This is a genomic window from Acidovorax sp. 62, assembly GCF_002754495.1.
GTDB lineage: Bacteria > Pseudomonadota > Gammaproteobacteria > Burkholderiales > Burkholderiaceae_C > Acidovorax.
Genome location: NZ_PEFJ01000001.1, coordinates 1,587,084 through 1,644,754 on the forward strand (window position 1 = coordinate 1,587,084; position 57,671 = coordinate 1,644,754).

Consider the following 57,671-nt stretch of genomic DNA (forward strand, 5'->3'; position numbering starts at 1 on the left):
AACCCCCGCAATGTGGGCTCTTTCGACAAGGGTGATGAATCTGTGGGCACCGGCATGGTGGGCGCTCCAGCCTGCGGTGACGTGATGAAGCTGCAGATCAAGGTGAACCCCCAGACCGGTGTGATCGAAGACGCGCGCTTCAAAACCTATGGCTGCGGCTCCGCCATTGCCTCGTCGTCACTGGTGACCGAGTGGGTCAAGGGCAAGACGCTGGACGAAGCGGCAGCTCTCAAAAACAGCGTGATTGCCGAAGAATTGGCGCTGCCCCCGGTCAAGATCCACTGCTCCATCCTGGCGGAAGACGCCATCAAGGCCGCAGTGAACGACTACAAGGCCAAACATGCGGGTGCCGCAGCCTGACGCGATGGCTATCACCCTGACAGAAGCTGCAGCGCGACACGTGAGCCGGTACCTTGCCCGCCGTGGCAAGGGCGTGGGTGTGCGACTGGGCGTCAAGACGACGGGCTGCTCCGGCTTGGCTTACAAGCTGGAGTACGTGGATGACACCGAGCCAGAAGACATCGTCTTTGAAAACCATGGCGTCAAGGTCTTGATCGACCCCAAAAGCCTGGCGTACATCGACGGAACCGAGTTGGACTTTGTACGCGAAGGCCTGAACGAAGGCTTCAAGTTCAACAACCCCAACGAGCGCGACCGGTGCGGCTGCGGAGAAAGCTTCCGCGTCTGAGCCAGGCAGCCTTCTCGCGAAGGCCCTCCGTGTGAAACCGCCACCGCGCTTTGTGCTGGCGGTTTTTTCTTGATGCGTACCGATCTTCCTATCCAGGCATGGCATGAACCTGCAGTCCAACGACTTCGAACTTTTTGGCATCGCTGAGCGCTTTGCACAAGACCGTCCCGCTCTGGACGCGCGCTGGAAGGAACTGCAGCGGCAGGCCCACCCAGACAAGTTCGCAGCCCAAGGCGCCGCTGCGCAGCGGGTGGCCATGCAATGGTCGGTGCGCATCAATGAGGCCTATCAGCGCCTTAAAGAACCACTGCGCCGTGCTGCCTACTTGTGCGAATTGCGTGGTGCACCCATACAGGCAGAAGACAACACGGCCATGCCCGCAGCATTCTTGATGCAGCAAATGGAGTGGCGTGAAACCCTGGAAGATGCCCAGGCGGCTGCGGCGATGGATGCCCTGGACGATGAAGTCATGCAGGCCCGCAAAGCGGGGCTGGCGCGGTGCGAGGTGCTGATAGACCAGCAGCAAGACTATGCCAGCGCTGCGCAACAGGTGAGAGCCCTCATGTTCATTGCGCGATTTGCAGACGATATCGAGCGCCGCCGCGAGCAACTGGGACAATAGCGTTTGCCTCTTTTTTTATGAACATCGGGCCATTGCGTCCGGTTTCTTCACGTAGACCCCAAGAATCTCATGGCGCTATTGCAGATTTCCGAGCCTGGACAGTCACCCGATCCCCATCAGCGCCGCATCGCGGTTGGCATTGACCTTGGGACCACGCACTCGCTGGTGGCCGCTGTGCGCAGCGGAGCCGCCGAATGCCTGCCCGATGCACAAGGCCGTGTATTGCTGCCGTCGGTGGTGCGCTACCTGGGGCAGGGCGGGCGCCAAATTGGCTATGACGCCGTGGCTGCACAGGCCAGCGATGCACGCAACACGATTGCGTCGGTCAAGCGCTTCATGGGGCGCGGGCTGCACGACGTCGCGCAGGCCGGGCAACTGCCCTACGAGTTCGTCCAGCCTGCCGATGGCGCCGACAAAGCAGTGGGCGGCATGGTGAGTCTGGCCACGGCCGATGGTGTGAAATCGCCTGTGGAAGTCAGTGCTGAAATCTTGGCTACTCTGCGCTACCGCGCCGAAGACACCTTCAATGATGACCTTTATGGCGCCGTCATCACCGTACCCGCTTACTTTGACGATGCACAGCGCCAGGCGACCAAGGATGCGGCCAAGCTTGCAGGCATCCATTTGCTGCGGCTGATCAACGAACCCACGGCTGCGGCCATTGCCTATGGGCTCGACAATGCCAGCGAGGGGATCTATGCCGTTTATGACCTGGGCGGGGGCACTTTTGATATCTCCATCCTGCGTCTGACCCAAGGCGTTTTTGAGGTCATTGCCACCGGGGGCGATTCTGCTCTGGGCGGTGACGACTACGACGCGGCCTTGGCAGACTGGGTGCTGCAACAAACCGGCGCGGCCGTGCAAACACCAGCCGACAAAGCAGCCATTCGCATGGCGGCCCGGGCCTGCAAGGAAGCGTTGACTGCTGCAGAAAAAGTAGCATTTACCGCTGATTTGGCGGGCGGTAGCGTGCTTTTTTATGTGAAACGTGCCGATTTTGAGGCAGCGACATCCGCACTGACGGACCGCTCTATGGCCGCAGTGCGCCGCGCCCTGCGCGACGCCCAGCTCGCCAAGGACGAAGTGCAAGGCGTGGTCATGGTCGGTGGTTCGACCCGCATGCCGCAGGTGCAGCAAGCGGTGGCAGACTTTTTTGGTCGCGCGCCCCTCACCAACCTCAACCCCGATGAAGTGGTCGCGCTCGGGGCCGCCATTCAGGCCAACCAGCTGGCAGGCAACGACACCGCAGGCGATCTGCTGCTGCTGGACGTGATCCCCCTGTCTTTGGGCATCGAAACCATGGGAGGTTTGGTGGAGCGCATCGTCGCGCGCAATGAGACCATACCCACGGCCAAAGCGCAGGACTTCACCACCTACAAGGATGGTCAGACGGCGCTGGCGATCCACGTGGTGCAAGGTGAGCGTGACCTTGTGGCGGACTGCCGCAGCTTGGCCCGCTTTGAATTGCGCGGCATTCCCGCCATGGCCGCAGGCGCCGCCCGTATCCGCGTGACCTTCACGGTGGACGCAGATGGCCTGTTGTCGGTGAGTGCCAAAGAGCAGGGCAGTGGGGTGGAAGCGCGCATTGACGTGAAGCCGTCCTATGGCTTGTCGGACGACCAGATTGCCCAGATGCTGCAAGACGGCTTTGCCACTGCTGCGCAAGACATGCGGGCCCGCGCAGTGGTCGAAGCCCGTGTCGATGCCGACCGGATGCTGTTGGCCACCCAAAGCGCGCTGGATGCCGATGGCGACGTGCTGAGCGCCACCGAGCGCAGTGCGATTGATGCACTGATGGAAGCCCTGCGTCAGCAGCGCGGTGCCGATGAGGCAGCCACCATCGAAGCCGCTACGCAGGCACTTGCCAAAGGCACAGAGGCCTTTGCCGCCCAGCGCATGAACCGTGGCATTCAGCAGGCGCTGGCAGGCAAGAACGTCCAGTCTCTCTGAATTCAAGCCCTTCTACCCGTTTCCAAGATACAAAATCCAGGACGCCATGCCCGTCATCAAAATCCTCCCCCACCCCGAATATTGCCCCGCTGGCGCGGAAATCACAGCCCCTGCAGGCACGTCGGTGTGTGAAGCCCTGCTGGAACATCACATCAACATCGAGCACGCTTGCGACATGAGCTGCGCCTGCACCACTTGCCATGTGATCGTGCGCGAGGGGCTGGCTTCTTTGAACGAGGCGGAGGAGGAGGAGGAAGACCTGCTGGACCGCGCCTGGGGCCTGGAGCCTCAATCGCGCCTGTCGTGCCAGGCCATCCTCGCCCAAAAGGACTTGGTCATTGAGATTCCAAAATACACGATCAACCACGCCAAGGAAAACCACTGATGACCCGTCAGATCGTTCTGGACACGGAGACCACCGGCCTCTCGGCCGAAGGTGGGGATCGCATCATTGAGCTGGGTTGCGTAGAGCTGCTCAATCGCAAGCTCACGGGCAACAACCTGCATCTGTACTTCAACCCAGGGCGCGACAGCCATGAAGATGCCCTGAAGGTCCACGGCATCACCAACGAGTTCCTCAAAGACAAGCCCAAGTTTGCGGACATGGCGCCCCAGATCCTGGAGTACCTCCAGGGGGCTGAGATCATCATCCACAACGCGGCGTTTGACGTTGGCTTCTTGAATAAAGAGTTGGAGCTCACAGGGCGCCCACCGTTCAAAACCTATGTAGAAAGCGTGACCGACACCTTGGCGATGGCCAAGGAAATGTTCCCGGGCAAGCGCAATTCTCTGGACGCTTTGTGTGACCGCCTGGAAGTGGACAACTCAGGCCGTACGCTGCACGGGGCTTTGCTGGATGCGGAGTTGCTGGCGGATGTCTACATCAACCTGACCCGTGGTCAAGACGCCTTGCTGATGGCGGACGAGCCGCAGGAGAACACAGACGGTGTCGTGGTCCCTTCGATAGATTTGAGCCGCTTTGCACTGCAGGTTGTGGCTGCCAATGAGCAAGAGCTGGGCACGCACGAAGAGGTGATGGTGCAGATCGACAAATCGAGCGGCGGTAAAACAATTTGGCGAAAATTGCAGGCCGCTGTTTAATTTGTGCCATAATCTAAGGCTTGACGCAAAGGGGTGATTAGCTCAGCGGTAGAGCACTGCCTTCACACGGCAGGGGTCACATGTTCGATCCATGTATCACCCACCATTTGCTGTTATGACGATGCCCAAATTTCAGGGTGTCACTTTGGGTGATTAGCTCAGCGGTAGAGCACTGCCTTCACACGGCAGGGGTCACATGTTCGATCCATGTATCACCCACCAAATTTGAAAGCGCCTTGCAGCAATGCAAGGCGCTTTTTTCTTTGGCGTCGTGCTTCGCTCCTCGCGCATGGCCTCATTCTCTGAGGGCACAATGGCTCCCAACTGCCCGCCTACATCAGTCCGGCCCGCATCCGTTCCATCGTGAAAAGATCGGTCTGTTGGGCCGCTCCTCAGAATCCACCTGCATTGCCATGATCAGCTTCCACAACCCATTGCACCACTTGCACGCCCCACAGCACGAGTTCTTCAGGGGTGCGCGGGTCGATTGTTTTGAAAAGCCTTTGCGGGCCGAATTTGTGGAGCAGGCGCTGCAGCAAAGCGGATACCCCCTGTTGGCGCCCGACACCGACTCTGTCAGCGTGCTCCACAAAGTGCACGATGCCCGCTACCTGGCTTTTTTGCAGACGGCCTGGCAGCAGTGGGTGCAACTGGCGCCAGAGAATGCGCAAACCCAGCCGTTCCCGTCGGTGTGGCCTGTGCGCACCCTTCGCAGTGATGTGGAGCCCGCCAACTTCATCGCCAAACTGGGGCTGTACTCCATGGACAACGGCACCCCCATGGCCGCAGGCACCTGGGACGCTGCCAAGGCCGGCGCGGATGCAGCCGCCAGTGCTGCCATGCGGGTGGCGCAAGGTGCACCCGCAGCGTTTTGCTGTACCCGCCCCCCAGGTCACCACGCGGGCCCTGATTTCATGGGGGGATACTGCTTTTTGAACAACGCAGCGGTAGCAGCCCAAACCTTGTTGGACCAGGGGGCTAAACGGGTGGTGGTGCTGGACGTGGACTATCACCACGGCAACGGTACGCAGAGCATTTTTTATGGCCGCTCGGACGTGCTGTTCATCAGCATCCACGGTGATCCGCTCACCGAGTACCCCTTTTACCTGGGCCATGCCGATGAGCAGGGCGAGGGCGATGGCGCGGGCTTTAACCTCAATCTTCCATTGCCCGCAGGCTCATCGGTTGCTGCCTGGTTTGCCGCGCTGGAGGCAGCAAGCTCGCGCATCGCGCAATACGGCGCTGATGCCCTGTTGGTGTCCCTCGGCCTGGACACCTTTGTGGGCGACCCCATCTCGCATTTCGCCTTGACCACCGATGACTTTTTCACCATGGGGCAGCGGCTGGCAGCCCTGCACTTGCCCACGGCGCTGGTGCTTGAGGGGGGTTATGCCGCTTCAGAACTGGGGGCCAATGCGGTGCAGGTGATTCGCGGCTTTGAAGCCGTTGGGTCGTAAGTTGGGCGTGGATGAAAAAGACGCTGGGGCAAAGAATGACGGATCAAGTGCAATGCGTTGTGGTGGGCGCTGGTGTCGTGGGCTTGGCTGTGGCCCGAGCGCTGGCGTTGCGGGGCATGGACGTGATGGTACTGGAGGCAGCCGATGCCATTGGCACCGGCACCAGCTCTCGCAACAGTGAAGTCATACACGCAGGCCTGTACTACCCTCCAGGCTCGCTCAAGGCCCGCCTGTGTGTCGAGGGGCGCAACATGCTCTACGCCTATGCCAACGAACGGGGCATAGGCCACCAGCGCTGCGGCAAGTTGCTGGTAGCCACGGCAGAGGAGCAACGCGCGGGTCTGCAAAGCATTTACGAACGGGCACAGGCCAACGGCATCACGGACCTGCGCTGGCTTGACCGTGACCAAGCCCGAGCGCTGGAGCCCGCACTGGAGTGCATTGCGGCCTTGCATTCCCCCAGCACCGGCATCATTGACAGCCACGGGCTCATGCTGGCCCTGCAAGGCGATCTTGAAAACGCAGGCGGTCTTGTAGTACTCAATTCGCCTCTGGCGCACGCACGCATTGCGCAAGAAGCTATTGAATTGATAGCATCCGATAGCACCCAGCTCCACGCACAGTATTTGATCAATGCCGCAGGGCTTCAAGCGCCCCAACTGGCACACACCTTTGAAGGGTTGGACCCTGCCCACATTCCTGTGGCGCGCTTTGCCAAAGGTAGCTACTTCACGCTGGCAGGCAAAGCCCCTTTCAAGCATTTGATTTACCCTGCGCCCGAAGCCGCCGGACTGGGCGTGCACCTGACGCTGGACTTGGGCGGGCAGGCCAAGTTTGGGCCCGATGTGCAATGGGTGGACTCTGCCGAAGATCTGCTGGTCGATCCACGCCGTGGCGACGCTTTTTATGCGGAGGTGCGCAAGTACTGGCCGGCCTTGCCCGATGGTGCGTTGGCTCCTGGCTACGCAGGCATGCGCCCCAAAATCCACGGCCCGCATGATCCTGCAGCCGACTTCTGCATCCAGGGGCAAGCCACCCACGGCATCCCAGGCCTGGTCAATCTGTTTGGCATTGAATCCCCCGGCTTGACCAGCGCGCTGGCCATTGGCGAGCATGTGGCGCAAATGTTGGTGCAGCCCACTGCCAATTTGTAGCGCCCCACTGAGCCAGCGCAGACGTTGTAACCCTATGCGTCAGTGTCCTACAGCCCGTCGCTGCATGGCAACGCTAAGATGCACCAGCAGCCACCCCCATGGTTTCATCCTTTTTGGTTTGACTTGTTTTTGAAAGGGTTTGTATGAGTGCCTCTGAAACTTCCTCCACCCAAGGTGAACTGGAAAAATTGGTGTCTGACCTGCGCGGCCTGCTGGCCAACAAGGACCTGGATGCGGTGCCAGAGATCAAGCTGCTGCGCCAGCGCCTGGACGATGGAATCCATTCGGCCCGCGAATCGGCCATTCGTGCCGCGCAAGATGCGGCCCGCCAAGCCAAGGACGCAGCCCTGGCTGCCGACCGCTACGCCCACGATGAGCCCTGGCGTGTTGCCGGTGCGGCCCTGGCTGTGGGCGCTTTGGTGGGCTTTTTGCTTGCACGCCGCTAAGGCTGTGCACCCACCCACTGGCGCGCAGCAAGGCCACGCATGAACTGGATATCCCTGCTCGGACTGGACCACCTGCTGGCGCGCGTTCGCGTGGTCGCCATTGAAGGGGCCATCGCTGCGGAGGATCGCCTGGATTTGGCGCGCCTGGAATGGCGGGACCAAAAGCGCAGCCTGCTGCAACTGCTGATTTTGGCGGTGGCTGTCACCGGGCTCACGGTGGTGAGCATGGTGGTGCTCTCCATTGCCGTAGTCGTGCATTTTTGGGATACGCCGCACCGGGGCCTGGCAGGCTGGCTGGTCAGCGCTGTTTGGCTGGTGCTGTGGGTATTGGCTTTGATTGGGCTGCTGCGCGCGGCGCGGCGGGCGGGCAATGGTTTTGCCCTGACGCGGCAAGAGCTGGCCCAGGACTGGCGCGATATCAAGGAGCAGCTATGAGCCCAGATGGCAACCACGGACAATCGGTGCGCCCAGCTTTACCTGTCATCGTCCCCACCTTGGAGCAGCAAAAGGTGCTGCTGCGCATCTCTGCGCAACGCGAACGCATTCGGGAGCGCCGAGCCGCACGTTTTCTGGTACAACAACAAACGCTGGATGTGGGTAACCCAGGCGCGGGTGACTCACTGATTCTGCAAGGGGTGGCTTTTGCCAAGCAGCACCCTGCCGCCGTGGCGGCCGTTGCTGCGGCGGCGATGGCCTTGGGGCCAAGGCGTCTCATTCGCTGGATGGGCGTCGCCTTGCCTTGGATTGTGCGATTGCGGCGTTAGTGGCACATGGCTGGGTTGCCTCAGGGCCGGTGGTTTTTTGACCCCCGGCCCTTTTTGTTTCAGCTCACATGCTCAGCGGCGCACGGCCGCCGCTTTGATCGCTGTCGCTGCAGCGGACACCAAGCCTGGCCCTTCGTAAATCAGCCCCGTATAGATTTGCACTACATCGGCGCCAGCCTCCATCTTGCTCACGGCATCGCTGGCGCTCATGATGCCGCCCACACCGATGATGGGAAACTGGGCGCCCAGCTCAGCCCGCAGTTGCCGGATGACCCGGTTGCTGGCCTGCAATACCGGTGAGCCGCTGAGCCCACCGGTTTCAGTGGCATGGGCCAGCCCTTGGACCGCATCACGGCTGATGGTGGTATTAGTGGCGATGACACCGTCCATGCCATGTCGCTTCAAGGTGGCAGCAATCACAGCCACCTGGGCTTCGTCCAGGTCTGGGGCAATTTTTACGAAGATAGGAACGCGCCGCTTGCCCGCAGCCTTTGCACTGCCCGAAGGAGCGTCTTGCGAAGCCAGCCACTCGCGGCGTTCAGCGATGGCTGCCAGCAAGTTGTCCAGGGCTTCATCGCTTTGCAGTGCGCGCAGGTTTTGTGTGTTGGGCGAGCTGATATTCACCGTCACATAGTCCGCATGCGGATAGACGCCATCCAGGCACGTCAGGTAATCGCTGGTGGCATTTTCGATCGGTGTTGCAGCGTTCTTGCCAATGTTCAAGCCCAGCAGCATGGGGGTGACACCACGAGCCTGGCGAAATTGCGCTTGCTGCACATTGCGCACAAAGGCGTCCAGCCCTTCATTATTGAAGCCCAGGCGATTGATCAGGGCCTTGGCCTGCGGCAAGCGAAACATGCGCGGTTTGGGGTTGCCCGGCTGGCCTTTGGGTGTCACGGTGCCGACCTCGACAAAACCGAACCCCATGGCGCCCAGGGCATCAATGCAGCGGGCATTTTTGTCCAGGCCCGCAGCCATCCCGACCCGGTTAGGGAACCGCAGTCCAGCCAGCTCCACAGGGTCTTCCACCCGGCTTTGGCACCACGCCCACTGCAGTGGGGTGCGCTGTCCCTTGGCCAGAAGGTTCATGGTGAGATCGTGTGCGGCCTCGGGGTCCATGCCGAACAGAAAGGGGCGGGTGAGAGCGTAGGGAATGAGGGACATGGGACGATAATTGAAGAATTACCTCTGATTTTCTCTCATGACGACACCTTCCTCACTGACCCAAGACGAACTCAAAGCCCTGGTGGGCCAGGCCGCTTTGCACTATGTGGTGCCCGGCGATATCGTGGGCGTGGGCACAGGCTCCACGGTCAACAAGTTCATCGATGCGCTGGCCAGCATCAAGGGCGACATCAAAGGCGCAGTGTCCAGCTCTGTGGCCAGCACCGAACGCCTGCTGGCGCTGGGCATTCCCGTGCTGGATGCCAATGAAGTGGAGTCCCTGTCGGTCTACATTGATGGCGCTGACGAGATTGATGGCCAGGGCCACATGATCAAGGGCGGAGGCGCGGCACTGACCCGCGAAAAAATCGTTGCGGCCCTGGCCCAGCGTTTCGTCTGCATTGCAGATGAAACCAAGCGTGTCGAAGTCCTGGGCAAGTTCCCGCTTCCAGTGGAGGTGATCCCCATGGCGACCCAGCACATCGCTCGCCGTTTTGCGGCCATGGGCGGTGTGGCTACCGTTCGCCAAAAAGACGGCAAGCCGCTGGTGACCGACAACGGCCAGCACATTCTGGACGTGACGGGCCTGTCGATTGCCGAGCCGCTGAAGTTCGAGTCAGAAGTGAACCAGTGGCCCGGTGTGGTAACCGTGGGCGTGTTTGCACACCAGAAGGCGGCGGTGTGCTTGCTGGGTACAGCACAGGGTGTGAAAACGCTGGTTTATTGAGCCAAACAAAAAAGGCGCATTCAAGGAATGCGCCTTTTTGATAGGAGGATCGCAAGCGAGTGCTCAGAACTTCAAGCCCGCCGGGTTATTGGGGTTGGGGGCATTGGGGTCTGCCGGTGGAGCGGGGGGCCGTACGCGGCGCCCAGTTTCGGCGGTGGCGGCATCTGATGCCGAGGCGGCTGGCGCGGCCTTGGCAGGTTGGGTCAAAGGCGTTGCCGCTGGACGCCGATAGTTGGTAGGGAGCTGCGATGTTTTGGGATACCCCGCCGCATCCAGGTACTGCGTCCACTCCGACTCCGAGAAGCCCGAAAGGTTTTGGCCTCCGATTTTGGCGAAAGGCAGGCTGGAGTCGCTGCCCAGATTGGTCAGGGCTTGCAGGTCCTCGTTGGTGTTGATAGTCCGCTCGGTAAACGGAACACCACGGGACACCAGCAAGCGCCTTCCACTGTCGCAGGGGGGGCAATTCTGTCCAGTGAAAATCGTCACAGGAAACCGCGCGGCCACTTTGCCCAGCTCGTAAGGCAGGCCAGCGCCAGCACTGTCACCTCCGCCTGAAGTGGTGACAACTGCCGGACTGTTCTTGGATGGCGTCTCTGGGGCCTTGTCAGAAAACGTGACTTTGCCATCTGGGCCAACAATACGGTACACCGTCTGGGCCTGTGCACCGACGGCAAGCAGCGCCAACATCAATGGCAAGGTCAGGGCTTTGAGCTGCATGGTGAATTTCCTCGTGGGGTACTTGGGACAACGGCGCATCATAGAGGCTGCGAGGCCTGGGCCATACCCTGGTGTCGCAGCAACGCATCAAGCTGTGGCTCGCGGCCACGGAAGGCCTTGAACGACTCCATGGCAGGGCGGCTGCCCCCGGCCTCCAGGATGGCCTTGCGGTACTTGCGCCCAGTTTCGATGCTGGGCAGGCCATCGGCCCCCATGGTTTCCTCGAACGCTGCGTAAGCGTCGGCACTGAGCACTTCTGCCCATTTGTAGCTGTAGTAACCCGCTGCGTAGCCGCCCGCAAAAATATGGCTGAAGGTGTGCGCCGTGCGGCTGAATTCCGGGGGCTGCAGCACAGCCACTTCATTGCGGACCTGCGTCAGCAGGGGCATCACGTCGTTGGCTGGGTCGTGCTCGGTGTGCAGCAGCATGTCAAACAAGGCAAATTCGATTTGCCGCAGCGTTTGCATACCGCTCTGGAAGTTCTTGGCCGCAATCATCTTGTCAAACAACGCACGTGGCAGCGACTCGCCCGTGTCTACATGGGCGGTCATGTGCTTGAGCACGTCCCATTCCCAGCAGAAGTTCTCCATGAACTGGCTGGGCAACTCCACCGCATCCCACTCCACACCGCCAATGCCGGACACATCACGCTCATTCACCTGGGTGAGCATGTGGTGCAGGCCGTGACCGAACTCGTGGAAGAGGGTGATGACATCGTCGTGCGTGAGCAGCGCGGGCTTGCCGTCCACGCTGTCTGCAAAGTTGCACACCAGATGGGCCACCGGCGTTTGCACAGCGCCCGTGTCCGGGCGCAGCCAGCGGGTGCGCACATCGTCCATCCAGGCGCCGCCACGCTTGCCGGTGCGGGCTGGCTGGTCCAGATAGAACTGGCCTACCAGTTGCGTGCCCATGTGGGCTCCCTCCGGGTGCGTGCGTTCAATGCGATAGAACTCGACTGAGGGGTGCCAGACTGGGGCGCTGTCGCGCCGAATGGCCACTTCAAAAAGGGTTTCGATGATTTTGAAGAGGCCTGCCAGGACCTTGGGCGCGGTGAAATACTGTTTGACTTCCTGCTCGCTGAACGCGTAACGCGCCTCTTTGAGCTTTTCGGCCACATAAGGCCAGTCCCACGCCTGGGGGGACTCCAGACCCAGCTCGGTGCGGGCAAACTCGCGCAGATCGGCCACGTCTTTCTCTGCGTAAGGGCGGGCACGTTGGGCCAAGTCGCGCAAAAAGTGCGTCACTTCGGCGGGCGACTTGGCCATCTTGGGCACCACGGAGACTTCGCCAAAGTTGGCGTAGCCCAGCAACTGGGCTTCTTCCTTGCGCAAGGCGAGGATCTCGCCCATCAGCGCGGTGTTGTCAAACTTGCGCGCATCCCCCTCGGCCTGGTCAGATGCCCGGGTCACGTAAGCGCGGTACATCTTTTCGCGCAGCGCAGTCTGCTCGGCAAACTGCATCACTGGCAGGTAGCAAGGCATCTTGAGGGTGAGCTTGTAGCCCTCTTTGCCCTCGGCCTGGGCAGCCGCCAGGGCGGCTTGCTGCACATCCGCGGGCACGCCTTGCAGCTCGGGCTCGGTAGCGTAGTAGGCAAACGCATCAGTGGCATCCAGGGCGTTTTCGCTGAACTTCTGGCTCAGCTCCGCCTGGCGCTCCTGAATTTTGGCAAACCGTTCCTTGGCCGCCCCAACCAGCTCAGCACCGCTGAGCACAAAGTTGCGAACCGCATTCTGGTGCGCCTGGCGTTGCTCGACATTCAGTGTGCCTGGGTCAATGGCCTTGTACTTTGCATACAGGCGCTCATCGGCACCCAGGCGGGTCCAGAACTCGGTGACCTGGGGCAGGGCGGCGTTGTAGGCGGCGCGCAGCTCGGCGGTATCGGCCACGCTGTTGAGGTGGCTGACGGCCCCCCACGCAATGCCCAGTTGTTCCGTGGCCACGTCCAGCACCTTGGCAATCGCATCCCAGCGGGCTGGGAAGTCTGCGGCGGTCACCGTATCTAGTGCGGCGTTGGCGCGCTCCAGCAGGGCGTCGACAGCGGGGGCTACGTCGGCGGGTTGGATGCGATCGAACGCGGGCAGGGTGGAGAAGTCGAGGAGGGCGTTGCTCATGCGGATGTAGATAACGGCGCAGTGCGCAGGTTCAACTTGCCAAGCGGCCGCAAGCGGCTTTTTACCGAAGGTTTACCCGGCGGCGCGTTCAGCGGCCTCCAGGGTGTTGACCAGCAGCATGGTGATGGTCATGGGGCCCACGCCGCCTGGCACGGGGGTGATGTGGCTGGCCACGGCCTTGACGCCTTCAAAGTCCACGTCGCCGCAGAGCTTGCCTTCGTCGTTGCGGTTCATGCCCACATCCAGCACCACGGCGCCGGGTTTGACCATGTCTGCCGTGAGCACGTTGCGCTTGCCCACGGCGGCCACGATCACATCGGCCTGCAGGGTGAGTGCTTTCAAGTCAGCGGTGCGCGAATGGCAAACGGTGACCGTGGCGTCCTTTTGCAGCAGCATCAGCGCCATGGGTTTGCCCACGATGTTGCTGCGGCCAATGACCACAGCGTGCTTACCCTTGAGGTCGTAGCCAATGCTCTCCAGCATTTTCATGCAGCCATAGGGTGTGCAGGGCCAAAAACCGGGCATGCCGGTCATCAGTGCCCCGGCGCTGGCGATGTGAAAGCCGTCCACGTCCTTGGCGGGCGAGATGGCTTCGATCACTTTTTGGGCGTCGATATGGGCTGGCAGGGGCAACTGCACCAGGATGCCGTGGATGCTGGGGTCGTTGTTCAGGGCCTCCACGCGGGCCAGCAGCTCGGCCTCGCTCATGCTGGCGTCGTACTTTTCCAGCACCGAATGCAGGCCGCTGTCTTCGCAGGCCTTGACCTTGTTGCGCACATACACCTGGCTGGCAGGGTTATCGCCCACCAGCACTACGGCCAGGCCGGGGGTAACGCCGCGCGCTTTCAGGGCCGCAGCACGTTCGGCGACTTCGGTGCGCAGTTGGCGGGAAAGTGCGTTGCCGTCGATGGGTTGAGCAGTCATTCTGATCTTCAAATAAAAACAGCCGCTAGCGCAAGTTAGATAAGCGCTAGCAGCTATGAAAAAAGGAGCAATCAGCCCTTGGGTGCGTTTTGCCCCAGGGCAATCTTCAGCAGGTCGGCCACGGTGTTGGCGTTGAGCTTTTCCATGATGTTGGCGCGGTGCGCTTCCACGGTCTTGATGCTGATGCCCAGGTCGTCGGCAATCTGCTTGTTCAAGCGGCCGGCCACGATGCGCTCCAGTACCTGAGCCTCGCGGCTGGTGAGCTTGGAGAGCAGGGCGTCACGGCTGGCGGCCTGTTGAAAGCCGGCGAAGGCCTCACGGGCATGGTCGAGCATGCGCTCCACCAGGCCCAGCAGTTCTTCTTCGTTGAAGGGTTTCTGGATGAAGTCCAGCGCGCCCTTCTTCATGGTGTTTACCGCCATGGGCACATCGCCGTGGCCGGTGATGAAAACGATGGGCAGGGGGGACTTGCGTTCGATCAAGCGGTCTTGCAATTCCAGGCCGGTCATGCCGCCCATGCGGATGTCCACGATCAGGCAGGCCACTTCGCGGGGGTCATAACGGGACAGGAAGGTCTCAGCCGAATCAAAGCAGCGCACCCGATAGTCCTTGCCCTCTAGCAGCCACTGCAAAGAGTCGCGGACGGCCTCATCATCATCAACAACGTATACGGTGCCTTTTTTCGGAATCAAGCTCATGCAATGGTCCTTGGAGTTTGTTCGTTTGCTACAGAGTTTGTAGTGTCATCGGCAGGCTTTGCCAGCGGCAGCCAGAAGGAGAATCGGCAGCCCGTGACCTCTGATCCATTGTAGATGTTCTGCGCCTGCATCCGCCCCTGGTGCGACTCGACGATGCTGCGGCACAGGTTCAGGCCCATGCCCATGCCTTCTTGCTTGGTAGAAAAGAACGCTTCAAACAGGCGCTCCAGCACCTCAGGGGCCAAGCCCTTGCCAGTGTCTTGCACCGAGAACTCAACCACCTCGCGCTCATCCACCTGCTTGGGCACCACGCGCAACTCCACACTGCGGCCCGATGCTGGGCGCTCGGCATGCTGGATCGATTCGGCGCCGTTCTTCATGAGGTTCACCAGCACTTGCTCGATGAGGATGGTGTCGGCCATCACGGGGGGCAAGCGGGCTGCGATGTAGTGCGTGAGGCGCACGTTGTGCCGCCGCAGTTCAATGTCGGCCAGCTCCACCGCTTCAGACACCATGTGGTGCACGTCGGCCAGCGTGCGGTTGGGCTCGCTCTTTTTCACGAAGGCGCGTATGCGCTGAATGATCTGCCCCGCGCGTTGGGCTTGGTGGGCCGTCTTTTGCAGGGCCGTCAGCAGGGCCTCTTCGGTCAGTTGGCCGCTTTGAATGCGCGAGACCATGCCGCTGCAGTAGTTGTTGATGGCGGTGAGCGGCTGGTTCAGCTCGTGCGCCACGCTGGACGCCATCTCGCCCATGGTGATGAGGCGGCTGACCGACTGCGCCCGCTCTGCCTGCCGATCCGCCTGCTCCTCGGCCAGGCGCCGGGGCGTGATGTCGGTGGCAATCACCATCTGAGCCAGTCGCCCATCCACCCAGTTCAGGTAGCGCGAGCGCACCTCCAGCCACTTGCCCAGATCGGGCAGGTAGATCTCGGCGTTTTCCGAGCGGGCGCTGGTCAACGGGTCGGTGGGCAGGCCCATCAGGCCATCTTCATCGTCCACGCCACTGCTGGTGCTGCTGGCCACTGGCAACACACCCGCCTGAGCCACCAGCTGCAGGTGGCCCGCTGTTTGGGAGCCAAACCACTGCCGGTACAGCTTGTTGGCAAACAGCAGCTCCTGGCTGCCCAGCGGCGCCACGGACACGGATGCATCCAGAGACTCCAGCACGATCGTGAAGCGCTCGTGCGCGGCCGTCAGCTGCTGGCGCACACGGTTGGGCTCGGTGATGTCGGTCATCGAGGTCATCCAGCCGGTTTGCTGCCCATGCGCGTCGATCAGCGGCGACACATACAACCGTGCATCGAACAGGCTGCCGTTCTTGCGCTGCACGCGCACCTGAAACCCGCCCGCCACACTGCGGCCACTGATTTCGTCCCGCAGCTTGGCGTGCAGGGCTTCATGGTCTTCCTTGGGCCAATAAGGGTAGGGGGGCAGCAAGCCCACCAGCTCGGCTTCGCTCCAGCCCGTCATCTGGCACAGCGCGGCGTTCACATAAGTAATGCGCCCCTCCATGTCCAGGGCGCGCATGCCCGTCAGGATGGAGTTCTCCATCGCTCGGCGGAAATTGGTCTCGGCCACCAGCGCCTGCTGGGCCTGCAAACGGCGGCGGGTATGGCGCCAGGTGGCAATCAGCATCCACGCCGTCATGGCGCTCAGGGTGCCCACCAACCAGAAGAGCCCACTGCCCACCACCCCAAGTGATGTGCGATAGGCCTGCGCTCGCAGCACCAGCCCGTTGCCTACGGGCGATACGGGCACTTCGTATTCGTTGGCCTTGGGCGTCCAGGGCAGCAAGTGGCTGGCGGGGTTGCGTGCTGGCAGCGGGGTGCCCGCCAGCACCTGGCTGCGCCCATCGAGCAGGGTCACTGCGTAGCGCGCCAGCACCTCGGTGGGGGTGCCATAGCGCAGCAGGCTGTCAATCGAATACTCGCCCAGCACCACGCCAGCGAATTTGCCCTGGTTATTCAATGGCACCTGCAGCTGCAGCAGGGGCGACACATCGCCCTTGGCCGCTGCGGGCTGTGCATACACGGGCTGCTGCAGGTCGCGCGCCAAGCCATAGGTATCGGCCGTGTCCCCCGGCTTGAGCACTTCGCCCGCGACCCGAAGCTGCGGGCTCGACAGGGTGGGCGCAGCATGGCTGGCCCGGATCTTTCGGCGCTCGTCAATCCAGGTGATGGCCTGCAGCTCGGGGTACTGGCTGATGAGGGCCTCGGCCCGGTTCACGAATTCCGCGCGCTCCAGCTCCTGATTGGACAGGTCGCGCGCGATGCGCATGAGCTGCTCTTGCCGCTCCAGCAACCGCAGGCGCACCCGCTGCTGGGCATATTCCACGTCGCGGCGCAAGGCTTCTTGTTCGCGCTCCGCCTCCTCGGCCCTCAAATACCAGAACGCGGCCACGATGGCGGCCAGGAACATCAACACCGCCGCCAAGGGCGCCAGGGCGGCAAACCTGTCTTGCCGCGTGGGCGAAAGGCTGCGCCACCATTTGCGCCACCAGCGCGCTGGCGCGGCAATGGCAGAGGGGGCTGCGATGGGCTCTGAGCTTGTATCCATGGCCGAAGTGTAGAGGACGGGCGTGCACTTTTCAGCAGCTGAAATTATGTGCGTTTGCAGCATTTTTTCTTAATATGAAATTCAAAAGCACGATTTGAAATGATGAAAAAATGTGCGAAACTACGCCCGATTTTTGCCCGCTGCACTTCACAGGAGACAAAGCATGTCAGCTCAGCCCGACCCAAAGGCCGGCCTCGGTATCGGCACCGACGCAGACCAGCAGGAAACCCGCGAATGGATGGATGCCCTGTCCGCCGTCATTGAAAAAGAGGGCGCTGAGCGTGCCCACTCCCTGCTCGAACAACTGCTGGAACACGCCCGCCAGAGCAGCATTGACATGCCGTTCTCTGCCAACACCGGCTATGTGAACACCATTGAGCCTGACAAAGAGGCCCACTGCCCCGGCAACATCGCCATCGAAAAGCGCCTGCGCGCCTACATGCGCTGGAACGCCATGGCCATGGTGGTGCGCGCCAACCGCCTGAACCCCGCCGACGGTGGTGATCTGGGTGGCCACATCGGCTCCTTCGCCTCGGTGGCCAGCATGTTCGGTGCAGGCTTCAACCACTTCTGGCATGCCGCTAGCGAAGACCACGGCGGTGACCTGCTGTACATCCAGGGCCACAGCGCGCCCGGCATCTATGCCCGCGCCTACCTCGAAGGCCGCCTGAGCGAAGAGCAGCTCGACAGCTTCCGCCAGGAAGTGGACGGCAAGGGCCTGTCCAGCTATCCGCACCCCAAGCTGATGCCCGAGTTCTGGCAGTTCCCCACGGTGTCCATGGGCTTGGGCCCGCTGATGGCCATCTACCAGGCCCGCTTCCTCAAGTACCTGCACGCCCGTGGCATTGCCAACACTGAAAACCGCAAGGTCTGGGTGTTCTGCGGCGACGGCGAGATGGACGAACCCGAATCGCTGGGCGCCATCGGCCTGGCCGCGCGCGAAAACCTCGACAACCTGGTCTTCGTGATCAACTGCAACCTGCAGCGCCTGGACGGCCCGGTGCGGGGCAACGGCAAGATCGTGCAAGAGCTCGAAGGCGAGTTCCGTGGCGCTGGCTGGAACGTCATCAAGCTGCTGTGGGGCAATGGCTGGGATACCTTGCTGGCCCGCGACAAGACCGGCAAGCTCAAGCAGCTGATGATGGAAACCCTGGACGGCGACTACCAGGCCATGAAGGCCAACGACGGTGCCTTCGTTCGCAAGAACTTCTTCGGCAAGTACCCCGAGACCGCCAAGCTCGTCGAGCACATGACCGACGAAGAGATCTTCGAGCTGCGCCGCGGCGGCCATGAGCCCGCCAAGGTGTATGCCGCCTTCCACGCTGCCAACGCGCACAAGAACCAGCCCACCGTGCTGCTGGTCAAGACCGTGAAGGGCTATGGCATGGGCAAGGCCGGCGAAGGCAAGAACACCGTGCACCAGACCAAGAAGCTGTCGGACGAAGACATCAAGTACATCCGCGACCGCTTCGCCATCCCGATCCCGGACAGCCAACTGGCCGACATCCCGTACTACAAGCCGGCCGACGACACGCCGGAAATGCGCTACCTGCAAGAGCGCCGCAAGGCCCTGGGCGGCTACCTGCCCAAGCGCCTGCCCAAGGCCGACGAGCACTTCACCGTTCCATCGCTGGACACCTTCAAGGCCGTGCTGGAGCCCACCGCCGAAGGCCGTGAAATCTCCACCACCCAGGCCTACGTGCGTTTCCTGACGCAACTGCTGCGCGACCAGGCCTTGGGCCCACGCGTGGTGCCCATCTTGGTGGACGAGGCCCGCACGTTTGGCATGGAAGGCCTGTTCCGCCAGATCGGTATCTACAACCCTAAGGGCCAGCTGTACACCCCGGTGGACCGCGACCAGGTGATGTACTACCGCGAAGACAAGGCTGGCCAGATCCTGCAAGAGGGCATCAACGAAGCCGGCGGCATGGCCAGCTGGATCGCGGCGGCGACCAGCTACAGCACGAACAACCGGATCATGATCCCGTTCTACGTGTACTACTCGATGTTCGGCTTCCAGCGCATTGGCGACCTGGCCTGGGCAGCGGGCGACATGCAGGCGCGTGGCTTCTTGCTGGGCGGCACCTCGGGCCGCACCACGCTCAACGGCGAAGGCCTGCAGCACGAAGACGGTCACAGCCACATCCTGGCCAACACCATCCCCAACTGCGTGAGCTACGACCCCACCTTCGCCCACGAAGTCGGCGTGATCATGCACCATGGCCTCAAGCGCATGGTTGAGCGCCAGGAAAACGTCTTCTACTACCTGACGCTGCTGAACGAAAACTACCCCATGCCTGGCCTGCAGCCCGGCACGGAAGAGCAGATCATCAAGGGCATGTACCTGTGCAAGCCCGGTGCAGACGGCAACAAGCGCGTGCAACTGCTGGGCTCGGGCACCATCCTGCGTGAATCGCTGGAAGCCCAGACCCTGCTGGCCGCCGACTGGGGCGTGCAAGCCGACGTGTGGAGCTGCCCAAGCTTCAACGAACTGACCCGCGAAGGCCAGGACGCTGACCGCTGGAACCTGCTGCACCCGCTGGAAACCCCACGCGTGCCATTCGTCACGCAGCAACTGGGCAGCCGCAGCGGCCCCATGGTGGCGTCGACCGACTACATGAAGGCCTACGCTGAGCAGATTCGCCCCTTCGTTCCCAAGGGCCGTACCTACCGCGTGCTGGGCACCGACGGCTTTGGCCGCAGCGACTTCCGCAGCAAGCTGCGCGAGCACTTCGAGGTGAACCGCCACTACATCGTGGTCGCCGCCCTGAAGGCGCTGGCCGACGACGGCGTGATGCCCCTGGCCAAGGTGGCCGAAGCGATTGCCAAGTACGGCATCAACGCTGACAAGATCAACCCGCTGTACGCGTAACCCCTACCGGAGACAACAATGGCATTGGTCAACATTCAAGTCCCGGACATCGGGGATTTCGATGAAGTCGGCGTGATCGAGTTGCTCGTGAAAGTGGGCGACACCGTCAAGGCCGAGCAATCGCTCATCACGGTGGAGTCCGACAAGGCCTCCATGGAGATTCCCTCCAGCCACGCTGGCGTGGTCAAGGAACTCAAGGTGGTTCTGGGTGACAAGGTCAAGCAAGGCTCGGTGATTGCCGTGGTGGAAGCCGCTGGCGCAGCGGCAGCAGCCCCTGCGGCACCCGCACCCGCCGTAGCCCAGGCTCCCGCCCCCGTGGCGGCGCCTGCTGCGCCCGTTGCAGCCCCTGCTGCTGCCGTGGCTGCAGGCCCCGTGGAAGTGCGTGTACCTGACATCGGCGACTTCAAGGACGTGGCCGTCATTGAAATGCTGGTCAAGGTGGGCGACACCATCGCGCTGGAGCAATCGCTCTTTACCGTCGAATCCGACAAAGCCTCCATGGAGATCCCTTCGCCCGCAGCAGGCGTGCTCAAGGAGCTCAAGGTCAAGATCGGCGACACCGTGAACATCGGTGACCTGGTGGCCATCCTCGAAGGCGTGGCCAGCGCTGCTGCTGCACCCGCTGCAGCGGCAGCCGCCCCCGCACCGACTGCTGCGCCTGTTGCAGCACCCACAGCCGCCCCAGCCATTGCAGCGGCCGCACCTGCCGCTGCCTTCGCCACCGTGGCTGCGCCAGCAGCCCATCAGCCAGGTGCAGGCACACTGGGTTTGCCCCACGCAAGCCCCTCGGTGCGCAAGTTCGCCCGCGAACTGGGTGTGCCACTCGAAGAAGTCAAGGGCACCGGCCCCAAGGGTCGCATCACGCAAGACGACATCCAGAGCTTTACCAAGCAAGTGATGAGCGGCGCTGCGCAAACCAAGGCCCAGGCCGCCAAGGCACCCGCTGCCAGCGGTGGCTCCGGCGTCGGTCTGGATCTGCTGCCCTGGCCCAAGGTCGACTTCGCCAAGTTCGGCCCGGTGGAGCGCAAGGACCTCTCGCGCATCAAGAAGATCAGCGGTGCCAACCTGCACCGCAATTGGGTCGTCATCCCGCACGTCACCAACCATGACGACGCGGACATCACCGACCTCGAAGCCTTCCGCGTGCAGTTCAACAAGGAAAACGAGAAGAGTGGCGTCAAGGTCACCATGCTCGCCTTCATGATCAAGGCCGCCGTGGCCGCGCTCAAGAAGTTCCCCGAGTTCAACAGCTCGCTCGACGGCGACCAACTGGTGCTCAAGAACTACTTCCACATCGGCTTTGCGGCCGACACGCCCAACGGCCTCGTTGTGCCCGTCATCCGCGATGCCGACAAGAAGGGCATCGTGCAAATCTCGCAAGAGATGGGCGACCTCGCCAAAAAGGCGCGCGACGGCAAGCTCGGCCCGGCCGACATGACCGGTGGCTGCTTCTCCATCAGCTCGCTGGGTGGTATTGGTGGTCGTTACTTCACGCCCATCATCAACGCCCCCGAAGTCGCCATCATGGGCGTGTGCAAGAGCACCCTGGAGCCCAAGTGGGACGGCAAGCAATTCGCACCGCGTCTCATGCTGCCACTGAGCCTGAGCTGGGACCACCGCGTGATCGACGGCGCTGCCGCTGCACGTTTTAACGTGTACTTTGCCTCGCTGCTGGCGGACTTCCGCCGCATCGTGATGTAACGCGAGGGAGCGACACATGGCAATCATCGACATCAAGGTGCCCGACATCGGCGACTTCGCCGAAGTGGCCATCATCGAAGTGCTGGTTAAACCCGGCGACACCATCAAGGCCGAGCAAAGCCTGATCACCGTGGAGTCTGACAAGGCCTCCATGGAGATCCCCTCCAGCCACGCTGGCGTGGTCAAAGAGCTGAAAGTGAAGCTGGGCGACAAAATCGCCGAAGGCGCCGTGGTGCTGACGCTGGAAGTGCAGGGCGCTGCCGCTGCAGCCCCTGTTGCGGCCCCCGCACCAGCGGCACCTGTGACTGCGGCATCTGAGCCAAAATCGACTCCAGCGCCCGCCCCACAAGCGCAAGCAGCTATCAATCCAGTAGCATCCAGCTTTGCTGGCACGGCCGACCTGGAGTGCGACGTGCTCGTGCTGGGCGGTGGCCCTGGCGGCTACAGCGCGGCCTTCCGCGCGGCCGATCTGGGCCTCAAGGTCGTCATCGTCGAACGTTACGCAACGCTCGGTGGCGTGTGCCTGAACGTGGGCTGCATCCCGTCCAAGGCGCTGCTGCACGTGGCCGCCGTCATGGACGAGGTCAGCCATCTGTCCGCTGCAGGCATTGACTTTGGCGCCCCCAAGGTCAACGTCGACATGCTGCGCGGCCACAAGGAAAAGGTCATCGGCAAGCTGACCGGTGGCCTGGCCGCCATGGCCAAAATGCGCAAGGTCACCACCGTGCGCGGCTACGGAGCCTTTGTGGGCGCCAACCATGTCGAGGTCGAAGAAACCACCGGCACGGGCCAGGAGAAGACGGGCACCAAGAAGGTCATTGCCTTCAAGAAGGCCATCATCGCCGCTGGCAGCCAAGCCGTGCGCCTGCCCTTCATGCCCGACGATCCACGCGTGGTCGACTCCACCGGCGCCCTGGCGCTCAAGGAAGTCCCCAAGCGCATGCTCATCCTGGGCGGCGGCATCATCGGCCTGGAAATGGGCACCGTGTACAGCACCCTGGGCGCGCGCCTGGACGTGGTCGAAATGATGGACGGCCTGATGCAGGGCGCCGACCGCGACCTCGTCAAGATCTGGCAGAAGATGAACGCCCCGCGCTTCGACAACATCATGCTCAAGACCAAGACGGTGGGGGCCAAGGCCACGCCTGAAGGCATTGAAGTGACGTTTGCCGCAGCGGAAGAGGGCGGCACCGCCCCCGCGCCCCAGGTCTACGACCTGGTCCTGCAGGCTGTGGGCCGCACGCCCAACGGCAAGAAGATCGCCGCCGATAAGGCCGGCGTGGCCGTCACAGACCGTGGCTTCATCAACGTCGATATCCAGATGCGCACCAACGTGCCGCACATCTTCGCCATTGGCGACATCGTGGGCCAGCCCATGCTGGCGCACAAGGCGGTGCATGAGGCACACGTGGCGGCTGAAGTCATCGCCGGTGAACTGCAGGGCAACAAGGAACTGGCAGCCGCTGCCTTCAATGCCCGGGTGATCCCGTCGGTGGCTTACACCGACCCCGAAGTGGCATGGGTCGGCCTGACGGAAGACCAGGCCAAGGCCCAAGGCATCAAGGTCAAGAAAGGCCTGTTCCCCTGGACAGCCTCCGGCCGCGCCATTGCCAACGGCCGCGACGAAGGCGTGACCAAGCTGCTGTTCGACGACTCGCCCGAAGCCCATGGCCACGGCAAGATCCTGGGCGGCGGCATCGTGGGCACCCATGCGGGCGACATGATCGGCGAAATCGCGCTGGCCATTGAGATGGGCGCCGACGCGGTGGACATCGGCAAGACCATCCACCCGCACCCCACGCTGGGCGAAAGCATCGGCATGGCGGCGGAGATTGCGCACGGCAGCTGCACGGACGTGCCGCCCGCACGCAAGTAAGGCGCCCACACAGCGCAGGTTTGGCGGGAGCCCGGTATCCAGTCTGGAGACAAGCCATGGCAGTCAAGAAGTTTCCCAAAGCACCCGCCCACCCCGAGCGGGTGTGCTGGGGCTGCAACCTCTACTGCCCCGCCAAAGACATGCGCTGTGGCAATGGCTCCGACCGCACGCAACACCCTGCGGAGTTGTTTGGGGACGACTGGGATCAGTGGGGTTTGGACGCTGAGGCTGAGGAAAAGTCGGCCGACATTCCCTGTGCCAGTCCCAGCGGGCCAAACACCTGAAGCCAAGCCATGGCCGCGCCGCCCGACGCGGACAATGGGCACAAACGACGGCCCACATCCTTCAAAACAGGCTCCCATATTGGGCGGCGTGCAGCTTTGGTAAAAGACTGCATCTGCACCGATCTCCATGGCCGTCGAAGATAAACTTCCTTGAATACTTATTAAGAGAGATTCAGGGAGGAATACATGGAGCTGAAGTATCCAGCAGGGCCGCAGGCTTACCCAGAGGAATTGATCAAAGCCACTTCGTCTTACAAGCGCCACGCGTGGATTGCGCTGTTGGCGTTACTGGGTTTTGTCGCTTTTTACTTTTCGCTGTCAGGCTGGTTTGCCTGGAAGGCCTATGCGCTGATACGCGCAAGTTTGCAGGCTCCGCACCAAGCCCTGTGGCTTTTCTTGGGCGGGGTGGCGTCGGGCTTTGTCGCGCTGTTCATGCTCAAAGCCATTTGGTTCGTCAAACGCAGCAATATGTCCGATCTCACCGAGATCACGAAAGACGAACATCCGGAGCTTTTTGCATTTCTGTACCGCTTGGCCGATGAAGCGCGTGCACCGCGACCACGCAAGGTCTTTCTTTCCGCACGGGTGAATGCGGCCGTTTTTTATGATTTGTCGCTGCTGAACCTGATATTCCCATCTCGAAAGAACCTTGAGATTGGGTTACCCCTCGTCAACGTGCTGAACGCCTCTGAATTCAAGGCCGTTCTGGCCCATGAATTCGGGCATTTTGCGCAGCGGTCCATGGCTGTGGGGCGGTGGGTGTATGTCGCTCAGCAAATCGCGGGGCATGTAGTCGCCAAACGCGACAGCCTGGACGGGTTTCTGCGCAGTCTGTCGTCTTTCGATATTCGCGTTGCCTGGGTCGGCTGGATTCTTTCGCTCGTGGTGTGGGCGATCCGGTCCGTGGTGGACACATTTTTCAAACTCGTTCTGGCGGCAGAGCGCGCGCTGTCTCGCGAGATGGAGTTTCAGGCAGACAAGGTGTCTGTCAGCCTGACGGGCAGCGATGCACTCATCCATGCGCTGTACCGCTGCCAGTCCGCCGATATGGCCTGGGACCGAACGCTTGCGTTTGCCAATGCAGAGGTGCGCGCCGGGCGTGTGACGGCCGACTTGTTTGAAATCCAGTCGCTGATCATCGCCAAATTGCGCGAAATTCTGGATGACCCTACCTTCGGGGAGCCTGCGCAGCCGCAAGGTGACCCCAGCCAGCACCGCGTTTTCCAGCAGCAGATGGTGCAACCCTCCCGCATGTGGGCGAGCCATCCGCTCAATCACGAACGGGAATTCAACGCCAAGCAGATTTACCTGCCAGTGCCGCTGGAGGCCTGCTCGGCATGGACATTGTTCAGGGATGCCGAATCGCTCAAGCTCAAGACCTGCGCTGAAATGGTTGCGTCCATCGACCCGCCCCTGCCCGTGGCGAGTCGAGAGGAGTCGCTTGCAGCACTGGATGCGGAATACGGCAGGGAGTCTTATCAGCGCGTTTACAAGGGCCGCTATCTGGCGCGCCCCGTGACCCGGTACGCACATGTAGCGAGCGAACTCTATGCCGCAGAAGCTGGCGCGCCCGATGCAACAACGACAGGCACAGAGCTGTACCCCGATTCGCTGCGTGCCGATCTGCAGCAAATGGACCGGCTTGGTGAGGAGAAGAGCCAACTGCTGGCCATTCAAGACGGTGTGGCCAAGGCCGTTGATGGGGTTATCCGTTTTCGTGGTCGCGCGCTGAAGCGCAAAGACGTGGGGGCCGCCTTGCAGACGGTCGAAAGCGAGATGAAAGCGCTGGACACGCGCATCGTCGCGCACGACCGCCTCTGCCGTTCGACGGCCCTGGCACTCGCACGCACAGCACGTTCGGGATGGGAGAGTTACTGGCTGGGCTTGCTGTCGCTCGTTCATTACGCCGAGCACATGCAGGCCAACATCGCCGACGCACACAGCGCTCTGGCCAATGTGGTGTCCATGGTGACTGCCAAGCGCAAGGTCAATGACGACGAGCGCAACCGCTTGCAAAGCCACGCGATGGAACTGTACCGCCTGCTGCAAGAGGTGAATGCTGCGCGCGGATCATTGACGTTGGACGACGCGACGCTGCAGCGCTTGGGATCGGCCAGCTGGAGCGCACTGCTGGGCGAGTTCAATCTGGTGGCGCCGGGGTTGGGCAACATTGGCGATTGGTTGAATGTGATCGACAGCTGGATGCGGCCCGTTGCTGGCGCGCTGGGACAACTGCGTCGCACTGCGCTGGACCAGTTGCTGGAGACCGAGCGCCGCTTGCGAGAAACCGCAGGCAATGCGGATGCGATGGGGGACGCACCAGCGGCGCCCAATGTGCCCAAAAGCTATAGCAGCTTCACAACAGGTCAAGAGCGGCCTCTGCAAAAAAAGCTCGATTGGTGGTCACGCTTTCAAGTGGCGGATGGGTGGGGCCCAGGCGCCGCCCGATTGGTTGTGGCCGGGGGCATTATCGGAAGCATTTTGGGCATGGGCGCTACCGTGGGCACCGCCACGCTGTGGGTGCACAACGGGTTGGATCGCAAGGTGGTTTCTCAAGTAGGGAGCAAAACCATCACCCTCGCGCCGGGCGCAACGCAGAGCATGGGTGTGGACCTCGACAAGCCGTTGCGGCTGGGCGCCCGCACGGTGGAAGGCCAACAGATCGAGTCGTTTGAGGAAACGCCGGATGTCATCAGCGGCCAGTACATCTACAACATCGCCCAGGCCAGCCCCTTGGTGGAGTGGAGCGCGGGGTACGGAAACCAGAATGGATCGCCCCCGCACGAAGTTGCGGGCAGTCGGTGGGTTTCGACATCGGTTGACCATGTGCTGTCTGAGCCGCCAGCCAACATTCAAACCAAAGGTGGCGGCGGCACGCGGTCGGTGCTCAGCGCGGCGCAGGCCAACTCATGGCGATCCAATCTGGGGATGGCTGAGAAAGACAGCACCCGAAAGGCCGTGGTGCTTGCACACGCCCAGTGGGACACGGCTGACTCTGTCAGTCTGAGGGATTGGTTGATGCAGGCATCTGATTTGCCGGAGTACCCGACGGTCTTGCAGCGCCGATTGGAGAACAACCCGCTGGATGTCATGACACTGCGCATCGAACAAGATGTGGCCCCTAACCGGCAGGTGGTGTGCAAACGGCAGGCAACACTGTTCGCCCAGAATGCGAACAACCCCGACATGCAGTACCTGGCAGTGCGCTGCATGGAAGAGGGCGCTGCGCGCGATGCCGCGTTTGCGGCAGGGTACAAAAAGCACCCGAACAACCCTTGGTTCGCCTTGGTCAGTGCTTACGATGCCGCTGTGGCGGGCCGATGGGGGAATGCATACACCGCCTACGGTGTGGCCAGCAATCACCCTGCATTGAGAGAGTTTGTCGTGGTTGACATGGCCCGCATGCGGCGCCTGATGCAGGGCGTAGACGCCAACGTGCAAGACTTGTTGCCAAAGTCAGAGACTTTGCGCAGCAATTACAGCCTTGAAACAGGCAAAGACATCTCCGACAGCGCGCAAGCAAAAATCTATTTTGATCTCCATAGGGGTCAGGTGGAGTCTGCCGCCAGGCGCTGGAACGCCAACAAGGGGGGCGAGCGTGCCTTGCGACTGATTGCGGCATCGGATGGTGCTCCCGCCGAAATCATCGAACGCAGCTTGAAGCTGTCGCCCGACCAAGGTATTGACAGCGACGTGTATTGGAGCGCCCTGGGGTTGGCATTGCGCCACCAGCGCAACGTCGAACCGTTGCTGGCCAAGCTCAATGCCAGCAGCAGTGACGAGTCCCTTGCGCTGCGCAAATTCGTTGTCATCATGCAGACGACGCGCAATGCCGTGCAGGCCGAGAAGGCGCTGCAAAACGAGCCGCCACAACGTCGCGCGCAAGCCTACGTCGTCGGCTTGATCGTGCTGGGCAGGCAGGCGCCGCCTGCGTGGCGCGAATTTGCCAAGCGGGCCTTGCTGGTCACTGAACGCCCCTATCTGGGGTAGCTCCAAAGCGGCCTTGCATCACGCTGGCGCATCAGAATCGGTCCCAGAGCCGAGGCATCGCCAAAGTGAGAGAAAATGGAGGGCTTTCTGTCGACAATCCCGACAAGAAGCCCACTTGGCCTTCTAACCCTTTTGCTCCCCTGAGCCTGTCCATGTCAGACGTCAACTCCTCCAAGATCTCTGTCGAGAAAATCGGCGGCACTTCCATGACCGCTTTTGGCGATGTGCTGCGCCATATCGTGCTGCACGACCCCAAACGCATTTACGGCCGCATTTACGTGGTGTCTGCCTACTCGGGCGTGACGAACCAGTTGCTGGAGCACAAGAAGACGGGCGAGCGCGGCATCTATGCCTTGTTTGCAGAAGGCAAGGGTTACCAGGATGCCTTGACGGGCCTGGCTGCCAGCTTGAAGAAGCTCAATGCGGGCTACGCCGACATCGGCCTGCCGCTGGCTGTGGCCGATGCCTTTGTCGACCAGCGCATTGGCCAGGCGCGTGAGTACCTGGGCGCCATGCACCATGTGCTGGCCAGCGGCTACTTGAGCCGCAAGGATGTGCTGTTGGCCGCGCGCGAAGTGCTGGCATCGATTGGCGAGTCGCACAGCGCGTTCAACTCGGTCGAGATCCTCAAGGCCAATGGCGTCAATGCCATCCTGATGGACCTGGCCGGTTTTGACGACAACGAAGCCTGGACGATTGACGAGCGCATCGCCAACAGCTTCAAGGGCATCGACCTGAGCGACAAGGTGGTGGTGGCCACGGGCTACACCAAGGGCACCGAAGGCATCATGCGCGAGTTTGACCGGGGTTACTCCGAAGTCACTTTCAGCAAGATCGCCGTGGAAGTGCGCCCCGCCGAGGCCGTGATCCACAAAGAATTCCACCTGTCGTCCGCAGACCCCAATCTGGTGGGCCTGGAAAACGCCATCGTGGTGGGTGCCACCAACTACGACGTGGCTGACCAACTGGCCGACGTGGGCATGGAAGCCATCCACCCCAAGGCCGCCAAGCCGATGGAGCTGGCGGGCATCCCCATCCGCCTGAAAAACACCTTTGAGCCCGACCACCCCGGCACGCTCATCACGAAGGACTTCGTGGGTGAGCGTGCCCGCGTGGAAATCGTGACCGGCACCGACAAGGTCACCTTGATCGAGATCCACGACCCGAGCATGGTGGGCACCGTGGGCTTTGATGCAGGGCTGATGGAAGTGTTCTGCAAGCACGACGTGAGCTACATCCTGAAGGCCACCAACGCCAACTCCATCGCCCACTTGGTGTGGGACAACCAGGTGACCCCTGACTTGGTGGCAGAGCTGCAAGAGGCTTACCAGGTCGTCACCATCAAGCCCAGCGCCATTGTGTGCACCATCGGCTCCAACATCGGCATCCCCGGTGTGCTGGCAAAGGCGGCCCAGGCATTGGCCGACGCGCAGGTTAACGTGAACTGCGTGTCGCAGACCTTGCGCCAGGTGAACATGCAATTCGTGATCGAGCGCGAAGACTACAAGACCGCCATCAAGGCACTGAACATGGCCTTGTGCGTCAACTCCGGCACGCCCGTGCCCCGCGTCTGACACGAAGCCGCCTTTCAAAAAGCCCGCCCCGTGCGGGCTTTTTTGTGGGCAGGGTGGGGCACCCAGATGTGGCCTTAGCAGGGTTTGCGGGTCTTTATCTTTTTTTATCAAAATCAGATAATTAACCATATTCAGATAAGTGGAGATAACCATGGCCCCCGATGTGTTCCACCGCACCGCCTACGCAGAGCAAATGGCCCAGCAGTTGCTGCAGCCATCGCCCCTGCACATGAACGTGCGCTCGGGCGTGCTGCTGTCGGGCATACGCCGCGTGGGCAAAACCACGTTTTTGCGCCAGGACCTGGTGCCTGCGCTGGAGGCGCGGGGGGCGCTGGTGATTTACGTGGACCTGTGGGCCGACCGCAGCAAAAGCCCTGCCGTGCTGGTGCTCGATGCCGTGCGCGCCACGCTGCTACAAATGCAAACCCCAGGCTCAGGCTTACTGCAGCGCTTCAAGGGGCTGAACCTGGGTGCGGCGGGCATTACGCTGGGTTTTCAGGTTGAACATTTGGGCGCGCCGGGCGGCACCACGCTGGCGCAGGCGTTCTCAGAGCTGGTGGCCAAGGCCAAGGTGGATGTGGTGCTGATCGTGGACGAAGTGCAGCAAGCCCTGGGCACCGAAGACGGCACCAGCTTGCTGCACGCCCTCAAGGCGGCGCGGGATGCCGTCAACGCCCAGCCGGGTACGCCGGGGTACTTTTTGTTTCTGGGCACGGGCTCGCACAAGTCGCTCATCACCGACATGGCCACGCGCCACTCGCAGCCCTTTACGGGTGCGCTGACCACGGCCTACGAGCCGCTGGGGCAAGACTTTGTGCAATGGCAACTTCAGCGCATTGCAGGCAGCCCAGGCGTGGTGCTGCCCAGCACCGAAGTGGCTTGGGCAGGCTTTCAGTCGCTGGGCCACCGCCCTGAAGAAATGCTCAAGGCCCTGGTGCAACTGCAAAGCGCTCAGGCCCCGGCAGACCAGGCGTTCCCCATCATCTGCGCCACGCTGGCATCGGCCGCTGCCGATGTAGAGCTGCGCGCCATTGAAGAATTTGGCGAGCTGGGCCAGGCGGTGTTCGACTTCATCGCGCAGGGCAGCGAAACCGGCGTGTCGGGCCTGTTTGGCGAAGAAGCCATGGCCAGCTACACCGCCCGCACGGGGGGCAAGGTACCCACATCGCAGGTGCAAAAGCTGGCAGAAAAGATGATCAGCGCCAACCTCATCGCCCGCCCAGGCCACGGCATTTACACCGTGGCCGATCCGTTTGTGCGCAAAGTGTGGCTGGAGCGGCGGCGGTTGTTGCAGCGTTGATCTGAACGTTGATCTGCAGCGGTTGGAGGATGCTTCAATTTTGATAGCTGCCAGCGCTTGATGAGTAAGCGCTGGAGCCTGATTTGGCTTAAGAGAAATAATTGCCTGGGGGCAAGACAAAAGACCTGACCTCAGCGCCCGCGCCCACGAGGAGCGCGAGGCAGGATTTTTGCACCTGTTTGAAGAACAGTTCCCCCTGGTGCAGAACGTCGACCTGGCAGGCATCTACAACATCGGCGGCGGGGCCGAAGGCATTGGGCGGGCGTTGAAAAAAGCCGGGGCGGACCGCAAGATCGTGTTCATCGGCCACGGCCTCACACCGGATACGCGTGCGCTGCTAATCGACGGGACGATGGACGCGATGATCACCCAGAATCCGCAGGGCGCGGTGATGAACTGTGTGCGGATATTTGCCAACCTGCGGGATGGGCGGGAGCCGACGAGTGGGATGGAGACTACGCGGAGTCAGGTGATTTTTCGGGAGAATTTGCCGTAGGGGTTGGCGCGACAGTTGGCCTATTACCCGGAAATTCCAGCGGACCAAACGCTAATTTATATAGGCTGGTTTAAGAGCTGCAATTCGTTGACATTGCTCACCAGCTTTTCCAGTAGCGACATCCCATCAGGCGAGTTCTGCCAGAGCATACAACCTGAATCATCACTGCGACGCCAACTGGTAAGCGGGCAAAGAATCATTGGTGTGTAAAGAAAATTTTGTATCTTGCCTTAATGGCTCTGCACTGCAGCGATTAAGTTGATAAGCGAATCGTTTGAGCAGACCGGAGTATCGCTAGGTGCCCGCCCTTGTACATCGAAAATTTAAAGTGCCCCAGCCCCCCAAGCGCTCACACCTTATCAAAACATCGCAAATTTCGACTTGGCATCATCTTTACTACGAAGATTTGTTCACTGAAATTTCTTAGAGATTGTCTCCCAATACTCATCAAGAAATAGGTCAAGCGCTTTCGCGCTCGCGTAGGCGCAATATTTTTGATATTTATCTTCTTTATCTGGAAGTCCCAGGTCGGAAACTGATTTTACGGAGATGAAAAGGGGTTGTAGATCTTCGATAGCCTCGCACGCCGCGTAAACTCCGAAAGTTTCCATGTCCACAGCGCGTATCTTACGGTCCTGCTCAAATATATCGCGGTGAACGGCTTCATGCGCCACCACAACACTTCCAGACACCATAGGAGCAACTTTAATTTTGGGAGGTTTTTCGGGTTTATCTCCATAATAGTCGCGGTGAATTTTCTCTGAAATGGTCGTGTTAGCTGCCATGTCGTCCCATAAATTGGCTAAAAATTTTGATGCTACCACGGGTTCAGGTTGAATTTCGAATATGGCAGCACCGTCCTTCCCAGCCGAGAGTCGGCCTGCCTGCCAGTTCCACGAATGTACGCCGACAACTATATCTCCGATATTTGTCTCTATAGGATGGCCCATGCAAATCCCGGTCATTGCAACAAAGCGTGGTCGAAACTGTCTGAGGGCACTCGACACAAATAGCGATGTCCATACCATCCCCATTTTTGAGGTGGAGCCGGCAGCGATTGAAAGCTGGCGATCCTCTTTCATACTCTTTCTGCCCAGTCGGACAAATTGACGCCCCTCCACCGGCAAACGGATTTGACCAAAATTCCAATTAAGAGCCAATACCGCTTCTAACTCAGGATTTCGAAGTGCAGTGACAACTAAGACATCAAGCTGAAAATCTCGAGGTTCTGCATGATTTTTAGTCGCTCTAATATGCAGTACCAATGCGCGTAGTTGGTCAAACCACGCTGTATTTTTTAAATCGTACCGGAGGACGCACCAAGATCGGTCGGCAAATTCGGCAGTTTGTTCTTCTGCAACATCTGTGAAGCCAGAAATACCGATGATATAACTTGGTTTGTTTTCCTCGCTTTCCAGCCACTCTAAAAGAGCAAGCCCACCGGTACGTGAAGGTCTTGGCGCCAAATCACTTAGCGGAATTACAAGATCGATAATCAGTAAATCAAAGCGAGAGATTTTGAGCTCACGCTTTGCGTCCTTTACCGTAGCCGCAGTAAAAATTTCCAAACCAAACTCAATTTCCCGTAATTTTTCACGTATTAAATTTTGTTTGGAAATATCATCATCAACAAGTAAAATTTTCATAATCAAGATTACATTTTTTTCAGGACGGCCACCAAATAAGAATTCAAATTATCTTTCCAATCTGTGGATGCACGATTGTACCTCACCGTGCCTATAAAAAGGTCATTCAAAATCATTTTCAGCTCGTCAGCTAGTTCCGAAACGGAAGCTGTTTTGCCGAAGTCTTCATAATTTGAAAATTGTGTGACCAATATGGTAGGGCACAAATTTCCATATTCGTTGCAAAGACGAATCAAACGTTTCCCACCTAAACCTTGGGCCTCGCCTTCTTCACTAGCCCCACCGCCATCGAACGTAGGAAGTGACATATCCAAGAGGATTAAATTAAATTTTGTTCTTTTTATTGCCTTTGCCGCGCTGGTAAAAGATCGACAGACTTTTATATCAAGTAAGTCAAACTGGTGCAGGCACTCCTGCAGTGACTCGAGTTTATAGTCATCGTCTTCTACAATCAGTACGTGCCTCATGTTCCAAGCTCCAAAGATGAATATCCAACGAGCGCATTAATCTCAACGACTCCCTCCGCCAAGTCAAAAGCTAAAGCATCACTTCGATCCTGAGCTACAAGCCTTCTCAATTTCGGAAGGCCACTTCGATTCTCTTCAGTCAGTTTTTTTTCTATGTCGTTGGAAATCAAATTTCTAGCGGCTTCAAACCCCAAGAGCACTTCGTGGTGGTCAACGTGTCGGGCCAAATCATTCCGCATTTGTATCTTGATAAGATGCTCTTCGGAAAAATCGAAATTTAGCGAGATCGTGCGTTCATTGGGTAGGCCTGCATGTTTGAAAACATTGTCAAGCATAATAAAAAGAATATCTACAACCACAATTAATGACGCACCGGTGAGGCGGAATGAATCATTAACCCCATTTATTGAAATACGTGGTTGAAATTCATTTCGAACTTGTTTTGTATAGTTTATGCCAATTTCAGATGCCTGCTTAAGTGTATAAAGTTGGGCCAAGTCCTCTTTTTGAGCTATTTCAAGCCAACCGCAAACAATTCGTACGGAGGCTTGTAGATCCAATCGCGCGCTGGTGATTGCATCGTTTAGTTGACTTTGTTTTTGAACATCACACACGGCCTTCTCTACATTTGAAGATAGAAGCTCAAGTGCTTCGACAGAGTTGCTTAAAAAATCGCTTTTGAGATATTTTCGTAATTTTTCCAAGTATGAAGACACAGCATTTTTATAGGAAATAAACACTGTGGAAATAAATGTGTCAAAGGACATTCCGTCGAGAATATCTATCTTTAAGCCCTTCACGAACCAATCCGTAATTTCTGCCGTAATCTCGCCCTGCGGATTTCTATCATTTTTTACGTGAAGTCGATTGCGCAAAAGATCATCAATTGATTCGCGGAATTTTTCTGTGAATTTTGTAAATTCGATCGTTAGTTCAGCTGCTTGGACAGGATTAAGGCCAAGTCTGCCGATCCAATAATTCGGTGGTTCAAACTGCCCACTTTCACCTTTTTGAAGAAGTAATAATTGTCGTATATCTAAGCCCCGGCTCAATGTTCCAGACAAACTGCCATGTCTAACTCTTAAACTTATGTATGCATCCAGACCATTTCTGGGATCCGAGAGGTAGGCGTTTCTGATTCTACCCAGCAGTTTCACCAGTTGGTCATCTGCAGCGCCAAGTGGGATAACCGCGAACTTGTCGAGAATGCTTCCGCTTCCTGCCGTAAGCTTGACAGGCAAGTCACCGACATTAGCTTCGCCTATGACTAATTCTTTATATCTTTCATAATCATCAAGGCAATGGTCGTTTGCCCATTTTGTTAGTCCGTGAATATTGACGTTAAGCCTGCTTGTATTTACTTGTCGAATTCCTTCATCAACGGAAAGATTGAATGCAATGTCGCGAACTTCTTCAAGATAAATGGCTCTATTGTCAGAATCTATCTCAACAAGATTCCGTAAAATCTCTACGCGAAGATTTAGAGCATCTCGCAACGAATTTACATCGTCAATGAGGAGCATGTTCTGCACGACGAGAACGTCGCGAAGGAAGCAGATCCAGAGTTGGATACTTGAGTCGCCATCATGTATGCAGTCGGGTTTTGATCTGTGGTGGAAAAATGCGACTTCTGAAGCCACCATGAGCTTGTCTTCTAGGCGGTCACTTTCCTCAATGAGGAGGACTCGTGATGCGACAATACTAAAAAGGGCCGCACTTCTTCCATCTAGACGGCCTGGGAGTATGCTCTCTAGCGATTTTACGATTGGGACCAAGGATAGGGCATCTAATCGAATTGAGGATACTTCCAATGCAAATGGGAGCAAGTCAATGTGGCGTCCGTGCTCATGGCATGCGGCAATCCCTACTAGTAATAGGTGAGAGCGATCGATCGCATTTATGCGTGTAGTTTCGATTAAATCAATAAGTTCATCTATTTTTCCGTGTTTTGCGAATGAAATACCACAGAGCAGCACCACATCGGGGCTGGCAATATTTCCATGCTCGTCTGAAAAATATTTTCTGGCCACCGCGTGTATTGACGTTCCAAATTTAATGAGCCTATTCTCCGCAATTTTATAGGAGTATGAAAATAGGCTTCGAAGAGACGTTTCAGGCGCTAGGAGCGCGAGGCCGGGAGCGACAGCTTGTTCAAGACATGCTATCGATGTCTTATGCTCCAAATGACAAAAAACTGCTTGAAAAAGGTCCAGATGATAGAAGTTTGCAGCCAATTTGTGGACGCTACGTCTTATATCGCTGTCTGGGTGTTTTCGGTCGCTAAGCAAATTGGAAACAGCTTCTACTATTGGGGAATTTATGTTTTCAGACTCGATGCGATATATAAGGCTATGAATCAATCGATGAGCTGCAAGGGATCCATTTTTTGCTGAAAAATTTTCATTTAATAAATTGCTGAGATTAATGATCCTGAGGTCATTAATATCGAGTAGCCGTTGCAGACTATTCTTTACTGCAATCCTAATATCTAGATTTGACCGTGTCGCAAGCAGTGTAGCTATGGCGATATACGCTTCGTAGTAGTCATAGAGTGATCCGGACTCTTCGAAACTTAAAAGTTGTGAAAGAATTTCCTCATCTTTCGGGAGCTGATGCAGGCAATGCCAATGAATGACGGCAGATGCCAACGGTGGAACAGAGGGCTGATTTTCAATTTCGCGGAAATTTCGACGAAAACCCGAGAGCGTTAGCCGATCTTCATTTCGTTCGCTGGCAAATCTGACAAACAGCGGAAATACATTGCCTGTACCTTTCGCCTCTAATTTTCTTGAATACGCAACTTGCTTCGCCGTGCCGTCCGCCTGTTGGGTTATGGCGATGGAAAGTTCTTTGATTGTGGCGGCGGTTCCATTTTTTAGTTCAAATTCCGATATTAACGCAAGCGCCTTGCTCCATTCTGAATTCAAAATGAGTGGTTCAATACTTCGCTTTAAGAAAATGTACTGATTGATTTCCTCCGCTTGCGCATGCAAAACGATTGAGCCCCATATTAATTCGCCTATAATGTTTTTTGCAAAGACGACGGGTGACGTATATAGGGATTCCGGTATGTGGAACTTGGAGGGAATGAAGCTGTGAAGCTTATCTGATTTTGCGACTGAATTGAAGGCTGCAAATATTTTACCTACCCTTCCCGATTTTTTGGCATCGTGAATTATTTTTAGATAATTTTTTTGAGGAGATTTTTCATCCGAGGCGGTTTTAAAATTCGGCATGCGGTGTGTTCCCTGCAGGTGCTTCAAAAGTGGCAAAAGCGGTTATTGGTTGTGGCAAGGTAGCTTCGTGGCTGTGGCAAACGACGAAACAGATTTATTTAGCTGCTATTCTGCGCCAGCTAAACCTTCATCAGCCCTCTAAGCGTGATAAAGCCTGCCAACGCGTCATCCAGCCTAGGGTTCAAGAACCGGTAGCCATGGGCCAGCGCCGCACTCGGTACTGCGTTCTGCCCGTCCAGCAGCAGCGTAGACATTTCTCCCAGCATGACCCGCAATGGCAGCCCCGGCATGTGCAGCCAAACACGTCGGCCAAACGACGCAGCCAGCGCCTGCACAAACGTAGCCTGCGTCACCGCATCAGGCGCCACGGCATTGACGGGGCCTTGCAGGGTTTGGTGCGCCATCGCAAACCGCACCAGCCCCACCGCATCGGCCAGATGAATCCACGGCGCAGGCTGGCGGCCATGCCCCAACACCGCGCCCAGGCCCAGGCGAGCGGCCAGCGCTTGCATCGGGTACGCGCCACCACCATGCCCCAGCACCACGCCAAACCGCATCCGCACCACCCGCACGCCCAGGGCCTCGGCGCGCCGGGCCTCATGCTCGATAGCAGCGCACAGGTCAGACTGGAACTCGCCCGGGCGGGGTGGGGCGGTTTCGTCCAGGGGTTCCATCGACGCATTGGGCGATGCGCCGTAGAAGCCCACGGCCGATGCGCTGACCAGCACACGCGGAGCCTTTTGCAGGCGCCGCATCAGGCGGACAAGGGCCACGGTGGTGTCCACCCGGCTGGCCAGCAACTGGCGTCTGCGTGCCTGGGTCCAGGGCATGCCCAGCACGCGGGCACCCGCCAGGTTGACCACTGCGTCGATGGTCGTCTCTGACGGGATCGCGTCCAGCGTGTCCACCACCCACACGCCGGGGCCAAAGCTGGCGCGGGCCTGGAGGGCGTCGCGGGTCAACACGATCACCCGCTGACCATCGCGCACCAGGTCTGCCACCAGTGCGCTGCCCACAAAGCCGGTAGCGCCAGTGACCAGCGTGGCAGGCTGTGTTGAAAGACCACGGGGCTGCAAGGCAGGGGGCTGCGCTTGTGCAGCCACGCGGTACAGGTGCACGGTGGCAATCGTATTGCGCACGCTCCAGGCCCACACGCCCACCGCGTAGGCCGTGAACAGCCACGACACCCAGTCGTGTGGTGCCAGCACCATGGCGGTAGGCTGCAGCAGCCAGCCCCACAGCACCGGGGCCACCAGGCCCAGAAACAGGCCGTAACTAATGGTCAGCAGCGTGTGCAGCAGGCGTTCAAACGGCGGCAGGCGCCGGGTGCGGTCTTCTTCCAAAAAGTCGGCCAGGGTGATGCCCAGCTCGATCACCAGCAGGGCCGCGAGCAGCGCGGCAAAGGCGCCGCGCCATTCAAACCAGGCCAGTCCGAAAAAGACGATGCCGTAGATGGCCTCGCGTGCGGCATGCAGTGCCAGCTCATAGCGTGCCGAGATGCGCTGTGGCAGCCGGGCCTCCAGTTCGTGGTGCCACAGGTTGTCAAACGCGCCCATCACGGCCTGCACGGACAGCAGCAGAAAAATGGTGTTCATGGCATTCATGGTTTTGCCCTTAGTGAGAAGAGGAATGGGTAGGCGGTAAATCGCTGCGCTCATCGACCACGGGGTCGGTGAACACGCCGCACTGGTGGAAGGTTTCGCCCCACAGCGGGTGCACCATGCTCAGCGTGAAGCGGAACTGGCCTGCGCCCAGGTCGGTGTGGGCGACCCGGCAGGTGCCCGGCGTGAGCAGGGTAGGCACAGGGATGCGCAGGCGCCCCAGCACCCACCAGAAGCGGCGGCTGCGAAACACCAACGCGCCGTCTTCTTCGAGTACATCCAGCGACATGGCCAGGCCCCCATCAGTGCGCTCGAGCAAGCCGCCATCGGCGTCCAGCTCCTTGGTAGATCGCACAGTGCGCTCGGTACGTTGGCCGGTGTCCGTGTTGGCGTGAAAGCACCGCTCCCACACCACACCGCCGCGCCCGTTGTGGCTCACATGCACGGTGGCGGGCAGGGCGGTGGTGTGGAGGTGGGTCAGCGGGCCGCCCCAGGGGCGGGTCAATGCGGCATAGACATGGCCGATCCGCGAGCAGCGCAGCTCCATCTGGCCGTGGTAGCTCACGTCGGCGTGTGCCAGGCCAAAGCGGCGCTGCACGGCAGCGGGCAGGCGTGCCCAGGCTGCGGCCCCCACCAAGGCGCGCAAATCCAGATCGCGGGCTGGGCTTAACGCGGGTGCTTCGCTGTGGCGGGGCGCAGGGGTGAAAAGGGCAAACATGGCGGGCTCGGAAAGAGTGGCGGTTGCTCTGTCTATTGCGAAACCCGGGCCAGCCCCTGCGTGCGCTGCAAGTGCTTGATTTCATTGAAATTCGCTGACCCACCTGCATACTTGGTTTACAGTGCGCGCAGTCCCCATCGTTAACCCCAGGAACAGGTCTCCGCCATGCGCAACGTCTTTGCCCACCCTGTCTGCGCATGCTGATCCACGCCGTCCTCGGGTTTTCGGTGCTCGAAACGCTGGTGCTGGCTGCCGTGCTGCTGGCCTGGGCGGACCGTGTGGCGGGTGCCCGCCTTTTGGCGGCTTTTTTGAGCGGCATCTCGCTGTGGATGGTGGGCAACGAACTGCCCAACTGGCTGGGCCCCGAGACCGAGCCGGTGGCGATCCGCCTGATGGCCACAGCGCCATTCACCTCCGCGCTGTTCTTTCATTTCTGCACGGTGTTTTGCCGTGTAGACCTGGGGCGCTGGGGTGTTGTCGCAGCCTATGCGCTGGGCGCAGGGGCCACGGCGGTTTCCGTCGTCCTGGGACCGGGGCACTTGATTCCCCACCGCGACATTGGCTGGCTGGCAGTGGCCGACCCTGTAGGCATGGTGGCCAGCATGGCCTGGGTCATTCTGGGCATTGGCGGTGTGGCGGTGCTGCTGCTGGCCTTGCTGCGCGCGCGCCGCTCGGGCGACGGGCAGAAGTTTCGGCAGATTGCCGCCGTCACAGCGTCGTGCCTGTGGGGCCTGCTGTGCCTGGCGGGCTACGGCATTGCGGTGCTGGATTTGCCGATCTACCCGTTTCCGCTGCTGGGCCTGCCGCTGTACTCGTTGATTCTGGTCTACGGCATCTTGCGTTATGGCGTGTTTGTGGCCAACGCCTGGGCACGCCGCGCGCTGGTATGGGCGCTGCTGCTGGCGCTGGGCGCGGTGGTGCTGGCGCTCACGCCACTGCTGCCGTTTGAGTCGCGCTGGTTGGGCGGCCTGGCGGTGGCGGCCAGTGTGCTGGCCCTGAACGGCCCGGTGCGCCGCGTGGCCGAGCGGCTGGTGTACCCGGGGGGCGAGGTGTCGATTGCCGACCTGGGCGCCTGGCGCAACGCGCTGCTGTCGGCCGAGACGCCCGAGGCCCTGGCGCAGCAGGCCGCCATGCTGCTGAGTGCGCGCATTGGCACGCAGGTGGAGGTGCAGATTGGCGCTCCGTCCGCATCAACAACACCCTCAACGTCATCAGCCCCATCAACGCCACCGGGGAGCACCCCGCAGCTGGTGTGCACCCCGGGCGAGCAAGGCTGGCAGAGCACGCTGCAGGGCTGGGACGCCGCACCGCCCGGGCCGCGCCATGTGGCCGAGCTGTTTGGCACGGTGGTGGCTGAGGCGGCGGCGCGCGTGGAACAGGCCCAGCAGTTTGCCGCCCGCGAACGCGAGCGCCAGTTGCAGGCGCGGTTGGCCGAGCTGGGTGCGCTGGCCGCCACGGTGGCGCACGACATCCGCAACCCGCTCAACATCATCTCGATGGCCGTGGCTGCTGCGCCCGGTGAGACGCGGCGCGAGGTGGCAGACCAGGTGGCGCGTATTGCGAACCTGACGCACGACCTGCTGGACTTTGCCAAGCCCTGGAAGCTGGTGCCCCGTGAACTGGACCTGGCCGCCCATGTGCGCAACGCGGCCCTGCGCCTGCCGGAGGTGAGCCTGGGTGCGGGCCTGGCCCAGCCGCTGGTGCTGCAGGCCGACCCCCGGCGCGTGGACCAGGCGCTGACCAACTTGCTAGAGAACGCGCGCATCGCGATGGCCTCCGATGCTGCCGATCCCGATGGGGCTGCAGATGCCTCAGCGGCAGCCACGCACAGCCCCGTGCACATCGACGCAGAAACCACCGACACCGCCGTGCTGCTGCACATCTGCGACGCGGGCCCCGGCGTGCCGGACGAAATCCGCAGCCGCCTGTTCGAGCCCTTCGCATCGCGCAGCCCCGGCGGCACCGGGCTGGGCTTGGCCATCGTGGCCCGCATCATGGCTGCGCACGGTGGCTCGGTGGCGCTGACTGAGCGGCCACCGTGGAGCACCTGCTTCACGCTGCGCTTTCCTTTGACGACGACGCAACGCCTGCCATGACCGCCAACACCACAGACAACGCAGCCAACACCCCGCCGGATGCAGGGCAAGACGCCACGCCAGCGGGCGAGCCGATAAGCGACCATGTCAACGGCCACGTGCTGCTGGTCGATGACGAGGCTGCTTTTCAGCGGCTGGGCGGCGCTTTTTTGCGCAACCTGGGCCACACCGTCACGCTGGCGGGCGATGGCGAACAGGCCCTGGCGGCGTTTGCGAAACAGCAGCCCGAACTGGTGCTGCTGGACCTGGCCATGCCGCCGCACATGGACCCGGAGATCGGCCTGGAGCTGATCCCGCGTTTTGCGCGCGTGCCGGTGGTGGTGCTGACCGGCCACGGCGACCACGCACTGGCCCTGCGCGCCACCGAGCTGGGCGCCTGGGACTTTCTGACCAAGCCCATCGATCCCGACATGCTGCGGTTTGTGGTGGCACGCGGGCTGCGCAAGGCGCGGCTGGATGCAGAACTGGCAACCCTGCGCGCAGGGCAGTCGCTGGACGACCTGGGTATGGTGGGGCAGGCGGCGGCCACGGTGCAATTGCGCGCCCTGGTGCGCCGCGTGGCGCCCACCCACGTCAGCGTGCTGGTGCTGGGCCCCACGGGCACCGGCAAAGAGCTGGTGGCCCGCGCCTTGCACGCCTGCAGCACCCGCAAGAGCGAGGCCTTTGTCGCTATCCACTGCGGCGCGTTGTCGGCCGAGCTGCTGGAGAGCGAGCTTTTCGGGCACATGAAGGGCAGCTTCACCGGCGCCTACCGCGACCAGCCCGGCCTGGTGGAGGCCGCGCATGGCGGCACGCTGTTTCTGGACGAGGTGGGCGAAATGCCGCCGCCCATGCAGGTCAAGCTGCTGCGCTTTTTGCAAGAGGGCACCTTTGTGCCCGTGGGCGGGCGCAGCCAAAAGCGTGCGGATGCGCGTGTGGTCGCGGCCACCCACCGCGATCTGGAAGCGATGGTGCGCGAAGGCACGTTCCGCGAAGACCTGTTTTACCGCCTCAAGGGCGTGGTGCTGCGCACCCCGTCGCTGGCCGAGCGGCCCGCCGACATCCCGCTGCTGGCCACGCGTTTTTTGCACCGCGTGGCGCACCGCGCCAGCCTGTCGGCCAGTGCCCTGGCGTGGCTGATGGCGCGCGAGTGGCCGGGCAATGTGCGCGAGCTGAAGGCTGTGGTGGAGTCGGCTGGTGCACTGCTGATGCCTGGCCAGCGCGAGGTCGATGCCGAGCTGCTGCAACTGGCCAGCGGGGATATGAGCGAGAGTGCAGCCGATCAAAAAACTCTTGCAGTGGCCCCGCCCGGCAGCACTGGCCCGCTGGACGCCGCGCTGATGGAGCTGGAAGTGCGCATGGTGCGCGACACCATGGCGGCGGTGTCGGGCAACCAGTCGGAGGCAGCGCGGCGGCTGGGGATTTCGCGGGTGGGGTTGATCAAGAAGCTGACGCGGCTGGGGTTGAAGTGAGCCCGCGAGCGTGACCAAGGCCACGATGGGTACACGATTTCCCATCTGCACCGGTGGCGCTGCCCGATGCGAGGCGGGGCCGCAAAGCAGCAAATGATGGATTGCTATGTATTGCATAGCGAAAAGTCCTTATACATCAAGCGCAAGGCAGCAATTTGATTCAAGTTTCGCAGTGAGTACACGTTGCGCTTCTCCGTTGCGCCCCTCACCGCAGCATCCGCCATGCGCTTTCCGACCTGTCTGAATCACCGTGCCGACAGTACCTTGCCATGAACGCCCTACACACCACACTCCTTGAACTGGGCACGGCCTGCCAAGTGGACGCGCGGCAACTGCTGCTGCGCGCGGGCGAAGTCGCACGGCGGCTGTACCTCATCGAGCAGGGTTGTGCGCGGCTGTACCTGGTGGACACGCAGGGGCGCGAGAGCAGCACCCAGTTTTTCTTTGAGGGCGACGTGGTCAGCTCAATGGAGAGCTTTTTGACTGGCCGCCCCAGTGCGCTGCACCTCGTCACCATGGAGCCGTGCCGCGTGCGCGTGGTGGAAGGCGCAGCCCTGAAGGCCCGCGCCAAGACCGACCCGGCCCTGCAAGCGGACATCCAGGCGCTGACGCAGCAGCGGCTCATTCACTACGCCAACCTCTACACCAGCGCCATTGCCGACTCGCCCACCCAGCGCTACCAGGCGCTGCAGGCCACGCACCAGCACCAGCTGGAGCGCATTCCGCTGCACATCCTGGCGGCCTACCTGGGCGTGAGTGCGGTGCACCTGAGCCGGATCCGCCGCAAGTTGAAAGAGAACCCGCCGGAAGCCGACCCGCGCGGCTGAGCACCTGAACCTTTGTTAATGACGGCGGGCCGGGCCTTTTGCACCATCGCCCCATCACATTCTTTGATGGAGCACACGCATGCAGACCCTGGTCATCCTGGCCCACCCGTATTCAAAAAGTTATTGCCATGCGCTGTACCAGCGCGTGGTGCAGCAGCTGGAAGGCGCTGGCCACACCGTGGACCGCCTGCACTTAGATGAAGACGGTTTTGACCCGGTGATGCGGGGCGCAGACCTGGCCGGGTACGCACGGGGGCAGAGCGCGGACCCGGCCGTGCCGCGCTACCAGGCGCGCATCGATGCGGCCCAGCAACTGGTCTTTATCTTTCCGATCTGGTGGGAGGTGATGCCCGCGCTGCTCAAGGGCTTTATCGACAAGGTGTTTACCAACGGCTGGGCCTACAAGCCCTCAAAACACGGCGTCGAGGGGCGCTTGACCCATATCGAGCGCGCGGTGGTCGTGACCACGATGAACACGCCCAAATGGGCCTATCGCTGGCTGTATGGCGACGCCGTGCAGCGCGCCTTGGTGCGTGGCACGCTTCGTAAATGTGGCGTGCGCAAGGTGCAATGGGTGGCCTTGTCACCCGTCAGCCACGCCACCGATGCCAAACGACAAGCGTGGTTGCAGCAGGTGGGTGCCATGTTTGGGGTATAGGCATTGGCTGGAGAGACGTTTGCGCCAATCCCTTGGGGCCCACCGCCGCTCGGGGTCAGGCCGACCTGGCGCCGGGTTCAACGGATGCGGGCGAAGGCGCACCCTCTGGCGGGCGGCGCATTGCCGGGGCGCCCCGCTTGCTGATCAACAAAACCCCCGCCAGCACCAGCGCCGCCCCCGCCATTTGAGGCCAGGACAAGGGCTCGTCCAATATCCAGCAGCCAAAGAAAATCGTGAGCACCGGGCCCAGCGTGCCGATCAGCGCGGTTTTGGCGGCGCCGATGCGGCGGATGGCGGCCGACGTCATGAACACGGGCAGCACGGTCGAGAAGAGGGCCATGCCCAGCGCGTGCAGGTAGACCGGGGCGGGCTGCACCAACGCGCCCACAGGCTGCGACACCCCAAAGTGCAGCAGCGTGGCACCCGTGGAGACCAACATGGCCAAGGCGGTGAAGCGCGCTGCGCCCAGCCTGCGGATGGCAGGCTCGCTGCCCGCCTGATAGAACGCGTAAGACACCGCCGAGCCGAACACAAAGCCCGCGCCGATGAGCACGGCGCGCGTGTCGCCCGCAATGTGCAGGTCGTGCGCAAAGGCCAGGCCAATGCCCGCGTAGGACAGCAGCAGCGCCCCCATCTCGCGCCGGGATGCCCGCTTGCCCATGAACAGCACGCCAATCAGGATGGTGAGGGTGGGGTAGGTGAACAAAATCAGCCGCTCCAGGCTGGCGGTGATGTACTGCAAGCCCATGAAGTCGAGGATGCTGGAGCCGTAGTACCCCAACAAGCCCAGCGCAATGACCGCCAGCCAGTCGCGCCGGGGCAGCGGGGCCAGGGCGCGGCTGGCGCGCCAGCCCACCCAGGCAAACACGGGCACGGAAAACGCCATGCGCAGGGCCAGCAAGGTGACCGAATCCACCGGCACGGCTTGCGGCACCGCGTAGGCCAGCTTCACAAAAATGGCTTTGAAGGAAAAGCCCAGGGCAGCCAAAACGGCCAGAACAATGCCGAGGCGTTCGGCGGACCAGTGTTTCCAGGGCATGGGGCGGGGCAGCGTCCAAAATAGGTAAGTGATGCGGACAGGGCGAACGCTTGCCGTGGCAAAGGTTCAACGATGGGCGATGATCCCTGAGGTGCACTGGCGGCACAATTGCCCATTTCCCAAGCATGCGTTCGTTAAATACGAACGCAGCGCACAGTCCGCCACCCCCGCCAGGAGCCCGTTTGTGAACTACGACCTTGTGGATTTGCGCCTGTTTGTGGCCATGGCCGAGGAGCGCAACCTCACGCGCGGCGCCGCGCGGGCCTGCCTCGCCCCTTCGTCGGCCAGCCACCGGCTGCGGCGGCTGGAGGATGCCCTGAACACGCCGCTGTTTGAGCGCCAGACCCGGGGCCTGGCCCTCACGCCTGCGGGCGAGGCCCTGCTGCGCAACGCCCGCGAGGTGTTTGCGCGCATCGAGCAAATGCACGCCAACCTGCAGCCGTTTGCATCGGGCATTCGCGGCCATGTCAGCCTGTGGGCCAACACGCACGCCACGCACACCTTTTTGCCCGACGACCTGGCCGGTTTTTTGAAGCAGCACCCGCAGGTGAGCGTGACGCTGGAGGAGCGCACCAGCGCAGAAATTGTGGTGGCGGTGGCCGGTGGTGAGATCGAGGTGGGCGTGCTGGCAGACAGTGGCTCGGGCGCGGGGGTGGAACTGGTTCCGTACCGGCAGGACCGCCTGGTGCTCATCGTGCCTGCAGGCCATGGGCTGGCTGGGCGCTCGCAGATGGGGTTTGCCGAGGTGATCGACCATGCCTTTGTCATGTTGCACGCGGGCTCTGCCATCCATACTTTCACGATGAACGCTGCAGCCGCACTGGGGCGCCACCTCGATGTGCGCATCCAGGTGCGCAGTTTTGAGGCCGTGTGCCGCATGGTCGGGGCAGGTGTGGGCATTGGCCTGGTGCCACGGGGTGCCGCCTTGCAGGTGGCAGGGTTGAGCGAGCCGCCCGTGGTGCTGGAAATGAACGAGCCCTGGGCACAGCGCGACCTGCAGATTTGCGTGCGCAAGGGCGCGGTGCTGTCCGGCTTTGCACAGGCGCTGGTGGCCCATTTGCGCCAGAGCGCGGCGTCTGCCAGCTGATCAGGCCATGGCGGTGCTGACCTTCACGCCGCCCGCCTGAAGCTTTTTGCGCAAGGGGGCTGGGGTGGAGGCGGGCACCACCAGGGCCGCAAGTTCGCTGAGGGGGGCAATAGTGAAAGTTGAAGCCGCACCCAGCTTGTCCGCAGAGGCCAGCACCACGGTCTCGGCCGCGCGCTCGTGCAGTGCCCGCTTGACGGCGGCCTCTTCAAAATCGCCCGTGGTCAGCCCCGCCTGGGCGTGCACACCAGTCACCCCCATGAGGTACAGATCCGCGCGAAGCCGGGCGGCGGCTTCCACCACGCTGGCGCCCACGTTCACCATGGAATGCCGAAACAGACGGCCGCCCAACACCAGCACCTCGATCTGCGCATGGCCAGTCAGTGCTACCGCAATGGTGGGGCTGTGGGTGACCACCGTGGCGCGCAGGGTGAGCGGCAGGTGCTGCACCACTTGCAGCGATGTGGTGCCTCCGTCCAGGATCACCACCTGGCCCGGCTGCACCAGCGCTGCGCCAGCGCGGCCCAGGGCCCGTTTTTCGTCGGGAGCCAAAACAGCGCGCACCTGCATATCACCGATGGCGGCAGAAGCGGGCAGCGCACCACCGTGCACGCGCTGCAGCTGGCCTTCGGCGGCCAGCTCTCGCAGATCGCGCCGTACCGTGTCTTCTGAGATGCCCAGCTCTTCGCTGAATGCCTTGGCCACGATCTGGCCCTCCTGCCGAAGGCGCTGGAGGATGAGTTGCTTGCGCTGGGTGGTGAGCATGGCGTGGTTTGTCTGAAAGGTTGGGCGCAGAAATGTGATTGCACGAATTTAATTGAAAGTGCATGATATTGCACGAATCAACCTTTTGACAATCCAATGCCTGACACCGATGCACCCGATCGCCCACTGCTGGTCCTGATTGCGGGCCCCTACCTGTCGGGCACCGACGGCGATCCCACCAAAATCGCAGCCAACCGAGCCCGACTGGAGGCTGCGGCACTGCCCATCTACGAGCGCGGCCATCTCCCGTTGTTGGGCGAATGGCTGGCGTTGCCCATCATCCATGCGGCGGGTGGGCGCGAGCCCGGCGATGCGGTGTTCCATGCCTACCAGTACCCGGTGGCCGAGCGGCTGCTGGCGCGCTGCGACGCAGTGTTGCGCTTGCCCGGCGCATCGCGTGGTGCGGACATGGATGTGGCCCGGGCGCAGGTGCGGGGCCTGCCGGTGTACCACCACATCGACGAATTGCCAGTGCGGGCGACGAGCCACGAAGGGGCTGCCGCATGAGCCGCCCCTCACCCGTACCGATCAACGCCCAGGCCGAGCATGTGCGCCTGCTGGACGTGCAGTTGCTGTCGAACGACTGGTATGTGCTGCGCAAGGTCACGTTCGAGTTGCAACGCCGCGACGGCCAGTGGCAGCGCCTGAGCCGTGAGGCCTACGACCGGGGCAACGGCGCCACGTTGCTGCTGTTCAATCCACGGCGCGGCACGGTGGTGCTCACGCGGCAGTTCCGGCTGCCAGCGTTCCTCAACGGTTGCGCCGATGGCCATCTGCTGGAAGCCTGCGCCGGCCTGCTCGATGGCGACGACCCGGAGACCTGCATCCGCCGCGAAGCTGAAGAGGAAACCGGCTACCGCATCCGCGCCCCCCGCAAGGTGTTTGAGGCCTACATGAGCCCGGGCTCCGTCACCGAAAAGCTGCACTTCTTTGTGGCCGACTACGAAGCGGCAGACCGTGTTCAAGAGGGCGGGGGGCTGGCGCACGAAGGCGAAGACATCGAGGTGGTCGAGATGGCGCTGAGCGAGGCGCTGGCGGGCATCCGTGCAGGCACCGTTGAGGACGGCAAAACCATCATGTTGCTGCAGCATGTGGCGCTGGAGGCATTGCAGGGCGGGCACTGATGAGCTGACGCGGAGGTAAGCTTCAAAGAGGCAAAGAACAAGTAAGCTTCAGAGCCCTCGAATCCCTCCGCTCCCAGCGACACACACCGGCAGCCTTTGCCGTGCCAGTCCTGCAGCGGCAGCCAGTTTTTTGGGGCCCCTACGCCCCTACTGCCAGAAGCCCTACCGAATGCAAGCCCTGCTCGACGCCATCGCCTCCATGCCCCTGCCCACCGATGCGCAACGCATCTTTCACGGCCGTGGGGGCCGCCACCCAGGCTGCGAGCAGTGGACGCTGGATGCCTATCCGCCCGTCTTCGTACTGACCAGCTTTTTGCCTGCAGACAACGAAACCGAGGGACAACTGGCGGCCATCGGCGCGGCGCTGGCGGAACGCTGGAAGTCCATCGCCCCAGGCCAGCCGCTGAACTGGGTGTTTCAGTGCCGCAACGAAGCGCTGCGCACCCAGGGCCGCACCGAAACGCGGCTGATGCAAGGCGAGGTGCCTGACCCGCACACCGTGACCGAGCAGGGCGCTCGCTTCAAAACCCATGTGCTGCGCGGCCAGAACCATGGCCTGTTCCTGGACATGGCCGAAGGCCGCCGCTGGGTGCGCAACTATGCCGAGGCCCGCAGGCAAGACCGCTATGGTCTGAAGGTGCTCAACCTGTTTGCCTACACCTGCGCCTTTTCGGTGGTGGCGCTGCAGGGCGGGGCCAAGCAGGTGGTCAACGTGGACATGAGCCATGGCGCCATGGGGATTGGCCAGCAAAACCACCAGCTCAACGGAATCACCACCGGGGCCAGCTTTTTGGCGCACGACATTTTCAGCAGCTGGGGCAAGATCACCCGCAGCGGGCCGTATGGGCTGGTCATCGTGGACCCGCCCAGCTACCAAAAAGGCAGCTTCGTGGCCACCAAAGACTATGCCCGCCTCATGCGCCGCCTGCCCGATTTGCTGGCGCCAGGCGGCCATGCCTTGCTGTGCCTGAACGCACCCGAGCTGGGCGTGGACTTTTTGCAAAACCAGATGCAGGAACTCGCACCCGAACTGAAGTTTGTGGAGCGCGTGGCCAACCCTGCCGTGTTTGCCGATGTGGACGAGGGCAGGGCGCTGAAGGTGTTGGTGTACCAGGCCGGGTAGCGCTGAATCGGTGCTCAATCAGCGCCACAACAGCGTGTGCAGCCCCGCCGCAACGCTCAGCGGGCCAGCAGTTGCGCCACGGCCTCCCACTCGCCAGGCTCTACCGGTGTGATGGACAAGCGGCTGCCCTTTTGCAGCACCCGCATGCTGGCCAGCGCCGGGGTGCTGCGCAGCTCGGCCAGGCTGACGAGGCGTGTTTTGCGCAGGGCCTGCACGTCCAGCAGCAGCCAGCGGGGGGCGTCGGCGGGAGACTTAGGGTCGAAATACGGTGAGGTCGGGTCGAACTGCGTCGGGTCGGCCCGGGTGCCGCTGGCCACACGGGCCAGGCCTGCAATGCCGGGCTCGGGGCAACTGGAGTGGTAGAACAGCACGCCGTCGCCCACTTGCATGCCATCGCGCATGAAGTTGCGCGCCTGGTAGTTGCGCACGCCCGTCCAGGGCACAGTGGCGCCAGGGGCGGCCAAGGCGTCGTCAATGGAGCACTCTTCGGGCTCGGACTTCATGAGCCAGTAGCGGGGCGTAGGAGCCTGGGTGGAGGTGGTCATGGGGCTGGCGGGCAGGATTGACAGGGTGTTTGTGCTATTTATTTGATAGCTTTTGGCGCTTATTCCATAAGCGCCATGTGCCATTTTGACTTTAAAAATGGGTCGAGCGCTAGACTGGGCTTGGCAAGAGCGGCGGCGCACCATCGCAACCGTTGGCCTGTGGCAGCGCCACGGCCCGCACCACAAAAACACCAAACAAAACACCAAACGAGGGGGGACCGTGATGGGCCCATCGGAAGATACACCGGGTTTGCAGCCAGACAGGCCCTGGCTGCTGCGCAAAGCGTGGGCGTCCAACCGCATCCGCTCGGACAAGCGGTGGGAGGTCGTCATCCTATGGGGCTTCGCCGTGGCCTCAACCCTGCTCACCACGCCCCTGGCCTATGTGCAGATTCCAAAGGCTTTGGCTCGCGGTGAGACGGCGGTGGTCTGGATCATCGGGGTCATGCTGCTGGTGGCTGTTGGCTTGATCGCAGCCGCTGTGCGCGCCACAAGGGACGCGCACAGCCACGGTGACGTGCGCCTGGTGATGGACCCGTTTCCTGGCTCCATTGGCGGGCATGTAGGGGCTGCCATTGATCTGCCTGCAGTCGCCTATCGCCCCGACCTGCGGTTTGATGTCACGCTGCGCTGCGCGTACCACGACCAGACCCGCTCGGCGGGCGACAAGAGCACCGAGTCGCGCGAAAAAATGGTTTGGCAAACTGATGGTGTAGCGCAAGTGCTGCCACAAGGGTTGGGCAGCCGCGTATCGTTTCGCCTGAACGTACCCAACGGACTGCCTCAATCGGAAGACCCTGTCGGAGACAGCAAGCACCACTGGACGGTGCGGCTGAAGTGCACCGATCCGGCGATGAAGTTCTCGCGCCAGTTTGAAGTTCCGGTGTACGCCACGCACACAGAATCCACCGGGCTGGGTCAGGATGCGGCCAGTCATCCGCTGATGAAGGCACAGCGTGAGGCAGAGCTGAATGCAGTCCGCGACCTAAAGCTGGTGAATGGGGGGGTGCACCTGTACCAGCCCTACGGACGCCTCTGGCGGCACAACCTGCTGTGGCTGGTTATGGGTGGGGTGTTCTTTGGCTTTGGCATGGCAGCCAAGGCCATACAGGCGCCTGTGCTGTTTATGGTGCTGTTTGGCGGCGTGGGTGGGGCCATGTTGCTGTGGGGCTTTTTTGCGCTGTGCAATAGCCTGCGCGTGCAGCTCGATGGCCAGGGCCTGCGCACCGAGCAGCGCCTGCTGGGCTTCATGTTTGCCTGGCACCAAGTGCCACGCAGCGATTTGCGCGGCTTGCAACTCATGCAAAGCTACAGCTCGCAAACCGGAGCGGAGCACACCGTGTGGTACCGGATTCGGGTTGTGCTGAAAAACGGCAAAGCTATCACTGTGGCCGACAGCCTGGGCGGCAAGGCCGTGGCAGACCAGATGCTGCAGACGCTATCCAATGCCACCGGGCTGCCCACGCAATCGGCCTGAAGTGGGGCTGAACCCGCGCACACTCACACGATTTCTGATGCCAAGCACCTCCTCACCGCCCCCAACGCAGCGCGCCGCCAACACCAGCGGCTGGCGCCCGGGCCCCGCAGCATCGCCGCTCACCCTCAGCTTGGCGGCACTCTTTCTGCTGCCTTTTGTCGTGCTCGGTCTGAGCATGCTGCTGTTTGGCGTAGGCCCCAAAGTGGTGGACTGGGTGCGCGCTCAGTCGTGGCAGGCCACACCGGCGGTGGTGGAGTCAGCTGCGACCATCAAGGAGCCTGGGCATAAGGGCGGCACTGCCTATGGGGTAGAGGTGCGCTATCGCTACGAGGTCGATGGCAAGGTGTACTTGGGGCAACGGGCCTCTTTGCATGACGGCACCGACGGCGTGAGCATGTTTCAACAACAGCTGGGCCAGAGGCTGGAGGCCGCTCAACGCTCAGGCACCCCAGTGCAGGTCTGGGTCAACCCTGCGCAGCCCGCTGAGTCGGTGGCAGACCGCAGCCTGCGTCTGGATTTGCTGGCATTGCAGCTGATAGTGGCGCTCGGGTTTTCGGGCTTTGGCCTGGGCATGTGGTGGGTGCTGCTGCGCATCTGGCTCAGCTTGCGTCTGGAGCGCAAAGCCCTGAGCGCAAAGCCCTGTGCAGAGCACTGAGCACTGAGCGCCAAAAACCAGCCCCACCACAGAAAGCCCCATGGATGAAAAAACCCACTGCTGCCGACAAAAAGCAAACGCTGCTTGGGCTGGTCATGCTGGCCGTGCTGGCCGTGCTGGCCGTGCCGTTTGCCGCCGCAGGCCTGGGCATCCTGCTCTTCATGACCGCGCCCATGGTGTACGACTGGGCGCGGATGCAAACGTGGCACAGCGTGCCGGCCCAGGTGGATTCGGCCACGCTCCAAAGCCACAAGCCCAGCAAAGGCGGCACCACCTACCGCGTCTCGACCCACTACCGCTACCAGGTGGCCGGGGTGGAATACACCGGAGACCGCGCCTCCATCACCACGCGCGCAGACAACATTGGCAGCTTTCAAGAGCAACTGGGGCACAGATTGCAGAGCGCTGAACGCACGAGCGCGCCGGTGCCCGTGTGGGTCAACCCTGCACAGCCCGCCGAATCGGTCGTGGACCGCAGCCTGCGCCCCGGGCTGCTGGCCTTGCAGTTGGGGCTGGCCCTGGTGTTTGGCGCCTTTGGGGGCTGCGTGGTGTTTTGGGCGGCGCGCACGCTGCTGCGCAGGCGGCAGCAATCAGCCCACGCATAAAGCGGTGCAATGTGGCGTGGGCGGTGTGGGCGGGGCCGCACCGCAGCCCCCAGGCGCTCAAGCCTTGGCCGACTGGCTGGCCTGGTCCAGTGCAATGCTCTTGTACAGCGCCACCAGCAGGTCAGACTGCGTGACCATGCCCACCACCTTGCGCCGCGCGTCAATCACCGGCACATGGGGCAGGGCGCGCTGCGATATCTGGCGGATCAGCTCAGACAGCGGTGTTTGCGGCGTGGCGGTAAAAACCTCCGGGCTCATGATCTGGCCCACCACCTCGGGCTTGTCGGCATATGGCCCCGGGGTGCGCTTGAGCAGCGCCTGCACCAGCGTTGCCAGGTCTTTGGGCGTGGCCTGGGCATCGATCTGGCGCAGAAAGTCTGCAACCGTCACGATGCCGATCAGGCGGTCAAACCGGTCGATCACCGGCAACGACTTGATCTTGTGCTTGCGCAGCAGCTGCCAGGCCACGGCCAGGTCGGTGTCAAAGTGGGCGGTGATGACATCGCATGACATGATGTCCGCGCAGGTCAACCCCACATGGCGCCCAAACGCATGGTCAACGGCCAGGTTGTAAATCTCGACCAGCTCGTCTTCCTGCACGTCCACAAAGGTGTTGAGCGTTTTGACGGCGCTCTCCAGGTCAGTATGAGTCAGCCCCATGCGCTCTATGGGCGCCTGGTCTTGCGTGCGGTGGCCCGGGCTAGGCGGTGTGCTGCTGTGCGGGTAGCGGCGGCGCAAAACCCAGCGGTTGATCAACAAGGTGACCACCAGCAAGGCCACAGCGTTGATGCCAATCAACTCGCCCACGGCCAGCATTTGCGCGGGGGTGTAAGGCCCGTTGAGCACCAGCAACAAGGCCAGCGCACCCCCCGGCGGGTGCACGCAATTGAGCCGGGCCATGAGCCAGATGCACAGCGCCACCGCCAGGGCCGCGGCCCACGCGGGCTGCGCCACCCAGTGCGAGCAGGCCAGCCCCACCAGGGTGGCCATCAGGTAGCTGCCCAGCAACGGCCACGGCTGCGCCACCGGGCTGTGAAACTGCACAAACAAAATCACCACACTGGCCCCCACAGGGGCCAGCAGCCAGTGCGCATCCAGCGGCAGGCTGCGCAGCAGCAGCCCACAGGCTGCCAGGCACAGCAGTGCCCCCAGGCTGGCTTTCCAGCGTTCGCTGCTCGATAAGGACAGGGTGTTGCTGAGCACCCTGGAGTGAAACCAGACGCTGATTCTTTTGGGCACGTGAAAGGTTCCGTGGCATGGGTCGTCTATGGCCCGTGTTTGGCCCGTCTATGTCGGGCAGGCTTGCACCAAAACTGTGCAGCCGCACATCCTAGCGATCAGGCCACGGCACCGCGGTTTTGGGGTTACCCAGGTTGCGTCCAAATCACTATCAAATCGCTATCAAATCAATAGCTGCTAGCGCTTTATTCATAAGCGCTACAGCCTCAAAATACCCATAATTCACCCAATCCACAGGATGCGGGCACGCCAAACGGAAAGAAGAAACCTCGCCCCTGCTTGACATTGAAGTCACTTCAAGGTTTCCAATAGACTGCATACAACGCCGTCACACCATGAAGTCCACCGAAGCCCTCCACACCCACGCCACGGCACACAGCTGCTGCGGCGACCACCACTGCACCCCAACCCAGCCAGGCAACGCACCACCGGCTGCGCAAGCCACCCAAGGCACGGTGTTTCGCATCGCCGCCATGGACTGCGCTGCCGAAGAAAGCGAAATCCGACGCGCGCTGGCCTCCATCCCCGGCATACGCGGCTTGGGGTTTCAGCTGGGTGCGCGCACTTTGACGATTGACGCAGCGGCCGATGCCATCCCGGCCGCGGTGGCAGCCATCCGCAAGGCGGGCTTTGACCCGCAGCCCATTGGCACAGACGATGCAGGGGCGCAGGCCCATGGCGCCACCGAAGGCCTGTGGCGCATGGTGCTGGCACTGGGCTTGGCGATTGCGGCAGAGGCCCTGTCATTCTTCTCCCCCGACACCACCGTGTTCAAAGGCCTGGGCATGGCACTGGCGGCTGGCGCCATCGGGCTGGCAGGTTTCTCCACCTACCGCAAGGGCCTGGCCGCGTTAATGCAGGCGCGCCTGAACATCAACGCCCTGATGACCGTGGCCGTCACCGGCGCCTTCCTCATTGGCCAGTGGCCCGAGGCCGCCATGGTGATGGCCTTGTACGCTATCGCTGAATTGATTGAGGGCCGAGCGGTGGACCGCGCCCGCAACGCCATCAAGAGCCTGCTGGCCCTGACCCCAGACACCGCCGAAGTGCGCCAAAGCGACGGCAGCTGGGCTTTGCAGCCCGCCGCCGACGTGCCCGTGGCAGCCACCGTGCGCGTCAAGCCCGGTGCACGCATCCCGCTCGATGGGGCGGTGACCAGCGGCACCAGCGCCGTCAACCAAGCCCCTGTCACAGGGGAGAGCATTCCGGTGGACAAGGCCCAGGGCGACCTGGTGTTTGCGGGCACCATCAATGAAACCGGCACCCTCGAAATCGCCGTGACGGCGGCTGCCAACAACACCACCCTGGCGCGCATCATCCAGTCGGTGGAGCAGGCCCAAGGCTCACGGGCCCCCACTCAGCAGTTTGTGGACCGGTTCGCTGCGGTGTACACCCCCGTCGTGTTTGTCATGGCCTTGCTGGTGGCCGTGCTCACCCCGGTATTGCTGGACTTCACCTGGACACAGGCGCTGTACAAGGCGCTGGTGCTGCTGGTCATTGCCTGCCCCTGCGCGCTGGTGATTGCAACCCCCGTCACCGTGGTCAGCGGCCTGGCCGCCGCCGCACGCCGGGGCATCCTCATCAAGGGCGGTGTGTACCTGGAAGACGCCTACAAACTCAAAGCCATCGCGCTGGACAAGACCGGCACCATCACCGAAGGCAAGCCCAAGCTCGTCGCCCAAGAGGTGCTGAGCACCCAGCAGCCCGCAGCCGCCGTGCTGGCGTGGGCCGCAGACTTGGCCGGGCATTCCGACCACCCCGTCTCCAAAGCCATCGCCCGGGGCCTGCCCGCTGGGCCCGGCGGCGTGAGCCACTTCAAGGCCCTGCCGGGCCGAGGGGTGGAGGCACAGTTGGCCCAGTCGCAAGGCCAGACGCTGTGGCTTGGCAACCACCGTTTGGTGGAGGAGCGGGGGCTGTGCTCTGCGGCCCTGGAGGAGCTGTTGGCCGTGCACGAGGCCCAGGGCCGCACCGTCACGCTGCTTGCCAATGCACACGAGGTGCTGGCGCTGTTTGCCGTGGCCGACACGATCAAGGACAGCTCCCGTGAGGCCATAGCGCAGCTGCATGCGCTGGGCGTGGCCTCGGTCATGCTGACTGGCGACAACGTGTCCACCGCCCAGGCCATCGCCCGGCAAGCGGGCATCGACAACGCCCAAGGCAATTTGCTGCCCGAGGACAAAGTCACCGCCATCGAACGCATGCAAGCCGACCTGGGCCCCACCGCCATGACAGGCGACGGCATCAACGACGCACCCGCCCTGGCGCGTGCACACATTGGCATCGCCATGGGCGCCGCAGGCACCGACACCGCCATGGAGGCGGCCGACATCGTCATCATGAACGACGACCTGCGCCGCATCCCCGAGGTCATCCGCCTATCGCGCCGCACGCGCAATGTGCTGTGGCAAAACATCGTGTTTGCGCTCGGCATCAAGGGGGCCTTTTTGGCCATGGCGGTGTTTGGCAATGCCTCGATGTGGATGGCGGTGTTTGCCGACATGGGGGCCAGCCTGCTGGTGGTGGCCAATGGCCTGCGCTTGTTGCGCGGCGTGGCCGCTGAGCGCACTGAACGCGAAGAAAGGGGCTGAGAGCTGGCCTGCACCGCCTCATCGGTGGCCCAAGGGGTTATTGGCCTTGTCGCTTGCGCCTTTTCTGCACCGAAAATGCTACCAAAAGCATAGCTGCTAGCGCTTATTCAGAGAGCGCTAGAGGCAAAAAACACTCAAACTTCAGGCGGCTGCAGCGGCCGGGGCCGCCGCTTGCCGGTGCCACCCCAGCGCAAGGCATCTTCGCCAGGAATGGCCAGCGGGTTGTTGGCTGGCTCGGTCAGTGGCGCCAGCAGGGCGCGCAGATCGGCCTCGCTGAACTTCACCGCGCCCTCTGCGTCGTGGCCCAGCACGCCTTGGGCCAGCGCGGCCTTGCGGGCCTGCAGCTCCAGCATGCGTTCTTCGATGCTGCCTTCCACCACCAGCTTGTAGACGAACACCGGCTGGTCTTGCCCGATGCGGTGGGCGCGGGCGGTGGCTTGTTCTTCCACGGCGGGGTTCCACCACGGGTCAAGGTGGATCACGGTGTCGGCGGCGGTGAGGTTCAGGCCCACGCCCCCGGCCTTGAGGCTGACAAGCAGGATGGGCGCGCTGGCTTCGTCCTGTGCCTGAAAACTCTTGACCACTGCACCGCGCTGGCCCGGCGGCGTCTGGCCCGTGAGTGTGAGGTAGGGCAGGGCCTGGGTGTCGAGTTGCTCCGCCGCCAGCGAGAGCATTTCAGTGAACTGCGAGAACACCAGCACGCGGCGGCCTTCATCGACCAGGGCGGGCAGCAGGTCGGCCAGCAGTTCGAGCTTGGCGCGCTCCATCGTCTGCGCGGTCCTTTTTGCCGCCGGGCCGCCCCAAGGCAAAAAAGCGTCCCCCTCGGGGGGCAGCGACCCGCGCAGCGGCGGAGCGTGGGGGCCTTGCTTTATGCCTTTGACCAATCGTGGATCGCAGCAGACTTGGCGCAGCTTGAGCAACGCGTCCAGGATGGCGATTTGCGAGCCTTCAAAGCCCTGGCGCTCCAGTGCGCGGCGCACCTGCTTGTCGGCCGTGGTGCGCACAGCTTCGTACAGCTCGCGCTGCCTGCCTTGCAGCTGCACGCGCAGGATGGTTTCGGTGCGCGGCGGCAGTTCGGTGGCTACGTCCTGTTTGCGGCGGCGCAGGATGAAAGGGCGCACGCGCTGGGCCAGCAGCTGGGCGCGCAGGGTTTCGCCGTTTTCCTCGATGGGCTTGCGCCAGCGGGCGTTGAAGCTGCGCACATCACCCAGAAAGCCGGGCATCAAAAAATCAAACTGCGCCCACAGTTCGCCCAGGTGGTTTTCGAGCGGGGTGCCCGTCAGGCACAGCAGGTGTGGGGCTTGCAGCTTGCGCAGGGCGCGGGCACTGCGGCCGCCCGCATTTTTGACCATCTGGGCTTCGTCCAGGATCAGCAGGTGAAACGGCTGCGCAGCCAGCGCCTCCACATCGCGCCACAGCAGGGGGTAGGTGGTCAGCACCAAGTCGTGCTCGGCGATGTGCAGGTAACGCTCGCCTCGTCTGGCCCCGTGCAGCACCAGCACGCGCAGGCCGGGGGCCATGCGCGCCGCCTCGGCCTGCCAGTTAAACAGTAACGA

Annotated in this window: 47 protein-coding genes, 2 tRNA genes and 1 pseudogene (2 of these 50 cut by a window edge); 34 read left to right on the forward strand and 16 right to left on the reverse strand. The window is 61.6% G+C overall.

Going from position 1 to position 57,671, the window contains the following annotated elements; genetic code table 11:
• From iscU to CLU86_RS07125, 13 genes are all read left to right on the forward strand, one after another.
• Nucleotides 1-360, forward strand: the 3' portion of a protein-coding gene (iscU, locus tag CLU86_RS07065; RefSeq protein WP_099655410.1) for a Fe-S cluster assembly scaffold IscU. Its footprint begins 36 nt before the window's first position; the window shows 360 of its 396 coding nt (coding positions 37-396); its start codon lies beyond the left edge, outside the window; its stop codon occupies nt 358-360.
• Nucleotides 361-364: 4 nt separating this feature from the next.
• On the forward strand, nt 365-688 hold the full coding sequence (iscA, locus tag CLU86_RS07070) for an iron-sulfur cluster assembly protein IscA (RefSeq protein ID WP_099655411.1): 324 nt from the start codon (nt 365-367) through the stop codon (nt 686-688).
• Nucleotides 689-791: 103 nt separating this feature from the next.
• Nucleotides 792-1,310 carry a Fe-S protein assembly co-chaperone HscB gene (gene hscB, locus CLU86_RS07075; protein WP_099741115.1) on the forward strand — a complete coding sequence of 173 codons (519 nt, stop codon included), beginning with the start codon at nt 792-794 and terminating at the stop codon, nt 1,308-1,310.
• A 69-nt stretch (nt 1,311-1,379) separates the two neighbouring features.
• Complete coding sequence (gene hscA / locus CLU86_RS07080) at nt 1,380-3,260, forward strand: Fe-S protein assembly chaperone HscA (protein ID WP_099741116.1); 1,881 nt, start codon at nt 1,380-1,382, stop codon at nt 3,258-3,260.
• A gap of 46 nt (nt 3,261-3,306) precedes the next feature.
• On the forward strand, nt 3,307-3,645 hold the full coding sequence (fdx, locus tag CLU86_RS07085) for an ISC system 2Fe-2S type ferredoxin (RefSeq protein ID WP_099655414.1): 339 nt from the start codon (nt 3,307-3,309) through the stop codon (nt 3,643-3,645).
• Nucleotides 3,645-4,361 (forward strand): DNA polymerase III subunit epsilon, encoded by a 717-nt coding sequence (gene dnaQ, locus CLU86_RS07090; RefSeq protein ID WP_099741117.1) that lies wholly within the window; start codon nt 3,645-3,647, stop codon nt 4,359-4,361. Before fdx ends, dnaQ begins: the two co-directional genes overlap by 1 nt.
• Nucleotides 4,362-4,392: 31 nt before the next feature.
• Nucleotides 4,393-4,467: transfer RNA gene (locus CLU86_RS07095), tRNA-Val, on the forward strand.
• A 41-nt stretch (nt 4,468-4,508) separates the two neighbouring features.
• Nucleotides 4,509-4,583, forward strand: a tRNA-Val gene (locus CLU86_RS07100).
• A gap of 191 nt (nt 4,584-4,774) precedes the next feature.
• The gene (locus tag CLU86_RS07105; protein WP_099741118.1) at nt 4,775-5,818 is read left to right on the forward strand and encodes a histone deacetylase family protein; all 1,044 of its coding nucleotides are present in this window, start codon (nt 4,775-4,777) and stop codon (nt 5,816-5,818) included.
• Between the two features lie 35 nt (nt 5,819-5,853).
• Nucleotides 5,854-6,972 carry an NAD(P)/FAD-dependent oxidoreductase gene (locus CLU86_RS07110; RefSeq protein ID WP_099743375.1) on the forward strand — a complete coding sequence of 373 codons (1,119 nt, stop codon included), beginning with the start codon at nt 5,854-5,856 and terminating at the stop codon, nt 6,970-6,972.
• A 143-nt stretch (nt 6,973-7,115) separates the two neighbouring features.
• Nucleotides 7,116-7,418 carry a DUF883 family protein gene (locus CLU86_RS07115; protein WP_099655417.1) on the forward strand — a complete coding sequence of 101 codons (303 nt, stop codon included), beginning with the start codon at nt 7,116-7,118 and terminating at the stop codon, nt 7,416-7,418.
• A gap of 39 nt (nt 7,419-7,457) precedes the next feature.
• Entirely contained in the window at nt 7,458-7,853 is a 396-nt protein-coding gene (locus CLU86_RS07120; protein ID WP_099741119.1) for a phage holin family protein, read from the forward strand.
• Nucleotides 7,850-8,182: a hypothetical protein gene (locus CLU86_RS07125; protein ID WP_099741120.1), complete on the forward strand. Its 333-nt coding sequence runs from the start codon at nt 7,850-7,852 to the stop codon at nt 8,180-8,182. Before CLU86_RS07120 ends, CLU86_RS07125 begins: the two co-directional genes overlap by 4 nt.
• Before the next feature lie 72 nt (nt 8,183-8,254).
• Here the strand turns inward: CLU86_RS07125 and CLU86_RS07130 are convergent, their stop codons facing one another.
• Nucleotides 8,255-9,346 carry a quinone-dependent dihydroorotate dehydrogenase gene (locus CLU86_RS07130; protein WP_099741121.1) on the reverse strand — a complete coding sequence of 364 codons (1,092 nt, stop codon included), beginning with the start codon at nt 9,344-9,346 and terminating at the stop codon, nt 8,255-8,257.
• Between the two features lie 37 nt (nt 9,347-9,383).
• On the opposite strand from CLU86_RS07130, the gene rpiA reads away from it, so the two are divergent.
• Nucleotides 9,384-10,073 (forward strand): ribose-5-phosphate isomerase RpiA, encoded by a 690-nt coding sequence (gene rpiA, locus CLU86_RS07135; protein ID WP_099741122.1) that lies wholly within the window; start codon nt 9,384-9,386, stop codon nt 10,071-10,073.
• Between the two features lie 63 nt (nt 10,074-10,136).
• Here the strand turns inward: rpiA and CLU86_RS07140 are convergent, their stop codons facing one another.
• The 5 genes from CLU86_RS07140 to CLU86_RS07160 all read right to left on the reverse strand — a co-directional run bounded on the left by CLU86_RS07140 (nt 10,137) and on the right by CLU86_RS07160 (nt 17,078).
• Nucleotides 10,137-10,790 carry a glutaredoxin family protein gene (locus CLU86_RS07140; RefSeq protein WP_099741123.1) on the reverse strand — a complete coding sequence of 218 codons (654 nt, stop codon included), beginning with the start codon at nt 10,788-10,790 and terminating at the stop codon, nt 10,137-10,139.
• A gap of 38 nt (nt 10,791-10,828) precedes the next feature.
• Nucleotides 10,829-12,901: a M3 family metallopeptidase gene (locus CLU86_RS07145; protein ID WP_099741124.1), complete on the reverse strand. Its 2,073-nt coding sequence runs from the start codon at nt 12,899-12,901 to the stop codon at nt 10,829-10,831.
• A gap of 72 nt (nt 12,902-12,973) precedes the next feature.
• A complete protein-coding gene (gene folD / locus CLU86_RS07150; protein WP_099655424.1) occupies nt 12,974-13,825 on the reverse strand; it encodes a bifunctional methylenetetrahydrofolate dehydrogenase/methenyltetrahydrofolate cyclohydrolase FolD in 852 nt (283 codons plus the stop codon).
• A 71-nt stretch (nt 13,826-13,896) separates the two neighbouring features.
• The gene (locus tag CLU86_RS07155) at nt 13,897-14,523 is read right to left on the reverse strand and encodes a response regulator transcription factor (protein ID WP_099655425.1); all 627 of its coding nucleotides are present in this window, start codon (nt 14,521-14,523) and stop codon (nt 13,897-13,899) included.
• A complete protein-coding gene (locus tag CLU86_RS07160) occupies nt 14,520-17,078 on the reverse strand; it encodes a PAS domain S-box protein (RefSeq protein ID WP_099743377.1) in 2,559 nt (852 codons plus the stop codon). Before CLU86_RS07160 ends, CLU86_RS07155 begins: the two co-directional genes overlap by 4 nt.
• A 163-nt stretch (nt 17,079-17,241) precedes the next feature.
• On the opposite strand from CLU86_RS07160, the gene aceE reads away from it, so the two are divergent.
• The 8 genes and pseudogenes from aceE to CLU86_RS07200 all read left to right on the forward strand — a co-directional run.
• The gene (gene aceE, locus CLU86_RS07165) at nt 17,242-19,950 is read left to right on the forward strand and encodes a pyruvate dehydrogenase (acetyl-transferring), homodimeric type (protein ID WP_099741125.1); all 2,709 of its coding nucleotides are present in this window, start codon (nt 17,242-17,244) and stop codon (nt 19,948-19,950) included.
• A gap of 18 nt (nt 19,951-19,968) precedes the next feature.
• Nucleotides 19,969-21,651 (forward strand): dihydrolipoyllysine-residue acetyltransferase, encoded by a 1,683-nt coding sequence (gene aceF / locus CLU86_RS07170; RefSeq protein WP_099741126.1) that lies wholly within the window; start codon nt 19,969-19,971, stop codon nt 21,649-21,651.
• Between the two features lie 16 nt (nt 21,652-21,667).
• Nucleotides 21,668-23,527 (forward strand): dihydrolipoyl dehydrogenase, encoded by a 1,860-nt coding sequence (gene lpdA / locus CLU86_RS07175; RefSeq protein ID WP_099741127.1) that lies wholly within the window; start codon nt 21,668-21,670, stop codon nt 23,525-23,527.
• A 56-nt stretch (nt 23,528-23,583) separates the two neighbouring features.
• Nucleotides 23,584-23,811: a DUF3079 domain-containing protein gene (locus CLU86_RS07180; RefSeq protein ID WP_099741128.1), complete on the forward strand. Its 228-nt coding sequence runs from the start codon at nt 23,584-23,586 to the stop codon at nt 23,809-23,811.
• 186 nt (nt 23,812-23,997) lie between these two features.
• Nucleotides 23,998-27,801 carry a M48 family metallopeptidase gene (locus tag CLU86_RS07185; RefSeq protein ID WP_099741129.1) on the forward strand — a complete coding sequence of 1,268 codons (3,804 nt, stop codon included), beginning with the start codon at nt 23,998-24,000 and terminating at the stop codon, nt 27,799-27,801.
• A 152-nt stretch (nt 27,802-27,953) separates the two neighbouring features.
• A complete protein-coding gene (locus CLU86_RS07190) occupies nt 27,954-29,375 on the forward strand; it encodes an aspartate kinase (RefSeq protein WP_099741130.1) in 1,422 nt (473 codons plus the stop codon).
• Nucleotides 29,376-29,526: 151 nt separating this feature from the next.
• A complete protein-coding gene (locus CLU86_RS07195) occupies nt 29,527-30,675 on the forward strand; it encodes an ATP-binding protein (protein WP_099741131.1) in 1,149 nt (382 codons plus the stop codon).
• A gap of 130 nt (nt 30,676-30,805) precedes the next feature.
• A pseudogene (locus CLU86_RS07200) lies at nt 30,806-31,171 on the forward strand (substrate-binding domain-containing protein); the annotation flags it as partial.
• A gap of 410 nt (nt 31,172-31,581) precedes the next feature.
• On the opposite strand, the gene CLU86_RS07205 reads toward CLU86_RS07200, so the two are convergent.
• The 5 genes from CLU86_RS07205 to CLU86_RS07225 form a co-directional block, all read right to left on the reverse strand.
• On the reverse strand, nt 31,582-32,817 hold the full coding sequence (locus tag CLU86_RS07205; RefSeq protein WP_143226675.1) for a response regulator: 1,236 nt from the start codon (nt 32,815-32,817) through the stop codon (nt 31,582-31,584).
• 8 nt (nt 32,818-32,825) lie between these two features.
• Nucleotides 32,826-33,284, reverse strand: coding sequence for a response regulator (locus CLU86_RS07210; protein WP_099741133.1), 459 nt, complete (start codon nt 33,282-33,284; stop codon nt 32,826-32,828).
• Nucleotides 33,281-36,520, reverse strand: coding sequence for a hypothetical protein (locus tag CLU86_RS22580; RefSeq protein ID WP_143226676.1), 3,240 nt, complete (start codon nt 36,518-36,520; stop codon nt 33,281-33,283). Before CLU86_RS22580 ends, CLU86_RS07210 begins: the two co-directional genes overlap by 4 nt.
• 119 nt (nt 36,521-36,639) lie before the next feature.
• Entirely contained in the window at nt 36,640-38,115 is a 1,476-nt protein-coding gene (locus CLU86_RS07220) for a TIGR01777 family oxidoreductase (protein ID WP_233194858.1), read from the reverse strand.
• Between the two features lie 19 nt (nt 38,116-38,134).
• A complete protein-coding gene (locus tag CLU86_RS07225) occupies nt 38,135-38,839 on the reverse strand; it encodes a DUF4166 domain-containing protein (protein ID WP_099741136.1) in 705 nt (234 codons plus the stop codon).
• Nucleotides 38,840-39,036: 197 nt separating this feature from the next.
• Here CLU86_RS07225 and CLU86_RS07230 point away from each other — a divergent pair, with 197 nt between their 5' ends.
• From CLU86_RS07230 to CLU86_RS07245, 4 genes are all read left to right on the forward strand, one after another.
• Nucleotides 39,037-40,935, forward strand: a complete 1,899-nt coding sequence (locus CLU86_RS07230; RefSeq protein WP_099741137.1) for a HAMP domain-containing sensor histidine kinase — start codon at nt 39,037-39,039, stop codon at nt 40,933-40,935.
• Entirely contained in the window at nt 40,932-42,386 is a 1,455-nt protein-coding gene (locus CLU86_RS07235) for a sigma-54 dependent transcriptional regulator (RefSeq protein WP_199175103.1), read from the forward strand. Before CLU86_RS07230 ends, CLU86_RS07235 begins: the two co-directional genes overlap by 4 nt.
• A gap of 269 nt (nt 42,387-42,655) precedes the next feature.
• Nucleotides 42,656-43,213, forward strand: coding sequence for a Crp/Fnr family transcriptional regulator (locus tag CLU86_RS07240; RefSeq protein ID WP_099741138.1), 558 nt, complete (start codon nt 42,656-42,658; stop codon nt 43,211-43,213).
• 79 nt (nt 43,214-43,292) lie between these two features.
• On the forward strand, nt 43,293-43,871 hold the full coding sequence (locus CLU86_RS07245) for an NAD(P)H-dependent oxidoreductase (RefSeq protein WP_099741139.1): 579 nt from the start codon (nt 43,293-43,295) through the stop codon (nt 43,869-43,871).
• 55 nt (nt 43,872-43,926) lie between these two features.
• Here the strand turns inward: CLU86_RS07245 and CLU86_RS07250 are convergent, their stop codons facing one another.
• Nucleotides 43,927-44,910, reverse strand: a complete 984-nt coding sequence (locus tag CLU86_RS07250) for a DMT family transporter (protein ID WP_099741140.1) — start codon at nt 44,908-44,910, stop codon at nt 43,927-43,929.
• A gap of 184 nt (nt 44,911-45,094) precedes the next feature.
• On the opposite strand from CLU86_RS07250, the gene CLU86_RS07255 reads away from it, so the two are divergent.
• Nucleotides 45,095-45,997 carry a LysR family transcriptional regulator gene (locus CLU86_RS07255; RefSeq protein ID WP_099743382.1) on the forward strand — a complete coding sequence of 301 codons (903 nt, stop codon included), beginning with the start codon at nt 45,095-45,097 and terminating at the stop codon, nt 45,995-45,997.
• Here CLU86_RS07255 and CLU86_RS07260 read toward each other — a convergent pair whose 3' ends face one another.
• Entirely contained in the window at nt 45,998-46,759 is a 762-nt protein-coding gene (locus tag CLU86_RS07260; protein ID WP_099741141.1) for a DeoR/GlpR family DNA-binding transcription regulator, read from the reverse strand.
• 96 nt (nt 46,760-46,855) lie between these two features.
• Between CLU86_RS07260 and CLU86_RS07265 the strand changes: the two genes are divergently transcribed.
• The 3 genes from CLU86_RS07265 (at nt 46,856) to CLU86_RS07275 (ending at nt 49,006) form a co-directional block, all read left to right on the forward strand.
• Nucleotides 46,856-47,266 carry a DUF4406 domain-containing protein gene (locus tag CLU86_RS07265; protein ID WP_099741142.1) on the forward strand — a complete coding sequence of 137 codons (411 nt, stop codon included), beginning with the start codon at nt 46,856-46,858 and terminating at the stop codon, nt 47,264-47,266.
• Nucleotides 47,263-47,883 carry an NUDIX domain-containing protein gene (locus CLU86_RS07270; RefSeq protein ID WP_099741143.1) on the forward strand — a complete coding sequence of 207 codons (621 nt, stop codon included), beginning with the start codon at nt 47,263-47,265 and terminating at the stop codon, nt 47,881-47,883. The genes CLU86_RS07265 and CLU86_RS07270 overlap by 4 nt, the downstream gene beginning before the upstream one ends.
• 169 nt (nt 47,884-48,052) lie before the next feature.
• Entirely contained in the window at nt 48,053-49,006 is a 954-nt protein-coding gene (locus tag CLU86_RS07275) for a class I SAM-dependent methyltransferase (RefSeq protein WP_099741144.1), read from the forward strand.
• Between the two features lie 56 nt (nt 49,007-49,062).
• On the opposite strand, the gene CLU86_RS07280 is transcribed toward CLU86_RS07275, so the two are convergent.
• Nucleotides 49,063-49,551 (reverse strand): EVE domain-containing protein, encoded by a 489-nt coding sequence (locus tag CLU86_RS07280; protein WP_099741145.1) that lies wholly within the window; start codon nt 49,549-49,551, stop codon nt 49,063-49,065.
• Nucleotides 49,552-49,774: 223 nt separating this feature from the next.
• Here CLU86_RS07280 and CLU86_RS07285 point away from each other — a divergent pair, with 223 nt between their 5' ends.
• From CLU86_RS07285 to CLU86_RS07295, 3 genes are read left to right on the forward strand one after another with little or no spacing between them, the layout of a single operon-like run.
• Entirely contained in the window at nt 49,775-51,028 is a 1,254-nt protein-coding gene (locus CLU86_RS07285; RefSeq protein ID WP_143226677.1) for a hypothetical protein, read from the forward strand.
• A gap of 37 nt (nt 51,029-51,065) precedes the next feature.
• Nucleotides 51,066-51,683, forward strand: coding sequence for a DUF3592 domain-containing protein (locus CLU86_RS07290; protein WP_158236319.1), 618 nt, complete (start codon nt 51,066-51,068; stop codon nt 51,681-51,683).
• Nucleotides 51,684-51,727: 44 nt separating this feature from the next.
• Nucleotides 51,728-52,288 carry a DUF3592 domain-containing protein gene (locus CLU86_RS07295; protein WP_099741148.1) on the forward strand — a complete coding sequence of 187 codons (561 nt, stop codon included), beginning with the start codon at nt 51,728-51,730 and terminating at the stop codon, nt 52,286-52,288.
• 57 nt (nt 52,289-52,345) lie between these two features.
• On the opposite strand, the gene CLU86_RS07300 is transcribed toward CLU86_RS07295, so the two are convergent.
• Nucleotides 52,346-53,527 (reverse strand): HPP family protein, encoded by a 1,182-nt coding sequence (locus CLU86_RS07300; RefSeq protein ID WP_099741149.1) that lies wholly within the window; start codon nt 53,525-53,527, stop codon nt 52,346-52,348.
• A 335-nt stretch (nt 53,528-53,862) separates the two neighbouring features.
• Between CLU86_RS07300 and CLU86_RS07305 the strand changes: the two genes are divergently transcribed.
• Nucleotides 53,863-56,115: a cation-translocating P-type ATPase gene (locus CLU86_RS07305; protein WP_099741150.1), complete on the forward strand. Its 2,253-nt coding sequence runs from the start codon at nt 53,863-53,865 to the stop codon at nt 56,113-56,115.
• Nucleotides 56,116-56,249: 134 nt separating this feature from the next.
• On the opposite strand, the gene CLU86_RS07310 is transcribed toward CLU86_RS07305, so the two are convergent.
• Nucleotides 56,250-57,671, reverse strand: the 3' end of a protein-coding gene (locus tag CLU86_RS07310) for a DEAD/DEAH box helicase (protein ID WP_099741151.1). Its footprint extends 1,500 nt past the window's final position; the window shows 1,422 of its 2,922 coding nt (coding positions 1,501-2,922); the start codon falls outside the window, past its right edge; it ends in the stop codon at nt 56,250-56,252.

Bases quoted from the DNA above. Each gene is read 5' to 3' on its own strand.
- CLU86_RS07260 (WP_099741141.1), bottom strand. From the start codon at position 46,759: ATGCTCACCACCCAGCGCAAGCAACTCATCCTCCAGCGCCTTCGGCAG.
- CLU86_RS07285 (WP_143226677.1), top strand. From the start codon at position 49,775: ATGGGCCCATCGGAAGATACACCGGGTTTGCAGCCAGACAGGCCCTGG.
- CLU86_RS07125 (WP_099741120.1), top strand. From the start codon at position 7,850: ATGAGCCCAGATGGCAACCACGGACAATCGGTGCGCCCAGCTTTACCT.
- hscB (WP_099741115.1), top strand. From the start codon at position 792: ATGAACCTGCAGTCCAACGACTTCGAACTTTTTGGCATCGCTGAGCGC.
- CLU86_RS07160 (WP_099743377.1), bottom strand. From the start codon at position 17,078: ATGGATACAAGCTCAGAGCCCATCGCAGCCCCCTCTGCCATTGCCGCG.
- CLU86_RS07105 (WP_099741118.1), top strand. From the start codon at position 4,775: ATGATCAGCTTCCACAACCCATTGCACCACTTGCACGCCCCACAGCAC.
- aceF (WP_099741126.1), top strand. From the start codon at position 19,969: ATGGCATTGGTCAACATTCAAGTCCCGGACATCGGGGATTTCGATGAA.
- CLU86_RS07275 (WP_099741144.1), top strand. From the start codon at position 48,053: ATGCAAGCCCTGCTCGACGCCATCGCCTCCATGCCCCTGCCCACCGAT.
- CLU86_RS07220 (WP_233194858.1), bottom strand. From the start codon at position 38,115: ATGAACACCATTTTTCTGCTGCTGTCCGTGCAGGCCGTGATGGGCGCG.
- rpiA (WP_099741122.1), top strand. From the start codon at position 9,384: ATGACGACACCTTCCTCACTGACCCAAGACGAACTCAAAGCCCTGGTG.
- fdx (WP_099655414.1), top strand. From the start codon at position 3,307: ATGCCCGTCATCAAAATCCTCCCCCACCCCGAATATTGCCCCGCTGGC.
- CLU86_RS07115 (WP_099655417.1), top strand. From the start codon at position 7,116: ATGAGTGCCTCTGAAACTTCCTCCACCCAAGGTGAACTGGAAAAATTG.
- CLU86_RS07270 (WP_099741143.1), top strand. From the start codon at position 47,263: ATGAGCCGCCCCTCACCCGTACCGATCAACGCCCAGGCCGAGCATGTG.
- CLU86_RS07240 (WP_099741138.1), top strand. From the start codon at position 42,656: ATGAACGCCCTACACACCACACTCCTTGAACTGGGCACGGCCTGCCAA.
- CLU86_RS07145 (WP_099741124.1), bottom strand. From the start codon at position 12,901: ATGAGCAACGCCCTCCTCGACTTCTCCACCCTGCCCGCGTTCGATCGC.
- hscA (WP_099741116.1), top strand. From the start codon at position 1,380: ATGGCGCTATTGCAGATTTCCGAGCCTGGACAGTCACCCGATCCCCAT.
- CLU86_RS07120 (WP_099741119.1), top strand. From the start codon at position 7,458: ATGAACTGGATATCCCTGCTCGGACTGGACCACCTGCTGGCGCGCGTT.
- CLU86_RS07110 (WP_099743375.1), top strand. From the start codon at position 5,854: ATGACGGATCAAGTGCAATGCGTTGTGGTGGGCGCTGGTGTCGTGGGC.
- CLU86_RS07305 (WP_099741150.1), top strand. From the start codon at position 53,863: ATGAAGTCCACCGAAGCCCTCCACACCCACGCCACGGCACACAGCTGC.
- CLU86_RS07280 (WP_099741145.1), bottom strand. From the start codon at position 49,551: ATGACCACCTCCACCCAGGCTCCTACGCCCCGCTACTGGCTCATGAAG.
- CLU86_RS07290 (WP_158236319.1), top strand. From the start codon at position 51,066: ATGCCAAGCACCTCCTCACCGCCCCCAACGCAGCGCGCCGCCAACACC.
- CLU86_RS07265 (WP_099741142.1), top strand. From the start codon at position 46,856: ATGCCTGACACCGATGCACCCGATCGCCCACTGCTGGTCCTGATTGCG.
- CLU86_RS07190 (WP_099741130.1), top strand. From the start codon at position 27,954: ATGTCAGACGTCAACTCCTCCAAGATCTCTGTCGAGAAAATCGGCGGC.
- CLU86_RS07185 (WP_099741129.1), top strand. From the start codon at position 23,998: ATGGAGCTGAAGTATCCAGCAGGGCCGCAGGCTTACCCAGAGGAATTG.
- lpdA (WP_099741127.1), top strand. From the start codon at position 21,668: ATGGCAATCATCGACATCAAGGTGCCCGACATCGGCGACTTCGCCGAA.
- aceE (WP_099741125.1), top strand. From the start codon at position 17,242: ATGTCAGCTCAGCCCGACCCAAAGGCCGGCCTCGGTATCGGCACCGAC.
- CLU86_RS07195 (WP_099741131.1), top strand. From the start codon at position 29,527: ATGGCCCCCGATGTGTTCCACCGCACCGCCTACGCAGAGCAAATGGCC.
- CLU86_RS07250 (WP_099741140.1), bottom strand. From the start codon at position 44,910: ATGCCCTGGAAACACTGGTCCGCCGAACGCCTCGGCATTGTTCTGGCC.
- CLU86_RS07130 (WP_099741121.1), bottom strand. From the start codon at position 9,346: ATGTCCCTCATTCCCTACGCTCTCACCCGCCCCTTTCTGTTCGGCATG.
- CLU86_RS07235 (WP_199175103.1), top strand. From the start codon at position 40,932: ATGACCGCCAACACCACAGACAACGCAGCCAACACCCCGCCGGATGCA.
- dnaQ (WP_099741117.1), top strand. From the start codon at position 3,645: ATGACCCGTCAGATCGTTCTGGACACGGAGACCACCGGCCTCTCGGCC.
- CLU86_RS07225 (WP_099741136.1), bottom strand. From the start codon at position 38,839: ATGTTTGCCCTTTTCACCCCTGCGCCCCGCCACAGCGAAGCACCCGCG.
- CLU86_RS07210 (WP_099741133.1), bottom strand. From the start codon at position 33,284: ATGAGGCACGTACTGATTGTAGAAGACGATGACTATAAACTCGAGTCA.
- folD (WP_099655424.1), bottom strand. From the start codon at position 13,825: ATGACTGCTCAACCCATCGACGGCAACGCACTTTCCCGCCAACTGCGC.
- CLU86_RS07140 (WP_099741123.1), bottom strand. From the start codon at position 10,790: ATGCAGCTCAAAGCCCTGACCTTGCCATTGATGTTGGCGCTGCTTGCC.
- CLU86_RS07205 (WP_143226675.1), bottom strand. From the start codon at position 32,817: ATGAAAATTTTACTTGTTGATGATGATATTTCCAAACAAAATTTAATA.
- CLU86_RS07295 (WP_099741148.1), top strand. From the start codon at position 51,728: ATGAAAAAACCCACTGCTGCCGACAAAAAGCAAACGCTGCTTGGGCTG.
- CLU86_RS22580 (WP_143226676.1), bottom strand. From the start codon at position 36,520: ATGCCGAATTTTAAAACCGCCTCGGATGAAAAATCTCCTCAAAAAAAT.
- CLU86_RS07180 (WP_099741128.1), top strand. From the start codon at position 23,584: ATGGCAGTCAAGAAGTTTCCCAAAGCACCCGCCCACCCCGAGCGGGTG.
- iscA (WP_099655411.1), top strand. From the start codon at position 365: ATGGCTATCACCCTGACAGAAGCTGCAGCGCGACACGTGAGCCGGTAC.
- CLU86_RS07155 (WP_099655425.1), bottom strand. From the start codon at position 14,523: ATGAGCTTGATTCCGAAAAAAGGCACCGTATACGTTGTTGATGATGAT.
- CLU86_RS07245 (WP_099741139.1), top strand. From the start codon at position 43,293: ATGCAGACCCTGGTCATCCTGGCCCACCCGTATTCAAAAAGTTATTGC.
- CLU86_RS07230 (WP_099741137.1), top strand. From the start codon at position 39,037: ATGCTGATCCACGCCGTCCTCGGGTTTTCGGTGCTCGAAACGCTGGTG.